This window comes from Metabacillus sp. RB-C-LZQ-3-1 (genome assembly GCF_058315175.1).
The window spans coordinates 57,672-115,342 of the sequence record NZ_JBZFLI010000008.1 but is presented as its reverse complement, the minus strand read 5'-3'; the positions used below and the strand labels follow the sequence as shown (position 1 = coordinate 115,342).

Sequence of the window (57,671 nt, the reverse complement as noted above, 5' to 3'; positions counted from 1 at the left end):
AAGGGATGGAATTTTCCGATGATCCTGGAAAATTGATGGAATGGATTCCGCTTATTATGCAAGAACGCAAAACAAATGAACCCATTGCTGCTACCAAAATTGACTCTGGAACAGATGTTAACTTTGGTGCTTTAACACGGATGTTATTTGATCACTTAGAGAGAAAACATGTTGAGACAAACTATAGACATAGTGTTCAAGATATAAAACGTACAAGTGAAGGTCTATGGGAAGTGAAAGTGCAGAATCTAGATAGCGGTGTTATTGAGCGCCATACTGCTAAATTTGTCTTTATTGGCGGCGGTGGAGGAAGCCTGCATTTACTGCAAAAATCGGGTATTCCTGAAGGTAAGCATATTGGAGGATTTCCAGTAAGCGGACTATTTATGGTGTGTAATAATCCTGATGTCGTTGCTCAGCATCATGCAAAAGTATATGGCAAAGCTAAGGTGGGAGCTCCGCCAATGTCTGTTCCACATCTTGATACACGATTCATTGACAATAAAAAGTCTTTACTTTTTGGACCATTTGCAGGATTCACACCAAAATTCCTGAAACATGGATCCATGTTTGATCTAATCACTTCTGTCAAACCGGATAACCTATTAACAATGTTGGCAGCAGGTGCGAAGAACATGTCATTAACTAAATATCTGATTCAGCAAGTAATGCTATCAAAGGAACAGCGCATGGAAGAGTTGCGTGAGTTTATTCCCAATGCAAAAAGCGAGGATTGGGATTTAGTTGTAGCAGGCCAACGTGTGCAAGTGATTAAAGATACTGAAGCTGGCGGGAAAGGAACACTTCAATTTGGTACGGAAGTTGTTAGTGCAGCGGATGGCTCAATTGCAGCCCTCCTCGGTGCATCTCCAGGTGCTTCGACTGCTGTTCACGTCATGCTTGAAGTGATATCAAAATGCTTCCCTGAATATATGAATGAGTGGGAACCAAAAATTAAAGAAATGATTCCTTCATACGGAAGGTCCCTTATGGAAAACCCGGATCTTCTGCACGAAATTCATACGTCAACAGGGCAGACGCTTGGTTTATGTGGGAAAGAACCCGTCTATAGTTAATGGATTAGACGTACAAAGATGAGATTAGTCTGCTCTTTTTTCAGGCTCGCTCAATAAGTTTCCTTTAACTAGATAAAACAAAGGATACCGTATATGTTAATTACGGTATCCTAAAGCGGGTTGTTCATTTCAAAGAGTAATGCTTAATCAGCTTTGCTAGTTGAATTAACCCTTCTTCTAGTTGCTCAAGTGATGCATAGGAATAGGAAATCCGCAGGTGCTGATCATCATGTTTATCATATACATTTCCAGGATTAATTAAAATCCCTTCTCGAAGGGCTAAATCGAATAGTTTCCGTGTGGAAACTTTCGGTTGTAATTTAAGCCAGATATAAAAACCGCCTTTTGGTATACTCCAGGTTGCGATATCTGAAAAATGCTTCTTCAAAATTTGATGGGTAAAATTTCTTCGATATCTTAATTCTATTTTTAGCTCTATTAAGAACTCCTTATAATGTCCGCTGCGAAGCCAGTTGTCTACAGCAAATTGCGATACCGAGCTTGAGCCGTAATCTGTTTGCATCTTGATATCGGATAAACGTTCAATGACAGGTTCGGGCCCTGCAATCCAGCCAATTCGTAAACCTGGACTTAATGATTTGGACATGCTTCCTATATACAGGACATTCCCTTGTGTATCATTTGCCTTTAATGGCTTTTGGGGAGATTCCTCAAGCCATAAATCACCATAAACATCATCCTCAATAATAGGAATTGCTTCCTTCTGACATACCTCCATAAGCTCCAAACGTCTTTTCTCAGACATTAATGTGCCTGTCGGGTTATGAAATGTAGGGATCGTATACAGTAAAGCTGCCTTATGTTGTCGCTTTATACGGGGAATCGAATTACATTGAATCCCTTCCTCGTCTAATGGAATCCCAAATAAATTCATTCCAGCTGATTGGAATACATGTACTGAGTTCAAGTATGAAGGGGTTTCATGTAAGATGGTAGATCCTCTATCTAATAACCCAATGGCGATTAATTGAAGGGCTTGGAGTCCTCCAGAAACGATTAAAATCGATTCTGGTGACGCTGCAATTCCTTTTTCTTTTAAATATGCACTAACACTTTTACGCAAGGATAGACTTCCTTTAGGTTCTGCGTAGCCAAGTGATAAAGGTCGAGCGTGATTGAATTGGAGAATCCCCGCCATTTTTTCGTTCGGTAACAAATCAGGTGACAGCTCACCGGTACCAAGCCTTATAAAGCCAGGCTCTGCTTCTGCCTTATTAATTTGTTGAATGATAGATTTATTAGGCTTGTGAATACCGGATTTAACATAGCTTATCCAATCTGGAGGGGGAGTTGAAGTAAGAAGGCCCCATGTATTATTGATTACCCTTGTCCCGCTTCCAACCTTGGATTCTATTAGACCATCGGCAGCTAATTCGTCTAGTGCTGTGACAATTGTGCTGCGGTTTACTTGAAAGAGCTTTGCTAAATGTCGTTGCGGAGGTAGTTTTGTACCAATTGTCCACTCACCAGTCATGATTTTGTTTTTCATATAATTAGAGATTTGCTGATGCAAGGGAATTGATAACGTTTTTTGTGGTTTCCATTTTATATCTAGCATTGGCTACTCCGTTTTTTTCTACTATTATACCAAAATGGTTGGATTGAATCCCATCCAATTGGTTGGAGACATCTTTCACATCCTTCGTTATTCTAATGGAGAACAGGAGGAATGATTGTGGAGGCATTTTTTCATGGAATGATATTGGCATTTGGACTAATCCTGCCTTTAGGAGTTCAAAATGTATTTGTATTTAATCAAGGGGCGATCCATTCTAAATGGACCCAAGCTTTACCTGCAATTATAACAGCGGGGATCTGTGATACAATTCTGATTTATTTGGCTGTTGCTGGAGTATCAATAATTGTTTTTAGCTTTGAATCATTAAGATTCTTGCTATTAATAATAGGCTTCTTTTTCTTGGCATATATGGGGTGGATGTTGTGGAGAGATCATCCTGAAGCAGGTGTTGATCAAAGGCAAGACCGTTTTTCGGCACGCCGTCAGGTGACATTCGCGGCATCTGTTTCATTATTTAACCCTCACGCTATTATGGATACGATTGGCGTTATTGGAACTAGTTCATTAGCCTATACAGGATACGAGAAATGGATATTTTGTCTAGCATGCATAGCTGTATCTTGGATTTGGTTTTTTTCTTTAGCGATCATCGGAAGGAAGATTGGTCAATTCGATCGAAGTGGGAAGTTTTTAAAAAGGATGAACCAGGTTTCCGCACTTATTGTATGGGGGATGGCTCTTTATATGGGATATCAGCTATATGAGGTGTGAATGATTGGTGAGTAAACACTCACTTTTCTTATTGACAGGACATATTGGGGGGTGTTATAAAATAAGTGAGTAATTACTCACTTATTTTGGTTATGGGAGGTTAACATGAAGGAAACTATCTCAATTCAGAAGATAAGTAAACGTTATGGAAATAAGGTTGTACTAAATGACATTGATTTAAGTATTAAAGAAGGATCCATCTATGGTTTTATTGGTCCTTCAGGTGCAGGAAAAACAACTTTAGTAAAAATGATTGTAGGGATGGATAAACCAGATCGCGGGGCCGTTCATGTTCTCAATGAGGAAGTACCTAATTTAAGGCTGCTGCAAGAAATTGGGTATATGGCTCAATCAGATGCACTCTATGCAGAATTAACAGGTAAAGAAAATCTCACATTTTTTGCTTCTCTTTATAAGTTAAAGAAAGCTGAGATAAAGGAGCGAATTGCGTACACTGCTAATTTAGTTAACCTTACAGAACATCTATCAAAAAAGGTTTTGGCATATTCAGGTGGAATGAAACGGCGATTATCTCTAGCTATCGCATTAATTCAAAATCCTCAAATTCTCATCTTAGACGAACCAACAGTAGGGATTGATCCAGAGCTGAGGTTTAGTATTTGGAAGGAGCTTATCCGATTAAAGGAGCAAGAAGGAAAAACGATTATTGTCACTACGCATGTGATGGATGAAGCTGAAAAATGTGATTACATTGCAATGGTTAGGGATGGGGCGATCATCACGAGTGGGACACCACAGGAGCTAAAAGAGCAATATAAGGCAAGCAATTTTGATGAAGTATTCTTAAGCGCAGGGAGGAAAAAATGATGAGAATACCTGCATTAGTTAGACGAATATTTCAGCAAATGCTTAGAGATAAACGAACCCTGGCGCTTTTATTCATAGCCCCTTTATTAATCTTAACTCTTATGTACTTAGTATTTAATGGAGAAAATATAGACCCGACATTAGGTGTAGAGAATGCTAGTGACCAATTAATTGAACAGTTTAAAGAGGCAAATATTTTAATAGAGGAATTCAAAGAAACTTCTAATATAGAAGAAGTAATCGCAGAACAAGATTTAGATGGGTATTTAAAGGTAGAAGATGATGAATGGAAATTGACATTGTTAAACAGTGACCCTAATTTAGCACAAGGCTTGCAAATGAAAATAAAACAGATATCGAATAAACAGTTACAATCACAATTAATCATGAAAAGTGATATGAACCTAGAGATGCCTTCAAGGGATCCGTTAGGAATTGAATATGTATATGGAGATAGCGACACAGAATTTTTTGATGTTCTTAGTCCAATTCTAATTGGCTTTTTTGTCTTCTTTTTTGTATTTTTAATCTCTGGTATCGGTTTATTAAAAGAACGAACAACAGGTACTTTAGAAAGATTAATGGCAACACCGATTAGGAGAGGGGAAATCATAACAGCTTACTTAATCGGCTTTGGAGTATTCGCTATTCTTCAAACGGTTGTGATTGTTCTTTATTCTATCAATGTATTAGACATGGTTCTTGTCGGCTCAATTTGGAATGTCATTCTGATTAATTTACTCCTTGCTTTAGTTGCTTTATCCTTAGGGATTCTTCTATCATCGTTCGCATCGTCGGAATTTCAAATGGTTCAGTTTATTCCTGTAGCCGTAATACCACAGATTTTCTTTTCAGGAATTTTACCATTGGAAGGGATGGCCAATTGGCTGCAAGCCATCGCAAAGATCATGCCATTGTATTATGCAGCAGATGCTTTGAAGGGTGTTATGTACAAAGGCTTGGGATTTGCAGATATACGTGGAGACCTCTACGCCTTAGCTGCTTTTGCCATACTCTTTATCATATTGAATTTATTTGCTCTGAAAAAGTACCGTAAGCTATAATAGTGGGTAATGAAGGGGCGTGTGGTAAGTGTCTGAAAGTAAGTTGTTGGATGCATTAATTGCTCAAGCAAAATTATCGAAGAAGCAAACGGAAAAACAACAGAAAATTGTCGAAGCAGCCATCACTATTTTTGCTGAAAAAGGTTATGCCAATACATCTACTAGTGAAATCGCCAAAGCTGCTGGGGTCGCAGAAGGAACAATTTTTAGACATTATGGAACGAAAGATAATTTATTGCTTTCTGTTATTCTTCCTTTTTTTAAAGAATCTTTTCCTTTAATGGCAGAGGAAGTGTTTAACGAAATTATGTCTTCAAATGTTCATACATTTGAGGAATTTCTTAAAGCCTTTCTAAAAAACAGAATCAATTTCTTTTTAGAAAATAAGGAGATTGCTAAGGTTGTTATAAAGGAAATTTTATATAATGAAGAACTAAAAAGTAATTTATTGCCCCTTTTATCAGAGAACTTTATTACCCGTGTTAACAAGGCTTTGGAAATATTTAAAGAACGTGGTGAATTTGCAGATATACCTACAGACCGTATTGTAAAAATGGTGTTAACATTTATTGCGGGATTTTTAGCTTCCCGATTAGTATTATTAAATGATTATTCTATTACTGATGAAGAAATTGAAGATGCTGTTCGTTTTGTAATGGATGGTATTAGAAACAAAGAACAGTAAAGTAAAACTTCTGTTAAATAGATAGAATATATAAAGAAAGCCGCCTTACACAATGATGCAAGAGCGGCTTTCACTTATATAGATTAGTTTCTGATAAGATAGTCAAACGCACCTAAAGCTGCAGTAGCTCCAGATCCCATAGAAATGATGATTTGATTATACGCACTGTCAGTACAATCACCGGCAGCGAATAAACCAGGTACAGTTGTTGCACCATGCTTATCGACAATAATTTCACCCATACCGTTACGTTCAACGATTCCTTCTAACCAGTCAGTGTTTGGAACAAGGCCGATTTGTACAAATACACCTTGTAACTCAACATGATGTTCTTCACCTGTTTCACGGTCAATATACGTAATGCCGTTAACACTGTCTGTTCCTGTAATTTCTTTTGTTTGAACATTCTTTAGAACAGTTACGTTAGGAAGGCTGTATAAGCGTTTTTGGAGGACATCGTCAGCCTTTAGTTCTGGATTGAATTCAAGAACAGTAACATGCTTTACGATGCCTGCAAGGTCAATTGCTGCTTCGATACCAGAGTTTCCTCCACCAATAACGGCCACATCTCTGCCTTCAAATAAAGGACCATCACAGTGAGGGCAGTAAGCAACACCTTTGTTTTTGAACTCTTGTTCTCCAGGAACGCCAACATTACGCCAACGAGCACCTGTAGAAACAATCACACTTTTACTTTTTAGAACAGCGCCATTTTCAAGCTCAAGTTCAAAAAGGTCTCTCTTTTCGATCCCTTTAGCACGTTGTAAATTCATGACATCAATGCCGTATTCCTTTACATGCTCCTCAAGGCTTGCGACAAGCTTTGGCCCTTCAGTGCTTTTTACACTAATGAAGTTCTCAATGCTCATAGTGTCTAGAACCTGACCGCCAAAGCGCTCAGCAACGATACCAGTACGAATCCCTTTGCGTGCTGCATAAATCGCTGCACTCGCACCAGCAGGACCTCCACCTACGACTAGAACATCGTAAGGCTCTTTGTTCTCAAACTCTGATGCATCAGGAGCAGTACCGATTTTAGCAAGAATTTCTTCAAGTGTCATACGGCCACCGCTTAAGAATTCAGCATTTAAGTACACAGCTGGTACAGACATCACGTTCTTGTTTTCTACTTCTTCTTTAAAAGCAGCCCCGTCGATCATTGTGTGTGTGATATTAGGGTTTAAAACACTCATTATATTAAGAGCTTGTACAACGTCAGGGCAGTTGTGACAGCTTAGGCTTACATATGTTTCAAAGTGATGTTCACCGCTAATGCCTTTAATTTGATCAATCACACTTTGATCAACCTTTGGTGGTCTTCCACTAACTTGTAAAAGAGCTAAGACCAATGAAGTAAATTCGTGACCTAGCGGAATTCCAGCAAAGGTAACACCAGTATCTTCGCCAACACGATTTACGCTAAAGCTTGGTGTTCTTGGTAAATCTGCTTTCTCAACTGTAATTTTCGATGACATGGAAGCTAGCTCATTTACAAGCTCCAGCATATCAGTTGAGAGTTTATCACTACCAGCACTAACCTTTAGAACAATATCGCCTTCTAATAGCTGAAGGTATTGTTCTAACTGTGCTTTAATATCTGCATCAAGTACCATTTATGATTCTCCTTACAGCTTTCCAACAAGGTCAAGGCTTGGCTTAAGTGTTTCAGCGCCTTCTTCCCATTTCGCTGGGCAAACTTCACCCGGATTGTTGCGAACATATTGAGCTGCTTTAATTTTGTTAACTAGAATGCTTGCATCACGGCCAATACCACCTGCATTGATTTCTACAGTTTGGATAACACCATCTGGATCAATGATGAAAGTTCCACGATCAGCAAGACCTTCTTCTTCGTTTAACACTTCAAAGTTACGAGAGATCACTTGAGATGGATCACCGATCATTGCATATTTGATTTTACCGATTTTTTCTGAGCTGTCGTGCCAACCTTTATGTGTGAAATGAGTATCTGTAGAAACAGAATATACTTCAACACCAAGTGCTTTTAAGTTTTCATATTCGTTTTGTAAATCTTCAAGCTCAGTTGGGCATACGAAAGTGAAATCTGCTGGATAGAAGCAGAATACGCTCCATTGACCTTTTAAATCTTCGTTTGTTACATCGATGAATTCACCATCTTTGAATGCTTTTGCTGCGAAAGGTTTTACTTCAGTACCAATTAGAGACATGTTTCATCTTCCTCCTAGAATGTGATTTGAACAATTACAGACATTATCTATAATCGTTCTAATTTTATATAAATTATCAAATAGAATTTCCTTTTAGTCAAGTGAAACGATTAGATCTTTTAAATAAAAAATAATGTAAGCCCTTTAAATATAAACTTTACTTGAAGAAAAGGGGAATAGTTAGGCAAATTTTTAATAGTTGGGTTTATAACTTTTTCATATCTAAATGAGAATATACAGTGAAATCCATGGAACTAGTAATTACACAAATTTACCGACAATAAGGGTTTTCACCATAACTAGAATTCCCGGAATTGACAATCTTAAACAAAAAGTTTTCCAGTTCCTCTTTGTGGGTATCTGAAACCTTTTTTCGACTATTCCGTAGAAAAGGTAAATAGGAAACGGAGGAATCGTAATGTTTTTAGAAATAAATGCAAAGTTAGTTGAGATAAAAGGGGAAATACGTAAAAAGCAAAAGTATGAAGCGCAATTAAAGGATTTCCACAAAGAACTAGAAATAATTCAGGAAAGACTGACTGAGCTGCAGATTCTTTATAAGTCTGAAGAAAAAGATGTGAACCAACTTAAAAAAATGAGTTTAAAAAACGTAGTCGCTCTATTATCCGGAACGAAGGATGAAAAACTGTCAAAGGAAAAGCAGGAACTCATTGCTGCCGGGCATAGACTGGAGGAAACACAAAAAACGAAATCGGAAATAGAATCAGCCATACTTGAACTAAATCATAAGCTGCATACGCTCAACAATGCTGAATCTAGGTATTACCAACTTCTTTTTGAAAAAGAGAACATGATGAAAAAAAGTCGCTCACGACATGCAGATAAAATTTTTGACTTGAGTGAGAAAGAGGGGAATCTTAAAGCATATATTCAAGAGATGGAAGAAGCAATTGTTGCTGGAGTGCGTGTCAAAAGAGACCTCTTGGAAGCTGAAAATTCACTAAAAAAAGCAAATGATTGGGGAACATTTGATATGTTCGGCGGCGGAACAATTTCCAGCTTTGTAAAGCACCGGCATATTGATGAAGCTGAAGCTCACATCCATAGAGCTCAGACAAGTATGCGCTATTTTCAAAAGGAATTATTAGATGTTCAAGAAGAAGCACATCTCGAAGTCGATATCTCAGGGATGTTAAAGTTTGCTGATTTTTTCTTGGATGGTTTCTTTGTAGATATGATGGTTCAAAGTAAGATTAGTGAATCATTAGAACAAACTAAAAATCAGTACTCAAAAGTAAGTGAAATTCTATCAAATTTAACTGATCAATTTGAGGCAAAGAAGAACGAGTTGGATCACATTAAGAAAGAAAAGCAGGAGATGATAGAGGGGGCTTGAGAAGAAGCAATCTTATCTATGGGTATGGTTGCTTCTTTTTTATTGTTTATTTGTTGGAGAAGTTTATTGGAGTGGAAGTCAAGGGGTTCAAAGTGGGAGGAAGGGTGCAAAAGGATAAGAAAAAAGCTCTTCATAAGATAATCAACGATTTCGTTTCACGTGGAACATTTTTATCTAGCACCACAAACCTTTTATAAGAAATGAAATGGTGATTTTCAATTATAATAGAATTATTAATGTTGAAGGGCAGGAAAGTTGTATGCAATTTTTAACATATGAACTTGCACAGGAAATTGTTGAACGAACGATGAAAATATTAAATCACAATATAAATGTGATGAATAATAAAGGAATAATTATAGGATCTGGAGATAAAGAGAGAATTAATCAGCTCCACGACGGTGCTCTTCTTGTTCTGAATCAGGGAGAAAGCTATGAAATTGATAAATTAGCTGCTGCAGAAATGAAAGGGACTAAACCTGGAATAAACTTGCCTATCCAATTTAATAATCAAATTGTAGGTGTAATAGGGATCACTGGAGAACCGGAGAGCATTCGTAACTATGCTCAGCTTGTAAAAATGGCAGCAGAATTAGTTTTAGAGCAGTCACTATTACTAGAACGAGTACAGTGGAAGCAGAGGCTGCAAAGTGAAATTGTCAATCGACTTATTTCTGAGAAGGACTTCAATGAGGAATGGATAAAAGAGCGTGCTCAATTTCTGGGCATAGAGGTAGATCAGTCAAGAATAGCGATCGTATTGAAACAGTCAGATGATGCAGAATTCAGTAATCAAGAATTACTTCGTGCTGTACATTATGAGCTAGAAAAGAATGATCTAATGGGTATTACATTGAATAATGAAATTGTGATTCTTAAGGCCGCAGTTACAATCCGTGAAAATAGCGAATTGTTACTTTTGGTGAAGAGGTTGGAAAAGGCATCAGGAAATAAAGCTCTTATTGGAATTGGCAGTAGAACCGAAAGGATAAAAGGATTAACATCTTCATTCCTTCAAGCGCAAAAAGCGATTTTTGTGGGAAGTAAACTTCACCCTGAAAAAAGAATCTACAATTATGAAGAGTATCAGTTGGACATCTTATTATCCAAGTTAGCACAGGATGAGCAGGACAGAGAAAGTTTCGCATTTTATTATAAGTTGCTTGAAGAAGGTAAAAAGGGAGAGCTAGTGCAAACTCTGGAGGCATATATAAAAGAAAATGGAGAGTTAAATAAAGTTTCAGAAAAATTGTTTATTCATCGAAACACCTTAAGATATCGTCTTGAAAAAATATTTGAACTAACAGGAAGGGATCCAAGGAATATAAGGGACTTAGTGGAATTATATCTTGCAAAATTAATGCACGATATTACTTAATTGTGCATTTGCACAAAGCCCGGTGAAGTTTTACCCGTCGAATTTTGTTTCCTTTCACAATGCAACGGGTATAGCAAACGCTTACAATTAACTTATAGTAAAAACAGCATTGGGGAGGAATCAGCATGGATGTTTCAGTAAGCGCTTTAGGGGCTATTAGCGCTTTAGTTATTGCGATATTTTTAATCTTAAAAAAAGTGCCACCAGCGTATGGAATGGTTGCCGGAGCCTTAATTGGGGGGCTGATTGGTGGAGTTGATATTACAAATACAGTGAACTTAATGATGGAGGGTGCAAAAGGGATTATCCCAGCCGTTTTGAGAATAATGGCTGCAGGTATCCTAGCCGGTGTTTTAATTGAATCAGGAGCGGCTTCATCTATTGCCGAAACGATCGTTAAAAAGTTTGGTGAAGCACGGGCACTGCTAGCATTATCTGTTGCTACGATGATTTTGACAGCTGTTGGAGTTTTCGTCGATGTAGCCGTTATTACTGTTGCACCAATTGCGTTAGCTATTGCTAAACGTGCACAGTTTTCGAAGACAGCTATTTTACTAGCAATGATTGGCGGAGGAAAAGCCGGGAATATCATGTCACCAAATCCAAATGCGATTGCAGCATCTGATGCATTTGGCGTACCACTTACATCTATTATGATGGCAGGGGTTATCCCAGCTATTTTTGGAATTACAGTAACGTATTTTTTAGCAAAAAAGGTAGCAAAAAAAGGTTCAGCTGTTATGAGTCAAGATGTTGAAGTCTCAGATAACACAAAAACTCCTTTATTTATCACAGCTATGATTGCGCCACTTGTCGCAATTGTTTTACTAGCGTTACGACCATTATTTGATATAAATATTGATCCAATGGTTGCACTGCCTGTGGGAGGAATTATTGGCGCGATTGCAATGCAAAAGACAAGGAAGATTAATGATTATGCCGTTTCGGGTTTAAGTAAAATGTCTGGAGTTGCGATCATGCTATTAGGTACAGGGACATTGGCCGGAATTATTGCAAACTCTGAATTGAAGGATGTCATTATCAATGGGCTAAGCTCATCAGGACTGCCAGCATATTTATTGGCACCTGTATCAGGAATTTTTATGTCAGCAGCAACAGCTTCAACTACAGCTGGTACAGCGGTTGCAAGTAGTGTTTTCAGTGGCACAATCTTAAGTTTAGGTATCTCGGCATTAGCAGGAGCTGCAATGATTCATGCAGGGGCAACAGTACTTGATCATTTACCACATGGCAGCTTCTTCCATGCAACAGCTGGAAGTGTCAATATGGAAATTAAAGAGCGTTTGAAACTAATGCCATATGAATTTTTAGTAGGTTTAACACTTGCCGTTATTTCCACTCTCGTATTTGGAGTGTTTAAACTTTTTGGCTAGATATCATTAATTTTAATAGAGAGGAGATAGAAAAATATGAAAATAGTTATTGCCCCTGATTCTTTTAAAGAAAGCTTATCTGCAATGGAGGCAGCTCTTGCAATTGAACGAGGCTTTAAAGCCGTTTTTCCAGATGCTGCTTATCATATCATGCCAATGGCTGATGGTGGTGAAGGAACTGTTCAGTCATTGGTAGATGCTACAGACGGGTCAATTGAAGAGAGGGTTGTTACAGGTCCGCTTGGAAATCCGGTTAAAGCTTTCTTCGGATTGATGGGAGATGGAAAAACAGCTGTTATCGAAATGGCTGCTGCTTCCGGCTTACATTTAGTACCAATTGAGCAAAGAAATCCATTAGTAGCAACCACAAGAGGAACAGGAGAGTTAATCTTATCTGCACTTGATTTAGGTGTAGAGCATATTATCATTGGAATTGGAGGAAGTGCCACGAACGATGGAGGAGCAGGAATGATCCAAGCGTTAGGTGGAAGATTACTAGATGAAAACGGGAATGATATTGGAGCAGGCGGTGGTGCACTATCAGATATCGTTTCACTTGATTTGACCGAGCTTGACCAAAGGTTAAAGAGAGCAAAGATTGAAGTTGCTTGTGATGTTGATAATCCATTAACAGGACCAAGGGGGGCGTCAGCTATATTTGGCCCTCAAAAAGGTGCTACGCCTGAGATGATTCAAGTGCTTGATCAGAATCTCACTCACTTTGCTGATGTTGTCGAAGCATCACTTGGAAAATCTATTCAACATATAGAGGGGGCAGGTGCGGCAGGTGGTCTTGGAGCAAGCCTTGTAGCTTTTTTAAATGCTGAGCTAAAAAGAGGTATTCAGATTGTTCTTGATGCCGTGAATTTCGACGATGCGGTTAAGGGCGCAGACCTTGTTATTACTGGCGAAGGAAGAATTGATAGTCAAACGATTTACGGTAAAACGCCAATTGGTGTCGCAAAAGCAGCGAAAAAATATAGTGTGCCTGTAATTGGAATAGCAGGTTCTTTATCTAATGATAGTGATGTAGTATATGAGCACGGAATTGACGCTCTTTTCAGCATTGTACCAGGTGTAACAACACTTCCGGATGCATTTGAACATGCTGCAGCTTACATGGAAAGGACAGCAAGAAACATTGCATCCACTATGAAACTTGTGAAATAAATGATAGGAAGAAACCCAAAGGATGATAGGATCTTTTGGGTTTTCTTATAGACTTGAATCTACTATTCATCCTGATTGACCATGGTACCAATTGAAAAAGGTGCCTGCTTCTTCTTTGGAAAGTCCATATAGCCTGCTTTCATGCAATGGTTTTGCTCGATTGAAAAAAACAAGAGTCGCAACATTAAATTTTCGTTGTAACCAGGAGTGTTCAACAGTAATTTGTTGAATTCGGTCACGATGTGTAACGAATGTTTTATTAACAATGCCACCATTTCTAATTTGGACGGTGTCCCCATGATGAATATAGCTAGTGAACCAATAATCAAGTAATCGTGATACAACAGATAGGACGAACACAACTGCAGCTGCCCATAGCCATTCCCTTTTAAAAATTAACAATCCAACCGTCGCTAGAATCGTTAAATAGTAGGGACGAATAAGCTTGAGCCATAGAACTTTCGTTGGAAATCTTTCCATATGTTCTTTGATAACATATTGAGGTAACATCGTTTGCAGGATCTGGTAAGCCTGTTGTTTTGGCATAAAAGGATATAAAGAACTTGTTTCCTGTTCTTTTTCATCTTCAAATCCTCCTGCACTAATAAGCTTTACTTCAACTAAACCAAGTAACCGCTTTAAGATGGATTGTTTAACAATAACAGCCTGAACTCGGTGTTTAAGTATTGAGTAGCTAACAAAGTTGCCGATCCCTTTTTCTATATAGATTCTATCTTTATCATCGCTAATCACAAAGTTTCCATACTTTGTAAAGGTTTTGAATAACCCAAATAGGACGGATAGAATCATAGCAAAAAATAGAAGAATAATAAGCATACCTAAATGATTGAGTAAGTAATCGATCGTGTTTTTTGCTGTATCTTCAATGTGAAAAAGCTCTGCTAAATTGAAATAAATAGCAATTAATAAAGGAAAGAATGCCAAGAAACTAAGAGATGTAAAAGAAGCCTTTATTAAGTCCTTCTTATTTGATTGAAAATGAATGGTTCTTTCGACAATTGTTTCTGAATCATTGCCTTTTCTATTTTGCGTTTGCTCTAGATGAAGGAGAATATCTTCCTTTTCCTTATCTGTTATAACTGGAAACGTAAAGGTTGCGTGATCTCCGCTCGTGCCAGTTTCAAGGGTTAAGGATGTGAGTCCGAACCAGCGATGTATAAACGTTGTATTTGACTTTTGATTATGTATATTGCTAAAAGGTACTGTTCGTTGGGATTTTACAAATACTCCTTTGCGCTCAATGATTGCATACTGAGTGACCTCGTATTGGCAGTACCTCCACTTTAAGATTGTCCCAATCAGTGCAAAACAACAAACGATAATGAATAAGTACCGACCCCATATCACCCACGTAGACGTAGAAGTAGCGTTCAAAATAAATAAAATAAGAAAGAATCCTGTTGATCCTTTTATAAAAGATAGAAGTTCAACCGCTATCATCGCGGGATGATAACGTTTAGATGGATGCTGCATGTTCTTTTACTCCTTCAATGGTCTCTTTTTCTTTTATTTTTGCAAATGTAGCAATTTGTGCCTTTAATTGCTGTGCTTCTTCAGCTGGAATTGCTGGGATAACATGATTTGAAGTTGTTGTACCAATTTCAATGTTGTATAGCTTATATTGACGCATAATTGGGCCTTGTTCTGTACGGACATATTCCACTTTTTCCATAGGTATCAATGTGTGTTGTTGAGTCCACTTTCCGTGCTTTAGCTGAATAAACTCTTGATCAATTTCATAACGCCAGGTGTGTTGTAGATAAATAGAATGGATAAAAATGGAGTAAATAGCAGATAAAATAATAAAACCACCTAAAATGTAAAGTATAGGATCAACCCATCCATACCAATCAAATGTTTTTGCGCAAAATAACAAAATTGCGATGATAATAAGTGTGATGAAATGGCCGATCGTATTAGACAGCCTCCACACCTTGACGGCATCATGAGAAATCCTTCTAGTTGGTTCGTTTATTTTTATATACATGATCTTCACCTCTAGTACATATACGAAAGATACATCATAATGGTTTCATAATATATGGAAATTTCAGTCAAATCCAAGTAGTGTAAAATTGAAAAAATCCAGATATAGAAGAACCACAGTTTTGTGATGAATATCACATTCATAATAAAATATGGATGATAAAATGAGTTCATAAATAAAATAATCCAAATGGGAAATCACTTGTGAAAGACTTCACAAGTTAATAAATAGGAGGCATACAAGATGAGTATGACACTTGGAAATAAGGTCGTTTTAGTTGGAACTGGAGCAGTTGGATCAAGTTATGCCTATGCATTAATGAATCAGGGAATTAGTGATGAGATTGTACTCGTTGATCTAAATGAAAATAAAGCAAAAGGTGATGTGATGGACTTAGATCATGGGATTGTCTATGCACCTAATGCAATGAATATTAAGTTTGGCTCTTATGAGGAATGTAAAGATGCTGCACTTGTCGTGATTTGTGCAGGTGCTGCGCAAAAGCCAGGTGAAACAAGATTAGATTTAGTAAGTAAAAATGTAAAAATTTTTGAATCAATTGTTCATCAAATTATGGCATCTGGATTTAACGGTATCTTCTTGGTTGCGACCAATCCAGTTGATATTCTTGCATATGCTACATGGAAATTTTCTGGTCTTCCGAAAGAAAGGATAATCGGCTCTGGAACTATTCTCGATTCTGCAAGATTTCGCTATATATTAGGTGAAGAATTTGATACAGCTCCAACCAGTGTACACGGATATATTATCGGAGAGCATGGAGATTCACAATTACCGGTATGGAGTTCAGCAAATATCTCTGGTACACCAATTGCTCCAAAATTAACTGAGGAAAGAAAAGAAGAAATTGCTGTTCAGGTTCGGGATGCAGCCTATAAAATCATTGAATCTAAAGGTGCAACCTACTATGGGATTGCAATGGGGCTAGCGAGAATAACGAGGGCGATATTAAGAAATGAGAATGCTGTTTTACCTGTTGGCGCTTTGCTAGAAGGAGAAAACGGCCATCGGGATGTCTTTGTTGGTATCCCATCTGTTATTAATCGAGCTGGGATTAAAAAGGTTGTTGAACTAGAATTAACAGACAATGAAAAAGAAAAGTTTGCAAACTCTGTCAAAACGCTAAAGGATATTCAAGCCCAATTTTGGGCGTAATAAAGTAAAGGCCTGTCTCTACTGAAACAGGCCTTTACTATTCATTAGGAAACTATAAAATTTTGTACTTAGTTTTAGTGTCTAGCTCCAGGTGCCATCGGCGAAACACAGGACATGCAAGTGCAGTCAATGCGACAGGACGTCGCGTTATTGGCTGCCTCGAGGTCATAAGTCAAACAGGAATTGAAGGTAAAGAACACCTTCTATTCTAAATCGTCTTATTGCTCGAGGCTGTTCAAGGCGCTTGCGCTTTTGTTCTTAATTCACTCGTTTAATTCGTCCTTCAGACTGATAGTTAAATGGTGATGGTAAAGTTTTAACGTATTCAACCGTGGCATCAAGATCAACCGGACCTACTTCCATGTCAGTAGAAAGCTTACCAATACTTGTGCTAATGTTTCCATACATATAGTTATTTACTACAACAGAGTATTCTTTCGCTGGATCAATTTTGCTTCCATCTGGTAGGAAGATATCAACGACTTTTCCAGATTTTGTTGAATCATCGTATGTGTACGTGTATGAAAAGCCTGAAATATGATAATCAAGGCCTCTTGACGTAATCTGTTCATTTAGGATAACTTCTAAATCTGCACCACTTAGGTTTACTTTATTTAGAACATTTCCAAAAGGTTGAACGGCAAATAAATCACCAAAAGTAACGTCTCCAGCTTCAAGTGGAGCACGTACTCCGCCACCATTCATTAAGGCAAAATCTGAGTCCATGGCTGCTTTCATACCATCTGCAATTAGATTACCTAAAGGAAGGTCGCTGTTTTCTTTTGTAATTGTTGGGTAGCCTTTTTCAAGAGTTGACGTTAATTCTCCAACAACTTCAGCTTTGATTGGCTCTACTTTTTCAGAGTACTTTTTCATAATTTCTGCTACTTCTTGGTCTGGAGTGTATTTGTCTTGGTAAACAGTTTTAATTTCAGCTGTCTTACTAAAAATATCACCTGTAAATGGATCAATTTCTAATTCGACATCAGAAAAAGCAGATCCATATGAGTAGGCTTGTACAATTAATTTATTGTCTACTAATCTATTAACCTTTACATGATTATGAGCTGCGAAAATCACATCAACTTCATCATTGATTTGTTCTGCAATTCTGCTTGCATCAAATGAATCTGTGTAACCGGATTGAGCAGCTGGATTATGTGCTAAAACAACAATCGCTTCTATACCTTGATCTTTCAGCTCTTTTGTATATTTGTTAATTGCTTCAGCTTCATCTGTAATATGCAGTGTTTCGTTACCTTTTCTTACAATGATAGAAGGTGTTTCTTGTGTAACAACACCAATTACACCAATTTGTTGTCCGCCAGCTTCTAATACTGTATAAGGATCAGTAATTAAATTTCCATCTCTTGTGTCATAAGCATTCGCCGCAACAAGAGGGAAATTCATTCCGTCATAGCCTGGAGTACCGTTTGGATGATCTCCGCCATTCATCATTCTGTTTAATTCATCAATACCTTCATCAAACTCATGGTTTCCTAAAGTTCCAGCATCAAATCCAATCTCTTCTAGCACTTCAACCGTTGGCTCATCTTGAAAGAGAGCTGAAATGAGGGGACTGCCGCCGATCATATCACCAGCATGAACAAGTAGTGTGTTTGGGTTTGTTGCTTCTTCTTGTTTTAATGCAGCCGCTGTGTATTCAATTTGTCCAGCTTTAGAAGTACTTACATTTGTAACAGTATCTAACTGTCCGTGTAAATCATTTAATCCTAAAAGCTGGACTTTTACCCCGCGATTAAGGTCAAAGGTAAAGGTTCCAAAACCGTTAGCATCTGTTTTTCCAGTATAAGAGAATGGGCTTCCTTCTGTGATATACTGCTCTGCCTTTGGAGAGGTTTTGAATGTAACGTTCACATCACCTGAAATTGGGGCAATAGACCAGTTATTATCAGCAGTTGGTGTCACTTCTTTTATTTCGGAAATATAGTCCATTAGAATTTGACGATTCTCATCAGCTGAATCAACAACTAATTCACTACCTTTTAGGCCTGGGAAGTTTCCGCCTCCACCAGCACGATAGTTATTCGTTACAACAACAAATTCTTGCTCTGGATCGATTGGTTCACCGTTATATTCTAAGTTCACAACACGACTAGAATCAGGGTTAATAAGTGTTCCATTTTTATCATAGCGAGCAGGTTTTGTTACATCAATTTGGTATTCAACACCATCAATTACATCAAAGTTATAAACTGGGAATGATGGATCTAATAACTCCTGTTCAGTAGTTTTATTAGGATCAATTGTATTAAATTTACCTGCTGACATTTCAATCCACTCTTTTACAACAGAGCCTTTTACTTTTACTGCTTTTAAAGTATTGTCGTAAAGGTACAGGTCACCGGCGCTGCGGATCGTTAAATCACCTTTCTTTATTTCAGTATACTCTTCCACACCGTTTCGCCCTGCTTTAAAAGGTGCTCCAACTGATAAGACTGGAAGGTCCTTTAGTTCTGGTTTGTTTAATTCAATATAATTTTCTACGTACCATTTTTGGGCATTCGTTACAACTTGGATAGATGGGTCATCTTGAACTAACGCAAAGTAGCTATAAATATCATCTGTCGTTGTTCCAATAGGTGTATTTACATACTCTACTGTTTTTTCATGTACATCCTTTACCGCATTTACGATGTCCTGATCGGCTTCAACCTTTTCGGCTGACCTTGTAAAAGAATTAGAACTGGCAACGTCCCATTTTCCTTTTACTTTTTGAAGAGTAAGGTCGATAATTCCAAGAGAACCACCGCCATATCCTGCTTGAACAGCTGCAACCCCATTAATTGTTCCCTTATCATTATCAACTCCTGGCAGAGGTTGTCCATTAGCATCCTTGAAAAGTGCGTCTAAACTAGCAGCATCCTTAGCTGGGAATGTTTTGTGAGTGTGAGAAAAAGTAATCGCATCAATACCAGGCACTTTACTTAAAGCATATACAGTATCCTCAGTATTGTCCTCATTACTGCTGAAGCCTGAGTGAGCTAATGCAATAATAATATCTGCCCCTTCCTCTTGCATTTGAGGAACATATTTTTCAGCACTTTCAACAATATTTTTCGTGATTACCTTACCATCTAAATTTGCTTTATCCCATTCGTTAATTTGTGGTGGAACAAAACCGATATAACCGATTTTCATGACATTTGTTTTTCCAGATGCATCTGTCACTTTTTTGTTTACGATCTTATATGGGGTATATTTATTTACATCATTTGTAGGATCGTCATCATGATCATCTACATATACGTTTGCGTTTATAACTGGAAAGCTTGCATCATCATAGACTTCATCTAAATAGTCTAATCCATAGTTAAACTCATGATTTCCGAGTGTTGCCATGTCATAGTCCATAATGTTCATTGCTTCGATGGCTGGATGTATCTCCCCATCTTCAAGCGGGTCAATCTTTGCTTTGTAGGTACCTAATGGAGTTCCTTGAATGAGATCACCATTATCTACTAATACAGAGTTCTCTACTTCTGATCGAGCTTGCTGCACTAGGGTAGCTGTTTTTGCTAATCCGACTTTAGGGGCTTGATCATTCTTGTAATAATCAAAGCTTAGGAGATTAGTATGAATGTCTGTTGTTTCCATAATTCGGAGTTCAACTTGTGATTGAACCTTTGAGGTAGTTGGCTTTGCTGCATGAACAGCATTCGCCGCAAAAGGTGCTGATAACAGGCTAATTGCAAGTGTACTAGACAAAATTTTCAGACTGTTTCGTTTGCTTTGCAATTTCATTCGATCCATCCATCCTTTAGTTTTTTATGAGATTCGAAGTCTCCATTTTTAAATATAGCAGAATTATTTTTAAATAGAGTAGGTTACTAGAATAATGAATAAATTAGCCTACTTATCTTTTTTTAGATTAGTCAAAAAATTAGTTATTTTAGCTTATGTAAAATATACCCATAGGAGTTATATCATGATTGGAGTGAAAGTTATTTTGTTTTCATAGGTAAAAAAGCCAGTAAACAAACCATTTGTCTACTGGCTCTCTTTATACAATTAGAAAGCATAAAATGAATGGAGGATAGTATAAGAAAAACCAAGGCTATCAGCATTAGCTCCCTGCGACAAGCCTTAGTTTTTCTAATGATTTATCCACTTCTTAACGGGCAGTAAGCCCCAAGCCTTGAGCCTCTGAGTTTACAAAGAGAGTAGGTAGGGGATGAAGGAAACTCCCGCTGACGGAAGTTTCACTTTATCACTTTCCAATTATGGTTGACTTCAGCTTTTACGGTACCGTATTTGGTAAAGTAATTAGCTAGTATTTCTGTCATATCAAGTTGTATTTCTTTGATTACTTTTTTCCCTTTAAACATGTGATAGTTACCTCCACCTGTAGCACGATAGTTGTTCATTACCACGTGATAGGATTGGTCCATATGTAATGGTGAATCATCCTTCATGAGCCTGACAACCCTGCTGCCGATTGGTTTTGATACATCAATTGTATAGGAAATGCCCTCCCACATGTCATAATTATAGTGCTGAGGCTTTGGTTCTATAAATTGCGGATTAACATCAATTTGCCCATGATCATTTACTATAAAGTAGGTAGCTGTTTTCTCTAAGGCTTCTTTGATATCCTGGCCAGATAGTTCAATGACCGTTAATGTGTTGGGGTAAATATAATTTGAAACAATTTCCCTCATGGTGACAGTTGATGAAAATCCCAGTGCTTGATTATGAAATAAAGCTGTATTGGAAATGTCCACATTTGCGATGTCCATTTGAACACGGTTGACAAATTCAATAAAGGGATGCTCTTGCACGCGTACTTGAAAAGGATCTTGTATCAGCATATCCCCCTGAATTTGCCCAATGGATTGGTCTAGCCAATACTGAGTTGCCTCTTCAAAAGGTTTGTTCATTTGCATGACTTGATCATCAGGTTCATAGGATTCGATCGAAATAAGTGAAGGCCTTTTAGATAAGCATGTCCATCCATCATTTGATGTAAAAGTATATTGTAAATCAACACGGCCTATAAATTTCCCGTTACTGCCAGGTTGAATAATTGTGACACCATTTACCTGATCAGATATGAGACGGTGTTGGTGACCGGTTAGTAAAATATCGATTCCTTCAATTTCCATACAAATTTGATATGCCTGATTCTCCCCGGTTAAGGCTTCGGTTGGTTTTCCTGTTTCTATATCTTTCTCAAATCCTCCGTGGTATGACACGATGAAAAGATCAGGGCTCTCGTGTTCTTTAATATAAGAAATCCATTTTCTTGCACTCTCGATACTTTCTTCAAATTCCAAGCCTTTGATATGCTCGGGTTTCTCCCAATTTGGAATATAGTGTGTGGTTAGTCCTAAGATGGCAACTTTGAAACCATGATTCAGTGTTTTTATATGATAAGGTGTTCCGAAATAAGGTTCTTTCGTTTCTGTGTGAAGGATATTCGCAGAAAGAAACGGAAAATTCGCTTCTGATACCGCTCTTTTTAAAATAGGTAGTCCATAGTTAAATTCGTGGTTACCAATTATAGCGGCATCATAGTTTAGCATATTGAATGTTTGAATCATTGGATTAGGAAGATGCTGCATTTGACGTACATAATGATAGGTTAACGGAGTTCCTTGAATGCAGTCTCCATTATCGATAAGAATTGTATTTTCTTCGTTTTCTTGAATTTGTTTTATATATGTTGCAATTTTGGCTAGACCAGAAGGTTCATATTCATTTGTGCCATATGAAATAGGGAAGATGTGACCATGCAAGTCACTCGTTTCTAAAATTGTCATAGATATGGTTTTTTGCTCTTCCATGAAATTTCCCCCTTGTAAGTAGTAAGGCGTAAAAAAGCTGACTTAATAGGGATACTATACCATTAAGTCAGCAAATGCTAATGGTTTTGTAAGAAAGTAAAAAATAAGAGCTCCTGAAATGTAGAAGAACCTTTCACAATTATCGATGAAATTTTCTGCTGTTAGACATGTTTAGAGTAAATTTACGCCAGTATGAGCAAAAAGAACAAATGTTTACATTTAATTAACGTTCAGTTAATAAATTTTCGATAAAGTTAGTTTGTATGCTTTCTAAAAATGTCTAAAGGAGGAGAATCATGAAGCAAGCGATCTTAAAAAAGCTGTTTTCAATGGCTCTTATTATTTCAATTATTATTCCATCACTATTAACTAGCTTTGCTCCACTTGCAAATGCAGCAAGTAGTGTATTGTCGGTTAGTGATGCCCTGGCAGAGCCGCATGGAACGGTCGTAACGATGGAGGGATATATTGTTTCAGGTTTTAATGGACAATATGCGGTTAAAGTAGCTGATCGTCTAGATGATTCAAATGGGATTATTGTGAAGTTAGAAACGGATCAACGTGCTGAATTTAGTCCGGTTAATAATCCTGATGCACTTAACAAGAAGATTACTGTAACAGGTGAAAGAGATGTCTATTCTGGAATGGAATCAATCGAATATGTAAGTTCTATAGCATTCTCTGAGCCAACTACAGGTGACGATGGTGCAAAACCGCAGCCTGAGTCCGGAACAATAGCTGAGGCTCGTTCAAAGGTTGGGCAAACTGTTACTGTAGAAGGAATTGTAACAGCTGATAATGCAGCAATCGGCGGTGGAAGATTATCTACATACATTCAAGATGAAACAGCAGGTATTAATGTCTTTGCTTTTGATGGATCAAGTTTTCCAGAACTAAAAGAAGGACAGTTAGTAAAAATTACAGGTGAAATTGAAGTATATCGAGGTCTTACTGAAATCGTACCAACAGCTGAAGGAATTGAAATTGTTACTGAAGGAAATGAACTGCCTAATCCAAAGCAAACTAGTTTAGCAGATTTAAATAATACTGATAAAGCTGAGGCTTTAGAAGGACAGCTAGTACAACTAGAAGGTTATGTCCAAAGCGTTCCAAGCAGCCCTGCTGGCGGCGGTTTTAATGTTAGTATCATTGATCAAGAGTTTAATAGTACAACATTACGTGTTATGGAAAATACAAATGCAATTAGTGCTATAGAAGAAGGAAAATGGTATAGCTTTACAGCAATTGCTAGTCAATATGATTCCTATCAATTGATACCGCGTAAAGCATCAGATATTGCCCAGTTAGCAGAACAACCAGAGGCACCGACATCAGCTGGTGAATATACATCAACTGTTGCAAGTGTTGTGGATGGTGATACGATCCATTTATCAACACCAGTACTTGGTACAACAAAAGTTCGTTATGTCAATATTGATACACCTGAGACATATCATGCCGTAAACAATGCAGAGGACGAAAGTCAAAAATACCATGGTGAACAAGCAAAGCAATACTTAAGTGAGCTTTTACAACCAGGTGATGAAGTGATTGTAAAAGTAGGGGAAGAAGCGACAGATGACTATGGGCGCCTGTTAGCGCAAATTATTCATAAAGAGTCAGGTGTGAATACAAATTTAAAAATGGTTGAAGAGGGCTATGCTTCTACTTATTTTATTTGGCCTGTTGGTGACCTGGTTGAATATGAACAATACCAAGCAGCTGTGAAAGATGCCATCCAACAAGAAAAAGGAATTTGGAATCCGGAAAATCCGCTTGCTGAGCTTCCTTTTGAATTTCGCGCAAGAGAACAAGGTAAAGGATTATTGCGATATGTTGGAAACTATGAAACCAAAACCTATGTATCACCAGAAAACTTTAACGAAGTCCCAGTTGAAGCTCGTATTTTCTTTAGCAGTGCTGAAGAAGCTGAACAAAACGGATATAGCTCTGTAGAAAATCCATCTGATCATTTATTACTGCAATTGTTAAGTATGAATGATTTGCATGGGAAAATCGACCAAACATATGAGTTGAATGAAGGTACATTAGGCCGTATGGATTATGTGTCAGCGTATTTAAAAGAACGTGAACAAGAAAATCCTAATACCCTCATGGTTCACGCAGGTGACATTATTGGAGGAAGTTCACCAGTTTCAGCATTATTCCAAGATGAACCAACTGTTGAAATTATGGAAGCTATCGGCTTTGATGTTGGAGTTGTTGGAAACCATGAGTTTGATGAAGGTATTACAGAGTTAAAGCGCGTCTTAGACGGGGGAGATCATCCTAATGGCACAGAGAACTATGATGGCCAAAACTTTCCGCTTTTATGTGCAAACTGTGAATATAAAGATACGGGTGAGCCTGTACTAGATTCCTATTTTATTAAGGAAGTAGAAGGAGTAAAGGTCGGATTTGTTGGAGCTATCACACCAACAACAGCAGGAAAGGTTATTCCTGAAGGGATTGAAAATATCCGTTTCACAGATTACACTGCTGGTGTCAATAAAGCAGTAGCTGAGTTGAAAGAACAAGGCGTTAAATCAATCGTTGTGTTAGGTCACCTAACAGCAACACAAAATGGTGATTCTATTACTGGTGAAGCAGCAACTCTAGCAAATGGTGTTGATGATGAGGTTGATATTATCCTAGCGGGAGATAATCACCAAATTGTGAATGGCTATGTTGATGAAAAACTGATTGTTCAAGCATGGGAGTATGGAAAGGCTTTTGCGGATATTGATGTAGAAATCGACCGTACGACAGGAGATATTGTAAAAGAAACAGCTGAGGTTGTTTATGTTGATCAAAACAAAATTGATCCAGACCCAGTTGTCGCAGAGATTCTAGCAAAGTATGAAAATAAAGTAGCAGATCTCTTAAATGAAGTTGTTGGAGAGGCAGCTGTAGAAATGAAGGGTGGCTATGCAACCTTTGGCACAATTGGAGATAATGCGCTTGGTAATTTAATTGCAGATGGGATGCTTTATGCAATGGATTCAGACTTTGCCTTAATGAATGGCGGCGGAATTCGTGATTCTTTAAACCAAGGTCCGATTACCTGGAACGAATTATTTAACATTCAGCCATTCGGAAATACGTTAGTAAAGGTTGAGGTAACTGGTGCTGAGCTTAAGGATATCTTGAATACCCAATTCAGCTCATATGGTCCTGATGTGAGTGTTGGTGGATTCAAGTATACTTGGAATCGATCTTTAGGTGATTTTGGACAAGTAGTCGATCTATTTCATTTAGACGGTACGAAAATTGATCCAAATGAAACATTCACTGTAACAGTAAACAACTATATGTACCCTCATAGCAGTGATAAATATCGTTTATTTGAATTAGGGGAAAACCCGGTTCAAGGCCCAGAAGACTTACAAGCTACAATTGATTTTATTAGAAGCTTTGACGGACCTATTTCCTATGAAGCGGAAGGTCGGATTAGTGAGGTAACAGGAAGTAATAATCCAGACGAAGGATCCGATCCGGATGAAGGCACTGATCCAAATGACAATAACAATTCCGAAAAAGCAGCGAAAAAAGGCAACACATATACAATTTCAGATGATGTACTAAAAGAGGTTGAAGCTGGCGGAACACTTATTGTAGAGGTTACAGAAAAAGGTGCTGTAAAAATAGAGTTAACCGAAGATCAAGTGAAAATGATGAAACAAAGCAACATTGAATTAAAGATAACAAAAGATGACGTTGAACTTGTCATTCCATCAGTAAATTTACCGGATAATCAAAAGGTTAGAATCCTGGTTAAACCTTTGAAGCAGAAGGGGAAATCGGGGTATACGATTTTATAAGATTAGCTGATGAATAGCTTATAAAGAATAAGGTGTTTAAAAAACATAATAGATAGAAATAGGTTTGAAGATAATAAGAAAGGGAACTGTCCTTAATGGTTTTATAAACCAGGCAGGAAGTTTCCTTTTTATTATTCATTAAGGTCTTTTCAAAAGATTGTTGTCTTTTAATAAGTTCATTGAACTAAAACTGATTAAGTTGATTGGTAAGGATATGCTAGAGTTCTGTGGGAGAAGTGGAGTAGCAGGTGCAGGGCATCAGCTTCTTTTTTATGCTTGCATCAATGGCCTAATAGAAATATGTAATGATAGGCTTAGCGAAACCGGTTTACAAAAATATCTGACTTTTATGAATAAAATGATTGATTTATCAAAAACCGCGTTATATAATAACCGTTGAAAACGGTTTCCATAAAAAAAGAAACCCTTTGTTGGAAACCGGTTTCTAAAAGAATTAAATTATTTATAAAAACAAAGATATAGGGGGAAAGAAAATGAAAAACAAGAAAAAATGGTTAGCTGCAGGATTATCTTTAGTTCTAGCATTTTCATTGGCTGCTTGCGGCGGTGGCGATAAAAATGATTCTACTTCAGGCGGTAATGAAAAAGTAGAATTGAATTTCTGGGCTTTTGGAGCAACAGGCTATGAAGATTTAGTTAAAGAATATGAAGAGCAAAATCCGAACGTAACAATTAAGTTTAAGTCTTCTGAAACTGCTGAACACCACGATGCATTATTTACAGCTTTATCTGCTGGTAGCGGTGCTCCTGACATTGCCATGCTAGAGGTGGATCAGCTTGACCGTTTTAAAGCAGCGCAAGATCGCTTCAATAATTTATACGACCTTGGTGCAAAAGATGTACAAGATCAATACCTTGAATGGAAGTGGAATGCTGGTGAAAACACAGAAGGTGATTTCTTAATCGGTCTTCCAACTGATATTGGTCCTAAAGCATTATATTATCGTACCGATGTTTTTGAAGAAGCTGGTTTACCAACTGAACCTGCAGAAGTTGAAAAATTAATTTCTTCTCCAGAAGCTTTTAAAGAAGCTGGTTTACAAGTAAAGGAAAAAACGGGCAAACCTTTTGTTGATAGTATGGAAATGGCTTACAGAGCACTTTTAGATCCTTCAGTTGAAACTTATTTAAATCCTGATGGAGAGCTAATTATGGATCAAGAAGGAAGCGCTGTAAAAGAGGCCTTTGATTATGCAGTTGAGTTAAATGAAGCTGGAATCGTTGGTAAGTTTACAATGTGGACACCAGAATGGGCAAGTGCAATAAATACAGGGGACTTTGCTGCTGAATTAGGTGCAGGATGGTTGAAAGGATATATCGAGGGTAATGCTCCTGAAGCAGAAGGGAAATTTAAGGTTGCAACATTACCAACTGAATTTGCAGCAAACTGGGGCGGATCATATATTTCAATTCCAAGTGAGACTGAGCATGCCCAAGAAGCTTATGATTTCGTTGAATGGTTAGTATCACCTGAAAATCAATTAAAATCATTCCAAACACACGGTTTATTTCCATCAGCACCATCTGTATATGAAATGGAAGAATTCACTGCAAATGCAGATGCATTCTTTGGTGGTCAAGTAACAGCTGAGGTGTTTGCTCAAGCAGCTCAGGATATTGAAGGGGCAGTATATAAAGGTGAAAAATATTTCCCAATTCACCAACGTGTGCTTGATGCATTACACAATGTTCAAGATGGCGGAGATCCAGGAAAAGAATGGGCAGCTGCTGTAAAAGATGCAAAAGATCTAATAAATCGCTAAATTAACTATAAAAACTAGGATGACTAGAACAGGGACCATACCAATCATCGTTTGGATGGCGGGACAGGTCCCTTTTATTCATCTTTTTTTACAAGGAAACGGGGAGTGAAAATGACATCTGTAACTGAGAATACTCTCAAAAAGAAAAGAAATTTATCTGAAGAAAAGAAAGACATGATTTCAGGTTATTTATATATAGCCCCTTTCTTTATCATCTTTGCTGTCATTGGTCTATATCCTGCATTATTTAGTATTTATTTAGCTTTCCAAAAATGGAATGGATTAGGTGAAATGGAGTTTGTAGGTTTACGGAATTTCACCGTCGTTTTACAAGATCCATTATTCTGGAAATCCTTATATAATACGATCGTAATCGGACTAATGGGTACAGCGCCGCAGTTAATCGTAGGAATCATTCTAGCGTTCTTATTGAACTTAACGTTTCTCCGCTTTAAAAATTTCTTTCGAGTAACGATTTTCATGCCATATATTACATCGATGGTTGCAGTAGCACTTATTTTTAGTGTGTTATTCAGTAATCATGAATCTTCTCTAGCCAATTATGTATTAGGTTTATTTGGAGTTGATCCTGTAAACTGGGCTACATCTGAATGGGGCACGAAGATTGCAATCTCGATCATGGTATTCTGGAGATGGGTTGGATATAATACCATCATTTATCTAGCGGGGCTTCAAAGTATTTCAAATGATTTATATGAAGCTGCAACAATAGATGGAGCTAATAAGTTTCAACAGCTTCTATATATTACGATGCCTATGTTAAAACCGTTTATCATTTTAACCGTGTTCTTCTCAACTGTCGGGGCATTACAGCTTTTTGCGGAACCAACGGTTTTCTTAGGAACTTCGGCTTTTACTAGAGATGAGGCTATGACGGTTGTTATGTACTTATACCGTGATGCATTTAGATTACAATCATTTGGAACTGCATCTGCAACAGCTGTTATCCTATTAATTATAATAATAGTATTTTCTGCCATTAACACACTGCTAACATCCGGATTTGGTAGAAAGAAAGGAGCTAACTGATGAGTAAAGTTGCTGGAACAAAAAAGTTTTCATTAGGCAGAATTTTAATCTATACGTTTCTATCAATTACATCGTTGCTCTCTTTATTCCCATTTTACTGGATGTTTGTAATGGCTACGCGTCCAAGTGCTGCTTATAACTCAATTCCTCCAACAATTACACCAGGAAATATGTTGGTTGAAAATTTTCAAAAAGTACTTGGCCAAATTGATTTTTTTAAAGCAATGGTAAATACGATTATTCTGTGTACATCTGTTACACTGATTGTGTTAATCATTAGTTCTTTAGCAGGGTTTGCATTTGCTAAATTTAAATTTCCTGGAAAAAATGTATTTTTTATAGCAATTTTATTAACGATGGTGATACCGCCGCAATTAGGATTGATTCCACAATTCTATTTAATTTCTAAGGCTGGTTTATTAGATACACTTCAAGGTGTAGGAATCCTATTCCTTTTGAACCCTTTAGGTATTTTCTTAATGAGACAATATGTAAATGGATCTGTTCCAGATGAACTTATAGAAGCTGCCAAGCTTGATGGCTGTTCAAACTTTAGGATTTATCGAAGTATTGTATTACCAATTATCTTACCTGCTTTTGCAACATTAGGAATCATCGTTTTTACAGCAGTGTGGGGTGAATTCTTGTGGCAGTTTACAATTTTGAGAGACCCTGAAATGTATACCATTCAAGTTGCGCTTGCAACATTAAGTAATACATTTAAGGTAGACTTTGGGATGATTTTATCAGGAGTATTTTGGGCAACAGTACCTTTATTAATAATCTTTTTATTCTTTAATAGATTATTTATATCTAGTATCACTGATGGTGCAGTTAAATAGGGGAAATAATAATGATCCTACTAATCCTGACAGCTTAGATGAAATTGAATTATGCCTAAAATAATAGTAATCTTACATTAATTAGAAAATCCATTATAAAGGCGAAGGACAATAGAGGGACTGCTATGAATTTAACCATAAAAGATATTGCAAAAATGGCAGGAGTTTCTCCTGGAACCGTATCTAAAATTATAAACAATTATGGTGGGATTAGTGAGAAAACAAAGAAAAAGGTATTAGATGTTATTAAAGAAACCGGTTATCAACCAACTTTTTCAGCGAAATCTCTTGCTACTAAAAAGTCAAATCTAATTGGATTGATTTATGCTGGAAAAATAAATGTTGATTTTACTCATCCATATTTTAATGAGGTTGTAACCTCTTTCAAGAAGACAATAGGGGTACTTGGTTACGATATTATCATGTTTTCAAACGAGCAATTTTATAAAGACAATGGCAGTTATTTAGCTAGGTGTAGACATTTTCATGTAGATGGCTGTGTGGTAATTGCTGGTGAGGAAATTGAGGATGCTATTTATGAACTAGTGAGAGAGGGAATTCCTTGTATGGGGATTGACTTGGAATTAAGTGGACCAAAGGCAAGCTTTGTGATGAGTGATAATATTAATCTTTCAAGAAAAGTCATTCAACATTTTTATTTACATGGTATACGCGATATTGGCTTTATTGGGGGAAAAGTAGACTCAGTTATAACAATAGCCCGTGAAAAGGGCTTTAGAGAGACTATGAGCCAACTAGGTCTTGAGATTAACCTTAACTGGATTCAATATGGAAACTACCACGAGGAGAGTGGGTATCATGCCATGAAAAGAATCCTAGAGTCAAACTCATATCCTCGTGCAATATTTGCAGCCTCAGATATGATGGCATTTGGTGCAATTGAAGCAATTAAGGAAAAAGGCTTAAATGTACCAAATGATATATCTGTTATTGGTTGTGACGATATTGATGCGTGTCGTCATAGCAGCCCGAAATTATCAACAGTCAAACAGGATAAAGATCGCTTAGGGAAATTAGCTGCCAATATGTTAAATGATTTAATAAATGGAAAATCTCAATTGAAGCCTATTTTTATAGATTCTGAGCTGGTTATTAGAGAATCGTAAGGCATTAGTAAGAGAGATAAATTCGGAGGTAAAGAATGGCAATTATAGAATTTTCTAAAGAAATGCGTTGGGGAGCAGCTACGGCTGCCTATCAAATCGAAGGTGCAGCAGATATGGATGGAAGAGGCCCTTCAATTTGGGATACTTTCTCTAAAACTCCCGGGAAAGTATTAAATGGAGATAACGGTGATGTAGCTTGTGATAGCTACCATCGCTATGAGGAAGATATTCAATTAATGAAAGAACTTGGCATTGACATCTATCGCTTTTCTGTTTCCTGGCCGCGTATTTTCCCTAGTGGAACTGGTGAGGTAAATGAAAAGGGACTTCAATACTATCATGATTTTGTCGATGCACTAGTAGAGAATGGGATTGAACCAATGTGCACATTATATCATTGGGATCTTCCACAAGCCCTTCAAGACAAAGGCGGCTGGGATAATCGTGAAACAATCGATGCTTTTGCAGACTATGCAGAATTTATGTTTAAAGAATTTAACGGTAAAATAAAAAAGTGGATTACAATTAATGAACCATGGTGTGTTTCCTTCTTATCTAACTATATTGGTTTACATGCACCAGGATTTACAAGTCTTCAACTTGCGGCAAATGTAGCACACCACTTACTATTAGCACATGGTGAGGCTGTATTAAGATTTAGAAATTCCAGCTTTGAGGGTGAAATTGGTTATGCTCCTAACACTGAGTGGAACGAGCCTTTTAGTAATAAGCAAGAAGATATTGATGCATGTCGCAGGGCAACAGGATGGTTTGTTGAATGGTTCTTTGACCCGGTATTCAAGGGTAGTTACCCAAAGTTTATGGTGGATTGGTTTGAACAGAAGGGTGTTACCGTACCAATACTAGACGGTGACATGGATATTATCAATCAACCAATTGATTTTGTAGGAATTAACTACTATACAGGCAGTGTTGCTAGATACAAGGAAAATCATGATCTTCTTGATGTGGAAAAGGTTGATATAGGCTATGAGAAGACTGACTTTGACTGGAATATCTATCCTGAAGGATTTTATAAAGTTCTAACAAAAATAAAAGATCAATACGGTGACGTTCCGATTTACATTACGGAAAATGGTGCTTGCTATAACGACGGTGTTGAAAATGGCCGAGTAAAGGATCAAAGGCGTATTGATTACTTAAAGCAACACTTAACATCTCTAAAGCGTGCTATTGATAATGGTGTAAATATTAAAGGTTATCTAACATGGTCTTTACTTGATAATTTTGAGTGGGCAGAAGGCTATGATAAGCGTTTTGGAATTATACATGTTGACTTTAACACGTTAAAAAGAACAAAGAAGGATAGCTATTATTGGTATAAACAAACGATCAGTAATGGTTGGTTCGATATGGTACATAAGTAAGTTATAAGATAAGCTCTTCCCTTTCCGGAAACCGATTTCCTTAGAATGGTACTTATAGGTGGATTAGTTTAGTTCGTAGCTGTATTAACCTTTTTCTATTATAGAAAAGCTGGTATAGAGTAATAGGAACTAATACAACAATAAACAAAGCAAAGAGTAGAGGTTTAATGTCTCTACTCTTTTATCTATCTTTTATTCATCATACGGGTCAATCGTCTGTATCGTACCATCCTCATTATAATGAAGTTCTGTATATTTTACACTGCGTTTATGGTTCACTCCATCTGATAAAGAGCAATCATGATAGAACAAATACCACTTATCCTCGAACTGAACGATTGAATGATGGGTTGTCCAACCAATGACAGGAGTGAGGATTTTCCCTTTATAGACAAATGGCCCCTGTGGATTTTTACTCATGGCGTACACAATATAATGAGTCGTTCCTGTAGAGTAGGAAAGATAGTAATAGCCATTATATTTATGGACCCATGCCCCTTCAAAAAATCTTCTATCTTCATCACCTGCAAGAATAGGATTTCCATTTTCATCAACGATTGAGATTTCTTGCGGTTTTCCTTTGAATGAAAGCATATCATCTGATAACTCAGCTACAATTGGACCTAGTGCAGGCTGGTCTGCAGCAGGTTCTTTTCCGTTTGGATCAAATGTACCTGTTTGCCACTTTTCTAGCTGGCCTCCCCAAAGACCGCCAAAATAAACATAGGCTTTATCATTGTCATCTACTAAAACAGCAGGATCAATACTAAAGCTGCCAGGTATGTAGTTTTCTTGAGGTGTAAATGGACCTGCAGGATTAGAGCTTGTTGCTACACCGATCCTAAAGATGTCATCATGATCTCGTGCCGGAAAAAATAAATAATAGGTGTTGTTTTTATAAGCTGCATCAGGTGCCCAAAGCTGTTTTTTTGCCCATGGAATATCTCTTAGGTGAAGAACCTCACCATGATCGATACATGGAGAATCGAAATTTTCCATCGAAAGAACATGATAATCCTCCATAGCATATTGGTCCCCGTTGTCATTGGAGGGTCCATCATGGTCAAGGTCATGGGATGGATAAATATAAAGCTTCCCCTCAAATACATGTGCAGACGGATCTGCTGTGAAAATATGTTCTACAATTGGTTTATTAGGCTTTGTTTTTGTTCCCATTTGATCATTACCCCTTATTCAGAAAAATTAGTAAGCGCTTAAATTCTATTATACCAGTGTCTTTACAGCAGGTTTAGAGATAAAACTATTATTTTATTAATTTTTTCATAAAAAAAGGGGACAGTGTGTAGACAATGTAAAATTGCTAGCCCTTCAGACTGATTGCTAACGCTTGCCTTTCGAGGCACGAAGCCTTGTGAGGAGCGGAGTTACCAGAGTCGGTAATGAGTACCGCAGCAAGGTGAGTAACGAAGAAAGCGAGCGTTTGTCAATAGTCTGAGGGGACAGTGTCCCCTGAATCCATCATAAAGCTTCCTTAATCACCTTTTTATCGTATGTGATAGATAGAATAGCAAAGATTGAATATAATGCTGTGTAAAGACCCATAACAATTAACATTGGTGTCCAAACCTCTGTTCCGAATAAGAACCAGCCAGATTGAACAGCAAAGTAGCTGTGCAAAAGTCCAATTGATAGCGGAATACCGAAATTATAGATTTGCTTCACCTGAATTCCCTTAAGTAAATCTGTTTGAGTAAAGCCAAGCTTTCTTAAGATTGTATAATTCGGTTTTTCTTCTTCGCTTTCGTCCATTTGTTTGAAGTAAAGGATACATCCAGATGTAATGAGGAAGGTTAGGCCTAAGAAACCGACAATGAACATGACAAGGCCCATTGAATTTTTCTGACTGTTGCCCATTACAAGCTGGGAATCATGGAATGGACTCTCATGGAACCCTAATTCTTTGAAAAGGTCATTTGCCTCTTGAATATCCTCTTCATTTGTTAAACTAATACCAATATATAAGCTTGACTCTTTCTGAATGTCTTGAACAAGGTCCTTTTCCAGACGTTGAAACGTAGACTGATCAACTATGGCAATCGGTATTCCGCCGCTTGTGAAGTATCCAGAAATAGGATAGTGCTTCTCTAAGCCTAAGTATTGTTGTGCAATCGTCTCTTTGTTTCCAATAAATTCCACTTCGCCCAAGTCTTTAAACCCCATAAATTTTTGAAGGAGATCATTATAGCCCGTAAAAATCGTTTCATCAGATGATACATCAATGCCATCAATATTTTCATCACTAACAACAGGTACTTGCATTGAGCTCGGGTCTGTATTTACTCCTTCCAGTCTAGTAGTCATGACTTTTTCAACATTAACATTCGCCTGAAGAACGGGAATGGTTATTTCTTCATAAGCCATATCCTTAGCTGTTAATTTTTGTTTAAACAGCTCTGCGTCTTCTGCAATTGTAAAGGAAAAATCATCAGGAACATGATTACTAGCTAGCTTCTCTGCTGAATAATACGAGATATAACTTAACGACAACAGTCCAATCGCAAGGGCTGAAACGGTCGTAATAATTGTTAATAATAATGCATTTGATTTCATGCGAAACATGATAGAGGAGAGAGATAATACCTCATGAATATTAAGGTAGCCCCCCTTGTTCTTTCGTATCATATTGGCAATAAAACGAACAGAGCCTTTGTAAAATAAATACGTTCCTAAAATAACGGAACCAAGGATAAACACCATAGCTAAAAATAATGCATTCATCGTTGTAAAATCCCCGCCAAATAACTTCGAGGAAACGTAATAGCCTGTAATAATGAGTGCTAATCCAAGAATACCAATAAGGACCTCTAAAATTGAGATCTTCTTCACTTTCGCTTCCGATGATGAGGTCACTTTAAATAAAGATAAGATGCTTTGTTTCTTGATAAATAGGAAGTTCATTCCCATTATGAAGAGGTAAATGACCGTAAAAACAATCACTGTTTGAATAAAGGCCTTTGTTGAAAAGTGAAGGCTAGCGACAGCTTCTACTGCAGTGATTTTAAATAATATCATTGTAATCAATTTGGAAAAAGAAAACCCAACAAAAATGCCAACGACTAATGAGCTAAAATACAAAATAATATTTTCGATACTTAAAATTCGAAAAATCTCTTGCTTTGTCATCCCAATTAACTGAAATAAGCCAATTTCTTTGCTGCGCCTTTTAATAAAGATGGTATTGGCATAAAACAGAAAAACACCCACAATCGCAACAAGTAAAATAGAAGCTGTTCTAATGGCTGCAGCACCTTTAATAGATCCTTTTGCTTCATCCATGGCTGGATCATACTGTAACGTAACAAAAGCAAAATAAAGAGCAACCGTAAAGATCAACGCAAAGGCATAAAGATAATAGTTTTTTACGTTTTTCCTTAAGTTCCGTACAATCAGCTGATTAGTGTTCATAGTGCACACCACCTAGAACACCCTGGGTTTTAATAATGTCTTTAAAAAACTCTTGTCTTTCCTGGGCTCCTTTATGCAATTGTGTGTAAATTTGGCCGTCTTTTATAAAAATGACTCGACTGCAAAAGCTTGCCGCGGTAGGATCATGTGTAACCATAATGATCGTTGCTTTAAGCTTATGATTTAATTCACTAAGCTTTTGTAATAGATCTGAGGCTGACTTAGAATCTAGTGCACCTGTAGGCTCGTCAGCAAAAATAATACTAGGCTGGTGAATAAATGCCCGTGCAGCAGAGGTCCTTTGTTTTTGCCCGCCGGAAATTTCATTTGGATACTTGTTTTGCAGCTCATAAATTCCCAGTTGTGTAGCTAAAGCTTCAAATTTTTCATCCGCCTCTTTTTTAGGTGTTTTCGTAATGGATAGAGGTAATAGAATGTTTTCCTTAACAGTTAAAGTATCTAATAAATTATATTCCTGAAAAATAAACCCAAGGTGGTGCTTTCGAAATTGCGCTAATTGCTTCTCCTTCATCTTTGTCATTTCTTTCCCTTGTATTAAGATATTGCCGTCGCTAACACGATCAATAGAGGAAAGAACGTTAAGTAAGGTTGTTTTTCCAGAGCCTGAAGCTCCCATAATGCTAACAAACTCTCCTTCTTCGATACTGATATCGATCCCCTTTAATACTTCTTGCTTATTAAATTTATTGCCAAAGCTTTTATGAATTTTTGTGGCTTCTAATACTTTCATTGTGAAAACTCCTTATCTGAAATTTGATAGTTTCATTATAAAAAAGGGAGAGTGATCTTTTCCTTCGATTAAGGTAACAAAATAAAAAAGCATGTGACAATGTTGTCACATGCCCATAACATTTACAAACTCATTCCTTTTTGAAAAGGTCAGTGTAAAGGTTGTCCCAACATGTAATGTCGATTCTGCCTCTATTTGGATTTGTAACGGTTGAGCCACCTTTTTAGCCAAGTATAAGCCCATGCCTGTGGAGGATTGATCCGAATGATTGGTTGTGGAAGTAAACCCTTTATCAAAAATTCGGGGAAGATCTTTTGGATCAATCCCTCGTCCAGCATCCGTTATTTGTAAAATGGCTTGATCGTTTACAAGGAAGCTTTTCACAATAATATCAGAAGCTTCGCTATACTTTACGGCATTTGTTAAAAGCTGTCTTAGTATAAAGGCGAGCCACTTTGGATCTGTTAACACTTCCGTTATGCGTAATTGCAGATCAAAACCTATCCCTTTTTGTATACACCATGATTGTAAAGTTTTGATTTCGTCAAACAGCAACTGTTCTATATCTGTTTTTTCAATATGTAAATCATTTTCAATAAAACTTATTCTTTTTTGATGAAGCATTTGATCTAGAAGTAGATGAATTCGCAACCATTCATAAGTTAAGTCCGACTTCAGTGTTTGATCCTCAATTCGTTCAAGCATTAGGTGCATAGCTGTTAAAGGAGTTTTTACTTCATGAATCCATGAGAGGAGCTCATCCTTTTCCTGCTCAAGAATGGTTTTGTTTTGGGAGGCTAATTGCTTTAACATTTCTGTTTGTTCTGTACTGCTTGTAGCTATAATCTCCTCAAATGGACTTTCTGGATGGCTTAAATCAGTTGAATCAAAGTTATTGTCTCGTTCTTTTAGCATTTTATAAAATTTCGTTTCCTTGTTGTATCGAAAAATAAGGAAGATCATAAAAAGCAACATGAATATAAAAACGATATAAAGGATTGGTTTAAGAGCTAGTAACGGATCCAGGTAGGCAACAAAAACGATGAGAAACTGCATACTCAATATGAACAAGATCCAGCTAAGCCTTTCTAATAAAAACTCTTTAATCATACACGGCCTCTTCAATTGCACGATATCCTTGTCCGACTTTTGTTTCGATATACTTACCTAATCCGATCTCATCAAGCCTTTTTCTAAGCCGATTCACATTAACAGTTAGCGTGTTATCACTTACAAAACGTTTATCATCCCATAAACTGTTAATGATGTGTTCGCGACTGACAATATTGTTTTTGTGCTGAATAAGGAGCTTTAAAATAAACATTTCATTTTTGGTCAATTCAATCGTTCCTGCATCATTAAATACCGTGTTTTTCTCAAAATCAACGGTTGCATCACACCACGTCTTTACGTTTGGTTGCTCTGTATTGTAGTCATACACACGACGTAAAATTGCCTGGATTTTGGCGATTAGGACATCAAAGTGAAAAGGTTTTTGAACAAAATCATCTGCACCTAACTGCATTGACATCACCATATCAGTTGGATGATCTCGTGATGATAAAAAGATAATAGGAACCTTTGAAACATTTCGAATCAATCGACACCAATGAAATCCATCGAACTTAGGCAACTGAATATCAATAATGACAAGATCAGGCTTTTTCTCGGTGAATTCCTGCATGACTTTATTAAAATCACTGATACCTTCCACATCATATGACCACCCAGCCAGACGCTCTTTGACCTCATTAAATAATGATCGATCATCCTCAATCAACAATAGTTTAAACAATGATTTCACCACACTTACCTAAATTTATCCCACTCTTAACGGGCAGTAAGACCCTCGCCTCAAGCTTCTGAGTTTACAAAGATGGTAGTTGGGGGATAACGCCCGTAATGGTCCGATTGGTTCAACTAACCATCAGTGGGGATGGAGAAAACCCTCACTGATGGAAGTTTCACTTTATCTATTAGTTAAAGTTTATAGCAAAAAATTCCTTTTTTCTATCATATTATATTACGTAGTGGTTTTACTATATTCTCATTTTGGAGATGGGTAATGGTGAGATAAGAGCATACAGGTTGGGAAGATGTGAAGAAGCAGTCTGTTTTATTAGTGAAAGGTCTTCATAAGAGTTGATGAAGGCCAAACCGGTCAACAATCGGGAGAGAAAAGGTGTTCATAAAGGTGATGAAGACCAAACCGTCAGCCAATCCAAAATAAAAAGTCCTTCATAATGATGAAGGACAAAATCCACGAGAAAGGTACGTAATGTCACTTCCTCAAACAAGATTAAATCTCAATATCTACCCCAATACTATCAAGTCTACCAGATTCACGAATAAACGCGGCAACTGCTTGATGGTCTTCGTTAGCTGTATAGGCATCTAGTGCAGCCTGATCCTCGAAACGAACCATTAAAATGACTTGATATTCCTTACTTTTCTCAGCTAAATTTAGTCCTGCTTGGATCTCAACAATCCCAGTTAATACGTTTTCTAATGCTTTAAAGCGTTTGATAACTTCCTGAAGCTGTTCTTGAGTTGTTGTTTCACTAAATTTTAATAGAACCGTACGTTGAATCATGTTTTTCTCTCCATTCTATTGAGCTTGTCCTTATTCATTTTACAGACTAATAAGTGGTATAGCAATGATACAAAACCTAGTATATGTTGATCATTTTATAGTAATCTAGGTATTCTACCGTTGCTATTAACACCTTCTTTCATATATTGACATTAAAATATATGGAGGTGAATGAGATGTTTGGTTATTCGATGGTTCAAATGGTTCGAACACATGCTAATAAGATGGACCGTCCGCTAAGGGAGAAGATCCTAAACCTTTACCAGCCATTTAAATATACACCTTGTGTTTTTCACAATGCCATAGAAAAAAGGATTAAAAAGACGAAGAAAGTACCGGTTATTATTGAATTTGAACGGGGTTTTTATGATAAGGGCTGTGAGGAAATGGAAGGAACTATTCAAAAATGCCCTAAAAGTAAAGTTAGACAATATTTCCCTAGGGTATCTTGCAGTAGTGTCGATCTTACTCCTAATACGTTAGAGGAATTACTCACAACTTGTCATTGTATTAAAAGAGTCCACTTTAATAGTGAAGTTCACGCTCTATTAGATGTGGCAGTAGAATCGGCAAATGCAAATAATGTTGTGAGAAATAATACTATATTAACAGGTCAAGGTACCAAAATTGCCATTATTGACACAGGAATCTATCCACATCAGGATCTTGAAGGAAGAATTACCGACTTTGTCGATTTTATTAATGGTCGAACAGATCCGTATGATGACAATGGTCATGGGACGCATTGTGCAGGTGCTGCAGCAGGAAATGGAGCTGCTTCATCGCAAAGATATAAGGGGTCAGCTCCTGAAGCTAATATCGTTGGTGTGAAAGTGTTAAATAACATGGGGGCAGGCTCTCTCGAATCGATTATGCAAGGGGTTGAATGGTGTATTCGCTACAATGAAGAAAACCCTTCGGACAAAATCGATATCATTAGTATGTCTTTAGGTGCCACACCTCAGCCTTATGATCATGAAAATAGAGACCCAATGGTTCAAATGGTTGAAGCAGCATGGGAAGCTGGTATTGTTGTTTGTGCGGCAGCCGGCAATGAAGGTCCAGAAAGCCGTACGATTGCTAGTCCTGGAATAAGTGATCTAATTATCACAGTTGGCGCCTTAGATGATCGAAACACACCAGAAACAAAAACTGATGATGTGATTGCTAGTTTTTCAAGTAGAGGCCCAACTATTTATGGGGTAATAAAGCCAGATATTGTGGCTCCAGGTGTGAATATAGTGTCCTTACGATCACCGAATTCCTATTTGGATAAATATCAAAAGTCAAATCGAGTAGGAAATGCTTATTTTTCAATGTCTGGAACATCAATGGCTACACCTATTTGTGCAGGGGTAGTTGCCTTAATGCTCCAGCACAATCCAAACTTACAGCCATCAGAAATTAAACAATTATTAAAAGACGGAGCAGATGTTTGGAAAGGAAGAGATCCAAATATATATGGAGCAGGGTATATTAATGCAGAAAGGTCTATTCCTACAACATAAAGATATTTCCTAAGAAATGAAAAGGGCAGTCCACCGTATTAGAAGGGGACTGCTTTGCTATTTTTGAAGAAATTATAAATTGCATTAATTGCAATTGCGGCTAGCGCTTCGACATCCAGCTCCAGCGTTTAGCCCCTCGAGGTCATAAGTCGTAAATGAATTGAACACAAAGAATGTCTTCTATTCATTTGCGACTTATTTGCCCTGGGCTGTTCAAGGCGCTTGCGCTTTGGATATTCTATTTTTTCAGTAATAAATAAACAAAATAGGGAGCGCCAATCAAGGCTACCATAATCCCTGCTGGCAACCCGTCCGGTTCAATTAAATTACGGCCAATGGTATCGGCAAGCAATAATAGAAATCCGCCAACCAGGATTGCAATAGGGATAAATAATTGATTTCGTGGTCCAACTAAGGCTCTGGCGATATGAGGAGCCATCAAGCCAATAAAGGAAATACCGCCTGTTACAGATACAGCAGAAGCCGCTAGTGCAACAGCAGTTAATAATAAAACAATCCGTTCTTTTTCAATAGATAGACCAACGCCGATCGACACTGGTTCACTTAGACCAAGAATATTTAAACGATTTGCTTTGTAAAGTGTAAATGGTATCAGGATTAATAGCCAAGGAAGAAGGGCGAAAATAAATGGCCAATCAGTTCCCCATATATTTCCTGCCAGCCATTTAGCAATAAAATCAACCTTTACTCGGTCAGCAGATGAGATGAGAACAATCATAAGTCCTGATAGAGCAAGGGAAAACCCTACCCCGATTAAAACTAATCTAATCGGTTGTAAACCTACTTTTCGATCATAAGAAAACACATAGATTAAGACGGCTGTAATTAGTGCCCCTAGAAACGCAACGATAGGTAGCACATAGATAAATGAGCCTGAATCAATTGGAAAAAACAAATAAAATAGCGCAATAGCTGCCCCTGCACCAGAGTTTATCCCGATAATGCCAGGTTCAGCTAATTCATTCCTCGTAATGCCTTGAAGGATTGCCCCAGATAAAGCAAGCGCCATCCCAGCTAATAACGTAATAATAATGCGCGGCAAACGAATAGAAAATAGGATAAATTCGTCCTTAAATGTTCCTTGGCCAAGCAGTGTAGGAATAATTCGGTCATATGAGACTGAAGAAGAGCCAAGCCCTAATCCAATCACAATCGTTAGTAAAATAAGTCCAATAAACATGATGATAAACATGCGTTGCTTTTTGACTAATGCTGATTGAATCATGAGAATGCTCTGCCTCCTTTCTTGACAATCATTAAGAAGAAGGGAATACCCATAACAGCTACAATTGCTACAACAGGTGTTTCAAATGGAGCGTTGATCGTTCGACCAAGGGTATCGGCAAGAAGCATAAAGGCTGCACCAACGATTGCTGACATTGGAATAATAAAACGATAATCAGTACCTACAATTGCCCTTGCTATGTGCGGAATCATGAGACCGATAAAGGCCATATTTCCAACAAGTGCTACTGAAGCACCAGCAAGCAGGATGATCATAATAAAAAGAATCACTTTAATTTGCAGTGTTTTTTGACCAAGTCCAACGGCAACTTCTTCACTTAAACTAAGAATCGTTAATTGCTTTGAGAAAAATAAAGTAATCAAGATCCCTATGATAATGACAGGAACGATTATTTGCAACTGGCTCCATGATGTACCAACTAATCCTCCAGATGTCCACATAGAAACATCTTTAGAAACTTTAGAATAAAGGCCAACTCCTTCGGCGATTGCATAAAGAAAGGCTGAGATAGCAGAACCAGCTAATACGATACGAATAGGGGAGAATCCGCCTTTTTTCATTGCTCCTATTCCAAATACTAATAAAGCCCCAACTGCAGCACCAATAAAACAGGAAATCATAACCCAAAAATAGTTAGCTGATGGTAGAAAAGCAATCACGATTGCAAGTGCAGCATTAGCGCCCGCGGTCAATCCAAGTAACCCCGGGTCTGCAAGTGGATTCCTTGTCATCCCTTGCATTATTGCGCCAGAAGTGGCGAGGGCTGCACCAACGACTATAGCAGCGACCTCACGAGGTAATCGAATCTCTCTAATAATTGTAATTTCATCATTCGTTACGTTTGACATAAGAGACAGCCATACATCTTTAATTGAAATATCAGCAGCTCCAAAAATCATAGAAACGATAAACATACAAATAAACACAAGGATCGCTGCAAAAAATTTAAATAAAAATGGAACGAATAGTTGAGTATCTTTTTTCATTTCTCTCATCTTTTCTTTGAAAATTTTAAAAGGAGGGTAACGTTTACATAACGAGATAGAATCCTATAAAATACTTTATCAAAAAATAGAGAGGAATTCTTTTAAAGAATTCCTCTTGACCCGGACAACAGCTTCGAAGTACAGGACGTGCAAGTGCAGTCGTTGCAACATGATGTTGCGATTTTAGACTGTCAGCGCCTGCGCTGTTGGTGTTATTACTCACCTAAAAATGATTCTTTAAAGAAGGCTAATTGCTTTTCTAGTGTAATTGGATCACTGAAAGATGCTCCGTTTCCTTCCATTTCAAATACACGGTTGTTTTTAACAGCCGGAATGTTTTTATAGGTGTCTGTTTCTTGGAAAGAGGTGTCTGCATCTGAGTATTTACTTAGAACGATGTAATCACCTGCGTATTCCGGTAGAACTTCAGCTGAGAGTGTATAGTAGCCTGATTCTAATGCAACTTCTTTTACTTTTTCAGGCATTTTTAAGCCCATTCCTTGATAAAGGATTTCTGTTCCTCTTGCCCAGTTATCACCGAATACATATAAATCTTTTCCATAGCTTTCGATAACAGATACTGTTGCGTCTTCACCGATTTTTGCTTTAATTTCTTCACCAGTTGCTTCAACACGAGCTTTGAAATCTTCTACCCATGCTCTAGCTTCTTCTTCTTTGTTTAGAAGCTTACCAATTTCAATATGCTGTGTTAGGTAATCTACTTTACCCCATGTAAAAGTTACAGTCGGAGCAATTTCATTTAATTTATCGACGTTTTTAATAGTTGAAAGTCCAATAATTAAATCTGGCTCTAATTCAATAATTTTTTCTAAGTTTTCATCTGTTACTTCTTCGGCATCTTTTAATTCTTCTTTGAGAGCCGGGCTATTTAATGACCATGATTCAGCACCAACTACATTTACACCTAAATCAAGAACATTACCAGCAAAACCGGAAAGTAGAACAACACGTTGTGGATCTGCAGGGACTTCAACAGGTCCATTTTCAGACTCGTAAGTAATTGTTTCAGGTTGTTTATCTTCAGGAGGAGTACTTCCGCTTCCTTCATTTTCTGATGTAGAATCATTATTACCGCAAGCACTAATAACTAGCAACAGCAGCAGTGTGAATGGAATTAATAGTTTCTTCATTGTCTTCTTCTCCCTTGAGTAAATTATATGTGATGCACATCGGCTTGTTTGTACGGGGATCCGTTCCAATTTCAGCGTCGATATGAAAAACTTTCTTTAATACTTCGTGTGTGATAACTTCTTCACAATCTCCAGCTTTTATAACCTCACCATCTTTTAAAGCGATGATATAGTCAGCAAAGCGAGCAGCTTGATTTAAATCATGCAATACCATGACGATGGTGCGCTCTTGTTCTTTGTTAAGCTTTTGAAGAAGTTCTAGTACTTCAAGCTGATGGGCCATATCTAAATAGGTTGTTGGCTCATCCAAAAAGATGATATCTGTTTCCTGGGCTAGGGCCATCGCGATCCAAACCCTTTGACGTTGACCTCCTGATAAAGCATCAACCGGACGGAATTTAAAGTCCTTTGTACCCGTTACTTCAAGTGCCCAATCAATCACTTCATAGTCTTTTTTCGTTAGACGTCCAAAGCCTTTTTGATAAGGGAAGCGTCCATAAGAAACTAATTCGCCTACGGTTAACCCACTTGCACTTTCAGGTGTTTGGGGAAGGATTGCCATTTTCTTAGCGAGGATTTTCGTGTTTTCCTTGGAAATATCTCCACCATCTAAAATGACATTTCCTGATTGATGTGGAATGATCCGGGTAATGGCTTTTAATAATGTAGATTTCCCACACCCGTTAGATCCAATAATCGTTGTGATTTTCTTGTCTGGAATCTCAACACTAAGATCTTTTACAATCAACCGTTCACCATATCCGATTTTTAAATTGTTAGTATATAGGCGAACCATCTATGTAACCTCCATTTATTGATAATATTTTAATTTCTTACCCCAGTATATACGGAAGAAAAAGCGGGCTTTCTTAATGAAAATGATTATCATTACCGAATAATTAAATTCTATAATTCCATTTTACCATTGTCAATACATATTTTATGTATTGTAAAAGTTGGGAAAGCGTTGTATAGTAAATGAGAATGATAATCAATTGGATTCAAGCTAAGGAGTGAAAGGAATGGACTCACAAGAAATATATGATGTAACAATCATTGGGGGAGGACCAGCAGGACTTTACTCAGCTTTTTATAGTGGACTTAGAGAAATGAAAACGAAGTTAATCGAATATCAACCACACCTAGGTGGCAAGATTCATGTATATCCTGAAAAAATGATATGGGATGTTGGGGGACAAACACCAATTCTCGGAGAAAAATTAATTGATCAATTAGTTCAGCAAGCATTAACTTTTGATCCTACTGTTGTATTAGGTGAGAAAATTGAATCGATTTCGCGTGATGAGAATGGAATGTTCACCTTGTTAGCCGCTTCTGGACGCAAGCATTTTTCAAAAACAGTCATTATTGCGGTTGGCGGAGGAATATTAAATCCTCAAAAGCTTGAAATTGAAGGAGCAGAGAGGTTTGAGGTGTCTAATCTTCATTATACGGTAAAATCTCTAAAACGATTTAAAGGTCGTACAGTTATGATCTCAGGCGGTGGCAATTCAGCTATTGATTGGGCAAATGAATTGGAGCCAATTGCGAAGAAGGTGTACCTTGTACATAGAAAACCCAACTTAACCGGTCACGAAGCACAAATTACACAGTTAATGACAAGCTCAGCAACGTGTTTATTCCAAACATCGATTACAAAGCTAATCGCCAGTGAAAATCACGAAAACATTGAAAAGGTAGAATTAACGAATCTTGAAACAGGAGACGTTTCCTATTTATCAGTAGATGATGTCATTATTAATCATGGATTTGAACGTGATGCGTCACTGCTTAAAAATAGTCAGTTGGATGTTTCCCTGATTGATCAATATTTTGTTGAGGGCACTTCCTGTAGCGAATCTTCTATTAAAGGAATGTATGCAGCAGGTGATATCTTGAAGCATGAAGGAAAACTTAATTTGATAGCTGGAGCATTTCAAGATGCTGCAAATGCTGTAAACAAAGCAAAGCAATATATTCAACCAGATGCTAGTAAAGTTGGTATGGTTTCCTCACATAATGAGTTATTTAAAAAGCGAAATAGAGAGCTTGTGAAGCAGATGATGAAATAAGTCCCGTTGTATGGGGGCTTTTTTTATTGTTAGTGTGTAAGATTAATGTAGCAGACCATAGTGGATATAGATGTAGGGGGGTATATATGGAAAAACAACTTGCTGTTGTAACTGGTGCATCTAGCGGATTTGGATTATTAATATCTTTAGAATTAGCGAAAAAAGGTTTTTACGTTGTTGCAACAATGAGAGATCTAAAGAAGCGAATGTATCTTATAAATGAGGCTGATCGATATGGAGTGAAAGAGTACATAGAAGTATATCCATTAGATGTAACATCGAGGGAATCTATTAATCAATGGAGAGGTTTTATAGAAGGAAAAGGTCGAATAGATATCCTCGTTAACAATGCAGGCTTTGCCGGAGCAGGATTTGCTGAGGAGGTTTCAGTTGAGGAGTATCGGCAACAGTTTGAGACGAATTTTTTTGGTGTCATTGGAGTTACCCAGGCAATTTTGCCGCTAATGAGACAGCAGGGGAGGGGGAAGATCATAAATATGAGCAGTATTAGTGGTCGAGTTGGGTTTCCGGGATTATCACCATATGTGTCTTCTAAATATGCCTTGGAAGGATGGAGTGAGTCGTTAAGATTAGAGCTCAAGCCTTTTGGGGTAGATGTGATCTTAATTGAACCGGGCTCCTATCAAACAAATATTTGGAGCAGTGGAAAGCAAGTGACAGAAAAATCCTTAAAGAGAGAGTCACCATACTATGAAGTAATGGCAAAGATAGAGCGATATATAGAAAAAGGAGCAGATTCTTTTGGTGATCCTGCAGATGTAGCCAAACTTACTGCGTCAATTGCAACGAAAGAGGGAGCTTCATTGCGATACCCGATAGGGAAGGGAGTAAAATCTTCCATTCTATTAAAAACCATTTTACCGTGGTCGTTTTTGGAGAAATATCTTTTGAAAAAGTTAATGAAATAGGGGACTGCTCCTGAGCAAGTCCCTATTAATTAGAAACATTTTCACTCATATCTATTGTTTTTTTTTTCTATAAAAAATAGGTAGTAGGGAAATGAACGAAGTTAAAAGAAGGTTTTTTTTAGGTTGAATAGCAACGAATTTTCAATGTATACAAAGATGTTTGCGTGTATACAAAATGTATTCTTGGTGTATACAATTACGTGTACATGTATACAAACATGAATACATGACGGGTTGATAGGATGTGTACAAATCTGTTGCAAATGTATACAATTTTGAACGCTTGTATTCATATTGAACACAATGAAGGTGTGATTGACTCTATTTCTCCCTCCCCTTCCCTTAGAAGTAATAGAATTAAGTTCATTTTGAGAAGGGCAATAACGGTTCTATAATAAATGTTGGATTTTATCGCAATTGAAGAAAAAGAGCACGATATCATCCATTCTTTTATACTTGAGTTGCCGAGAAACAAGTAGTACTTTCCCTCTTTTGAATCTTCCTTAGTACTCATCGAGCGCGATAGTCTTTGGTAAATATTTCAATTCCTTTTTTGGTGGTACTTTCAGTTAACTCATCAAAACGACGTACAACCGTAGAAGCAGAGGTTCTATAAATCGCAGCTGTTTCTCTACATGTTTTCCCCTTAATACTACAAATCTTGATTGCTTGATGATATTCAATAGATAAACGTTGATAAAGCAATGATAGAGTTATTTTCTGCAACCCCCCTTTTCCAAAAACAGAAGCGTTACAGAGTGTATCTCCAGTTTATGATTGCAGATGCGATTACAAGAAAACCTATTGACATATTATCAAATCGATATAAAAAGACGATTAAGCACTAATGAAACAAATATGGTGCCATTGTAGCATTTGTAGTAATGGATATGAGTTCATCCTTTAAGGCTGCTGTTTAACAAGCGTTAGGAAAACCTGCAATTATCACAGGTCGATTTCATTTGGTTCGATATATTTAGTTGGTGCTAGATAGTGTTAAACAAAGAATACAATCTTTGCTGGCATGATTAAAATTGTAAAAAGTATAAGAAAATGAGTTATGTATTCTATATACGCTCGGAAAAATTATCAGAAAATCAGTGGTAGTTAATATGATAGCTTTACAGAGGAATCAAAGTTAGCTTATGAACCTAAAGAAGCTTTTTCTTTCTGCTAAGGAATTTGTGAAATTCCTTGTACTGGGGATAAGCTCGTGACATCCAGCCCCAACTCCTGCTCTCAGGTCACGCAGGACATCGCGTTGGTAACTGACTCTAGGGTCTAGCCACAAATGAATTGAAGGCATATTTGCTGTGACTGATCAAGGTGCTTGCACTTTTGTACCTGGTTTATTTAAGCAAAAGGAAATGGGTAGTGAATATCCTCAAGCAAAAGAATTATTATATGATTTTTACTGTAAGAGTAGCATATTCCAGAGTTTAAAAAACAACCCTCCAAATTGGCAAATAGAAATAGTTTTTACCTATAACTTTTTAACAGTTTAAGAGGGGAATTAATAACTTAACGAAGGTAATAAATAGAAACACCTTTGGCTACAAAACTTCAAGCGTTTTAGAGCAAAGATATGATTAACACATAGGTCAGAAAAGTGGATGTTTTTCTTGGATAAGAGCGAAGGGAGATTTGCTTCACCAAATATTTGACGTTGAACGATTTTTTCAGAAATTTTTTTCACCAAAATCTATCATTTTCTTCTATGAAAAGACAACTAGCAGGGGAAAGAACTAAGTCAAAAGAAGGGGTTTTTTAGGTCGAATAGTAACGAATTTTGTAAGTAAACAAGGTTGTTTGCATGTGTACAAAATGTATTCGCTATGTATACAATGATGTGTGCTTGTAAACAAACTTGATTGCATAGCGGTTTGATAGGATGTGTACAAGTTTGTTGCAAATGTAGACAAATTCGTGTGCTTGTATTCACATTGAACACAACGAAAGTATGATTGACGCTATTTCTCCCTCCCCTTACCCTAGAAGTAATAGAATTAAATTCATTTTGGAGAGGGATGGTTTTATGAGTAAAACGAGAATAACAGCAGTTGATGTTGGTAATGATTGTGTGAAGGCTCTTTTTGGAAAAGGAGATTTTAATTTATATATTCCTAATGTTATTGCGAGAGACACAGAAGATCGCCCTGTTATAGGTATAGAAGAGTTAAATAATAAAAATCCATTAGATGGAATTCATGTAAGAGTACACTCCCCTGCTCTTAAAGAAAACAATGTCATTTATCGTGTAGGAAACTTAGCAACAAAAAGTGATAATCCAAGTGAGTTAGATCCAGGTAGCAGTAAATCTGAGGAAGACCAAACTCTTGTTATGCTTTTTACTTCATTAGCATTGGATGCTGTGCGTGAGGAAAACGCTAATCTTTTCAAAAAGACTAATAATGTCATTGATGCAAATTATACCCTTGGGACAGGCTTGCCACTTCGCGAAGTCAAGGAAGGAAAAGATGTAGGCTACCGTTCACAATTATTAGGATCTGTTCATCAGGTTGAGTTCCTAGTGACTCCTAAATATCAGGGCTTGAAGGTTAACATCAAGTTTGATGAAGTAAAGGTATATCCTGAAGGTTTTGCTGCTTATATTAATCTAGTAATGGACAAGGATTTAAAAATCATCAATCGTGATTTAATCGATAAACAGATTTTGATTCAAGATATTGGCGGCTTATCAACAGATATCGCTGTAATTAAGAACCGAAATGTTGATGATGATAAGGCACAGGGCTTTAATTTAGGTGTTTCTGAATCATTAGAAGCAATAAGAGAAGAGATTCGAACAAAACATGGAGTAGAGCTTGATAGCCGCCGGGATGTTGTTGACATTATTACAAGAAAAAATGATCGTCACCATATTATGGTAAAAGGAAGCCGGACAAACGTCCACGACATCACTGATCGTATTCTTCTTGAACTAGCAAAGAAACAATATCGTCATCTCCGCAATGTTTGGCAAAAAAATTCTCAGACTGAGATCTGCTATTTTGTTGGTGGAGGAGCTATCGTTCTAAAAGAGTATATTAAGATGTTAAATAATAGCTTAGATGGCTATAATATCGAGTTCTTTGAGGATGAAAAAGAAAGCATTTGGATGATGGCGAACGCTTACTATAAATTAATCTCTGATTTTGCTAGAAAAAATAGTGAGCCTCAGCCTCAAAAGAAGAATGAAAAGCAAACAGTCTAAAACAAAATAAGGTGGTTACATGACTAAAAAGGGTGCACCAACTATAAAAAGGGGACAAGCTATTACATTCCGCCTTCCATCTGATACACCTGATCATCTTATCAAACAGTTGGAAAAGCTTAAGCAAACTGAAAAACGGAACTTTTCAAGTAAAATCGCTGAATTTGTTTTAGAAGGTGTAGGGAGCTCATTAGCAAAGGATAGAGAAATGGTAAGTCTTCCAATGCCCAAGCACTTATCGAAAGATCAGCGCAATTGGCTGAAACACTCACACTCAGAAGCTTTATTGGGAAGTATCGTCTATCAGCTATTATCAGACCCTGTTAGAGCAACTTCGATTTTAGCATCGTTAACAAGTAATGCGTTAGATATTGATGAGGCATTGTATTTACAGGAAATGAATTTAGATGGAAAAGAAGAACTTGAGCATATAGAAACAGTCGATACCACAACAGATGAAGGTGATTGGATTCCTGATCATGATGAGGATGAAGATATACTGGATTTTGAATTTGACAGAACAGAGAAAGAACTGGCGTCTGCTAAAGAGGAAGTCCATGAGGAAGCGGAAGACATGGAGGATCTGTTGGGCGACTTCTTAGCGAAAATGAATAAATAAATCCTAACTGAAAATAATTTTTGGAAAATCCATTGACAGAGGGATTGGGAAAATAATACAATAAATCAGAATCAAACTTAAAGTGAATTGGAGGGTTACAAAATGAAAAATGTAATGTTTAATAACCATTTAAAAATTTCATATGATAAAGTGACCCGCCAAAATCAATCTTAAATTCTTTTAATTTTTTATCTATTACAGCATATCTCAAGCGCAGGTCACGACTATTGTGATGTGCGCTTTTTTATGCTATCTGTTTAGGCATTATGCACGTTCGCATAATGCCTTTTTGTCTTGAAGAAAATTGTAAATTCGTAAGAACTGCGGGTAAGCGCACGACATCCAGCTCCAGCACCTAGCCCCTCTAGGGTCTAGCCACAAATGAATTGAAGACAAAGAACGTCTTCTATTCATTTGCGTCTTATTTGCCCAAGGCAGCTCAAGGCGCCTACGCTTTTGTTTTCAAATTCCGAGCATGTTTAGCTCGTTTATATAGATTCATCTTATATTAAGAAGGGAGTTTTACCGATGGTGAAGCATTTGATTGTTCGTATTGATTTAGATTGGATGAAAGGTGGCTAATTTGGTTTGATATTTATTCATAACAAAGGGGAGGGACACGAATGTTTTCAGTACTTGGAAAATTAAGTTGGTTCTTTAAACAGCATTGGAAGCGGTATACGGTTGCCGTTACATTGTTAATTATCGTTAGTATCCTAGATGTTATTCCGCCAAAAATTATTGGGGTTGCAATCGATGATATCCAGTTCGGACAAATGACAGGGGAGCGACTGCGGGAGCTGTTATTTTTCTTCATTGCTCTTATTGTTGTCAGTTACGGTATTACCTATATTTGGATGTACCAATTATTTGGTGGAGCCCATTTAATCGAACGTATCCTAAGATATCGATTTATGAGGCATTTGCTAACAATGACACCGAGTTTTTATGAGAAAAACCGGACAGGAGATTTAATGGCCAGAGCGACAAATGATTTAAAGGCCATTTCGCTAACAGCCGGGTTTGGTATTCTTACTTTAGTTGATTCAACGATTTTTATGATCATTATCATTTTTGTCATGGGATTCACTATTAGCTGGCAGCTCACATTGGCGGCGCTGATTCCGTTACCCCTCATGGCAGTAGCGATTAATTATTTTGGTAAGCTTATTCATAAACGTTTTACCGTTGCACAAAATGCCTTTGGTGATTTGAATGACAATGTGCTTGAATCTATAGCAGGGGTTCGGGTAATCAGGGCATATGTTCAGGAAAAGGCAGATGAACAACGGTTTCAGGATATGACAGAGGATGTTTATGAGAAAAATATTGCTGTTGCAAAAGTTGATGCTCTTTTTGAACCAACGATTAAGATATTAGTAGGGTTAAGTTATGTTATTGGTTTAGGGTATGGCGCCTATCTTGTTTTTCACCAAATTATTACGTTAGGTGAGCTTGTAAGCTTCAATATTTACCTGGGAATGCTCATATGGCCAATGTTCGCGGTTGGAGAGCTGATTAACATCCTCCAGCGTGGAAACGCTTCATTAGACCGTGTCAATGATATCCTTGCTTATGAAGAGGATGTGAAGGATGTAAAAGAGCCTGTTCAATTGGATATTCCCGAGGAAATTGTGTTTTCAAATGTGACATTTCGATATCCAACGTCAACCATTGATAATCTTCAAAACATAAATTTGAAGGTGAAAAGAGGGCAAACAATCGGTATTGTTGGAAAAACTGGCTCGGGGAAAACAACATTGCTCAAGCAGCTTTTACGAGAATATCCAGTAGGTACTGGTGGCATTCTCATTTCAGGACAGCCGATTGAATCAATTTTGATTGATACATTGCATTCCTGGATGGGGTATGTTCCACAAGAACAAATCTTATTTTCCAGAACAATTCGTGAAAATTTACAGTTTGGAAAAGACCAGGTGACAGAGGAAGAGATTGAGGAAGCACTAAGATTAGCGGCTTTTGAAAATGATCTTTCTGTTCTTCCTAAAGGGTTAGAAACATTAGTTGGTGAAAAGGGAGTTGCTCTTTCAGGCGGGCAAAAGCAAAGGATTTCAATTGCCCGCGCTCTTATAAAGGATCCTGAAATTCTCTTGCTAGATGATGCCATGTCAGCGGTTGATGGAAAAACAGAAGCCAAAATTATCGAAAATATCCGCAAGGAGCGCACAGGCAAAACAACGTTTATTTCTGCCCATCGTTTATCGGCTGTTCAGCATGCAGATTGGATTATTGTGATGGATGACGGAAAGATCGTTGAAGAAGGGACACATGAAGAGCTTATCAAGTTAGGGAAATGGTATAAAACACAATATGATCGTCAACAGGCTGATTCGTATGGAGAGGTGAGTTAAATGGAGAAACGCTCAACAGGAAAACGACTCTTTCACTATGCACTTCTCTATAAGCGTACGATTTTGATTGCTTTAGCTATGTTAACCTTTGCTGTCGGTGCAGAGCTAACAGGACCGTTTATCGCAAAGAGAGTGATTGATCATCATATGATGGGGATTGAAAAACCTTGGGTAGAAGTGCAGGAAAAAGATGATCAAACCGTTGTTTATCATGATCGGCTTTTCAAAAAGAATGTCAATGTCACAGAAGTTGATTCTGTAGGAAATAATGAACTTCAAATTGTGCAGGTTGGCCGTTCATTTTATGCAGTTGATGAGCATCTGCCGTTTGATGGAGAACGTTCGATAACGGATAATACATTAGTCATTCATAATGGATCACAGGAAGCGAGTTATGAAGTAGAGAAGCTAACGAATCAAGAGCTATTAACCTTTTATCAGCCAGAGATTAGACCGATTGTTATTCTCCTTAGCTTTTATGTAGGGTTGTTGTTCATTGCAGCTATTTTTCAGTATGGGAAATCACTATTGCTGCAAAAAGCGGCAAATCGCATTATACAAAAAATGAGGACGGACGTCTTTGAGCATATTCAGAGAGTGCCGATTCAATATTTTGATAATCGTCCAGCAGGTAAGATTGTATCACGTGTAACGAACGATACAGAGGCGATCCGGGAGCTATATGTAAAAGTACTCGCTAGCTTCTTTACAAGTGGAATTTATATGACAGGCATCTTTGTAGCCTTGTTTTTCTTAGATGTAAGGCTTGCACTCATTACCTTGCTGTTAGTACCAGTCCTTTTTATTTGGACGGTTCTTTATCGAAAAATTGCTTCCAAATATAATCATTTAATCCGGACTAGAGTCAGTGATATTAATGGGATGGTAAATGAATCCATTCAAGGAATGACGATCATTCGAGCATTCCGTAGAAAAAAACAAACGATCAAGGAGTTTGAAGTATTAAATAAAGAGCATTTTACCTATCAAAATAAACTTCTCAGTCTAAATGCGATGACTTCACATAACCTTGTCAATGTTCTACGAAACGTTGCCTTTGTTGTACTGATTTGGTATTTTGGGGGGCAATCACTCACAGCAGCTGGTATGATCTCAATCGGTGTTCTCTATGCCTTTGTTGACTATTTAAACCGATTGTTCCAGCCGGTAACAGATATCGTCAATCAGCTTGCACAACTAGAACAGGCGCGAGTTGCTTCTGAGCGGGTATTTGAATTATTAGATGAAAAAGGGGAAGAGGTCAACGAAGAGCAACTTCCTCGATTTGAAGGAAATGTAGAGTTTAAAGATGTTTCGTTTTCTTACGATGGAGAAAATGATGTGTTAAAAAATATCTCCTTTACTGCGAAAAAAGGCGAAACAGTGGCATTGGTCGGGCATACAGGTTCAGGAAAGAGCTCCATTATCAATCTTCTATTTCGGTACTATGATATTAATAGAGGGATGATCACGATTGACGGCATGGATACAAGTCAAATTCCTCGTCAGCAGCTCCGAAAACATATGGGGATTGTTTTACAGGATCCGTTTCTTTTTACCGGTACCATTGAAACGAATGTTAGCTTGGACAATAGTGATATTTCCAAGGAAACGATTAGAAAAGCATTGAGAAATGTAGGGGCGGAAAGGTTTATTAAGCAGCTTCCTAAGCAATTTGAAGAACCTGTGCTTGAGAAGGGAAGCACTTTATCAGCAGGTGAAAGACAACTAATATCATTCGCGCGAGCACTCGCCTATGACCCGGCGATTTTGATTTTAGATGAGGCAACCGCGAATATTGATACAGAAACAGAAGCAATTATTCAGCAAGCATTAAATGTTGTGAAAGAAGGGAGAACAACATTTGTCATTGCCCACCGGCTTTCTACGATTCGAAATGCAGATCAAATTCTCGTATTAGACCACGGAGAAATCGTTGAAAGAGGAAACCATGAAGATTTGCTTGAAAAAAAAGGGAAATATTATAAAATGCATCAATTGCAACTAGGAAAAGAAATGGTTAATGCAGGATAATAGCCCGTTAAAAGTGGAATAAAAAAGATAGGTTTCATTTATCTCATACAAGGGAAGGGTACTAGTAGTAGGAGGTAATTGTTCATGAAAATGGTAAAAAAACTACTAAAATGGGCGCCAATTATCTACCCAATCGTTAAGAAAATCCTTCACAAACGCAAGACAAATCATATGAAATCGAGAATATAAGAAAAGAGAGGGCTGACTAAAATAATGGTCAGCCCTTCTATATGGCAACTTATTATGCTTTAGGTTCAGGAACCTTCATAAGAATGATAAAACCAATAATAAAGAGAATAACCAGGCTGAAAACACCGCTGCTAGAGTTACCAGTTAGCTGTGCGGTCATGCCTACAAGTAAAGGACCCATAATGGACGCGAATTTCCCGAAGATATTATAAAAGCCGAAAAACTCATTTGCTTTTTCTTTTGGAATAAGCTTGGCGTAATATGATCTGCTAAGGGCTTGAATGCCTCCTTGTGATGTCGCAACAAGCATGGCCAATATCCAAAAATCCAGGGTGGTTTTAAGGAAATATGCGTAAATACATACAATCATATAGATGATAATGCCAACATATAGCATCCTTTTACCTGTAAATTTTTCTGAGAGTTTTCCGTAAAGAATGGAAAAAGGAGCTGCTACTACCTGTGTGACAAATAGAACAATGAGAAGGCTAGTTGAGCTAATTCCTAAATCCGTTCCATATGCAGTGGACATGGTGATAATGGTCCCGACTCCATCAATATAGAAAAAATAAGCTAAAAGAAATAAAAACAAGGCACGATGCTTTCGAATTTCAGTTAAGGTATGCCAAAGTCTTTTGAAGCTATTCATGACAGGATTTGGCTCACGTTGAATAAAATAACGTTGTTGAACATGTTTAAACAATGGAATCGTAAAGATCCCCCACCACACAGCTGTGATGATAAAGGCAATTTTACTTGCTGCAACAGTTGAAATAGGCAGAATTCCATTTTGCGATAAAACGATAATCATAATGCTTATGATAAAAGGAATTGTACTTCCAATATATCCTAAGCCATACCCGCGGGTAGACACGCGATTCATTCTGCTTTCAGATGTAACATCCACTAAAAATGCATCATAAAAAATATTGGCTCCAGAAAATCCGATGGTTGCAAGAGTATAGCAAACTAGTAAAAGTACCCATTGCTCTGCCGGAATAAATGCAAGAAGCCCGGTAAACCCAATTCCTAATACGAAAAAAAAGGAAAAGAAACGTTTTTTGTACCCTTGATAATCAGCAATTGTACCTAAAATGGGACCTAACATAGCCAAAATAAAGGTTGCGATCGCAATAGTGTATCCTAAATACGCTGTCGAATCAGCTGAGCTTACCCCCGCATTTGTTGCTGCGCTTTTATAAAAAATGGGAAACACAGCAGTTGAAATGATAATGGAATAGGCCGAGCTGCCCCAATCATAGAAAATCCAACTATTTTCTTCCTTTGAAAAACGCCTCATAAGCATGGCCTCCCTAGTAGATGTACATTCATATTTTACAAGATTTTCAAGGCGGAAATAGGAAATTACCAAAATTTAATATTGAGTTAATAAAGGATTAACACTTTACTGGTAAACGCTTACAAATATGTATATTCCAAAGCAGAACAAAATAATCCAACCCTATAAGAGTTAGATTTTGAGCTCCATTACGGAAGAAATATCAGTAAACCCTAGTTTCTCATATAACCGCTTTGCTGGATTACCAGAATAAACATTGAGCTGAACCTTTTGAAATCCTTCATTTCTTAATTGTTGAATAGCGGTTTTCATTAGCTGTTCTCCAAGTCCAGTCTTTCTGTATATAGGGAAGACATAGAGCGAGGTAATTGTCCCTGTTTTTTGTACATTAATAGGATTATAATCAGGGCCAATTAAGATCCACCCTGCGATTTGGTTTTGCTGGTCTACAGCTATAAGATAATAGGATCCGCTATTCAATAATGGAACAAACATATTCATTCCAACTTGAATATCATTATGAACCAGGCCCATGGTGCTTTCAGACATCGCATTGATCGTCATATAGAGGAGAGTGTTTGTTTCACTTTGATTTGCTTTCCTAATAATCATCAGAAGTACCTCACAAGAATTTTTAATAATTTAGTATATGAAAAGAAACCGCTTTAGGTACCTTAAGAATGACATAGTCTTTTTGAGGTGCTAAAAAATTTTAAGAGTTTTTATTTTGTTAACATATTAAGGTTATCGATTATTTTATAAACTTAGTTTATAAAGTTATAGGCTGCTAAAGGGAAATTATAGC

The 57,671-nt window shown here is 37.4% G+C and carries 45 protein-coding genes (1 of these 45 only partly in view); 25 read left to right on the top strand and 20 right to left on the bottom strand.

Translation table 11 applies throughout. From position 1 onward, the window contains the following. A protein-coding gene (locus AC4GZ8_RS14505) for a malate:quinone oxidoreductase (RefSeq protein ID WP_491082610.1) crosses the window boundary here: on the top strand, positions 1-1,076 show its 3' portion. The gene continues 427 nt to the left of window position 1, outside the view; 1,076 of the gene's 1,503 nt are visible here — the last part of the coding sequence; its start codon lies off the left edge, out of view; it ends in the stop codon at positions 1,074-1,076. Between the two features lie 124 nt (positions 1,077-1,200). On the opposite strand, the gene AC4GZ8_RS14500 is transcribed toward AC4GZ8_RS14505, so the two are convergent. Further along, the gene (locus tag AC4GZ8_RS14500) at positions 1,201-2,655 is read right to left on the bottom strand and encodes an aminotransferase-like domain-containing protein (protein WP_491082609.1); all 1,455 of its coding nucleotides are present in this window, start codon (positions 2,653-2,655) and stop codon (positions 1,201-1,203) included. A gap of 117 nt (positions 2,656-2,772) precedes the next feature. On the opposite strand from AC4GZ8_RS14500, the gene AC4GZ8_RS14495 reads away from it, so the two are divergent. The 4 genes from AC4GZ8_RS14495 (at position 2,773) to AC4GZ8_RS14480 (ending at position 5,964) form a co-directional block, all read left to right on the top strand. Then, a complete protein-coding gene (locus AC4GZ8_RS14495; protein WP_491082607.1) occupies positions 2,773-3,387 on the top strand; it encodes a LysE/ArgO family amino acid transporter in 615 nt (204 codons plus the stop codon). A 105-nt stretch (positions 3,388-3,492) separates the two neighbouring features. Continuing rightward, on the top strand, positions 3,493-4,215 hold the full coding sequence (locus AC4GZ8_RS14490; RefSeq protein ID WP_491082606.1) for an ABC transporter ATP-binding protein: 723 nt from the start codon (positions 3,493-3,495) through the stop codon (positions 4,213-4,215). Next, positions 4,215-5,279, top strand: coding sequence for an ABC transporter permease (locus AC4GZ8_RS14485; protein ID WP_491082605.1), 1,065 nt, complete (start codon positions 4,215-4,217; stop codon positions 5,277-5,279). Before AC4GZ8_RS14490 ends, AC4GZ8_RS14485 begins: the two co-directional genes overlap by 1 nt. Positions 5,280-5,325: 46 nt before the next feature. Continuing rightward, positions 5,326-5,964, top strand: a complete 639-nt coding sequence (locus tag AC4GZ8_RS14480) for a TetR/AcrR family transcriptional regulator (RefSeq protein WP_491082604.1) — start codon at positions 5,326-5,328, stop codon at positions 5,962-5,964. 83 nt (positions 5,965-6,047) lie between these two features. Here AC4GZ8_RS14480 and ahpF read toward each other — a convergent pair whose 3' ends face one another. Both ahpF and ahpC read right to left on the bottom strand, forming a co-directional pair. Further along, positions 6,048-7,577, bottom strand: coding sequence for an alkyl hydroperoxide reductase subunit F (gene ahpF / locus AC4GZ8_RS14475; RefSeq protein ID WP_491082603.1), 1,530 nt, complete (start codon positions 7,575-7,577; stop codon positions 6,048-6,050). Between the two features lie 12 nt (positions 7,578-7,589). Further along, the gene (ahpC, locus tag AC4GZ8_RS14470) at positions 7,590-8,153 is read right to left on the bottom strand and encodes an alkyl hydroperoxide reductase subunit C (RefSeq protein ID WP_491082602.1); all 564 of its coding nucleotides are present in this window, start codon (positions 8,151-8,153) and stop codon (positions 7,590-7,592) included. Positions 8,154-8,571: 418 nt separating this feature from the next. Between ahpC and AC4GZ8_RS14465 the strand changes: the two genes are divergently transcribed. The 4 genes from AC4GZ8_RS14465 to AC4GZ8_RS14450 all read left to right on the top strand — a co-directional run bounded on the left by AC4GZ8_RS14465 (position 8,572) and on the right by AC4GZ8_RS14450 (position 13,452). Next, the gene (locus tag AC4GZ8_RS14465; protein ID WP_491082601.1) at positions 8,572-9,510 is read left to right on the top strand and encodes a hypothetical protein; all 939 of its coding nucleotides are present in this window, start codon (positions 8,572-8,574) and stop codon (positions 9,508-9,510) included. Positions 9,511-9,769: 259 nt separating this feature from the next. Beyond that, entirely contained in the window at positions 9,770-10,888 is a 1,119-nt protein-coding gene (locus tag AC4GZ8_RS14460) for a sugar diacid recognition domain-containing protein (protein ID WP_491082600.1), read from the top strand. Positions 10,889-11,013: 125 nt separating this feature from the next. Then, entirely contained in the window at positions 11,014-12,282 is a 1,269-nt protein-coding gene (locus tag AC4GZ8_RS14455) for a GntP family permease (RefSeq protein WP_491082598.1), read from the top strand. Positions 12,283-12,318: 36 nt separating this feature from the next. Next, positions 12,319-13,452: a glycerate kinase gene (locus AC4GZ8_RS14450; protein ID WP_491082597.1), complete on the top strand. Its 1,134-nt coding sequence runs from the start codon at positions 12,319-12,321 to the stop codon at positions 13,450-13,452. A gap of 66 nt (positions 13,453-13,518) precedes the next feature. On the opposite strand, the gene AC4GZ8_RS14445 is transcribed toward AC4GZ8_RS14450, so the two are convergent. Then, positions 13,519-14,946, bottom strand: a complete 1,428-nt coding sequence (locus tag AC4GZ8_RS14445; protein WP_491082596.1) for a PH domain-containing protein — start codon at positions 14,944-14,946, stop codon at positions 13,519-13,521. Continuing rightward, positions 14,930-15,460, bottom strand: a complete 531-nt coding sequence (locus AC4GZ8_RS14440) for a PH domain-containing protein (RefSeq protein ID WP_491082595.1) — start codon at positions 15,458-15,460, stop codon at positions 14,930-14,932. The genes AC4GZ8_RS14445 and AC4GZ8_RS14440 overlap by 17 nt, the downstream gene beginning before the upstream one ends. 243 nt (positions 15,461-15,703) lie before the next feature. On the opposite strand from AC4GZ8_RS14440, the gene AC4GZ8_RS14435 reads away from it, so the two are divergent. Continuing rightward, positions 15,704-16,636 (top strand): L-lactate dehydrogenase, encoded by a 933-nt coding sequence (locus AC4GZ8_RS14435; protein WP_491082594.1) that lies wholly within the window; start codon positions 15,704-15,706, stop codon positions 16,634-16,636. A gap of 258 nt (positions 16,637-16,894) precedes the next feature. Here the strand turns inward: AC4GZ8_RS14435 and AC4GZ8_RS14430 are convergent, their stop codons facing one another. Then, positions 16,895-20,401, bottom strand: coding sequence for a bifunctional 2',3'-cyclic-nucleotide 2'-phosphodiesterase/3'-nucleotidase (locus tag AC4GZ8_RS14430; protein WP_491082592.1), 3,507 nt, complete (start codon positions 20,399-20,401; stop codon positions 16,895-16,897). A gap of 458 nt (positions 20,402-20,859) precedes the next feature. Continuing rightward, the gene (locus tag AC4GZ8_RS14425; RefSeq protein WP_491082591.1) at positions 20,860-22,443 is read right to left on the bottom strand and encodes a bifunctional metallophosphatase/5'-nucleotidase; all 1,584 of its coding nucleotides are present in this window, start codon (positions 22,441-22,443) and stop codon (positions 20,860-20,862) included. Positions 22,444-22,739: 296 nt separating this feature from the next. Between AC4GZ8_RS14425 and AC4GZ8_RS14420 the strand changes: the two genes are divergently transcribed. From AC4GZ8_RS14420 to AC4GZ8_RS14395, 6 genes are all read left to right on the top strand, one after another. Beyond that, on the top strand, positions 22,740-26,264 hold the full coding sequence (locus AC4GZ8_RS14420) for a 5'-nucleotidase C-terminal domain-containing protein (protein WP_491082590.1): 3,525 nt from the start codon (positions 22,740-22,742) through the stop codon (positions 26,262-26,264). A gap of 494 nt (positions 26,265-26,758) precedes the next feature. Beyond that, on the top strand, positions 26,759-28,048 hold the full coding sequence (locus AC4GZ8_RS14415) for an ABC transporter substrate-binding protein (protein ID WP_491082589.1): 1,290 nt from the start codon (positions 26,759-26,761) through the stop codon (positions 28,046-28,048). 111 nt (positions 28,049-28,159) lie between these two features. Continuing rightward, a complete protein-coding gene (locus tag AC4GZ8_RS14410) occupies positions 28,160-29,098 on the top strand; it encodes a carbohydrate ABC transporter permease (protein ID WP_491082588.1) in 939 nt (312 codons plus the stop codon). Beyond that, positions 29,098-29,940: a carbohydrate ABC transporter permease gene (locus tag AC4GZ8_RS14405; protein ID WP_491082587.1), complete on the top strand. Its 843-nt coding sequence runs from the start codon at positions 29,098-29,100 to the stop codon at positions 29,938-29,940. Before AC4GZ8_RS14410 ends, AC4GZ8_RS14405 begins: the two co-directional genes overlap by 1 nt. Positions 29,941-30,065: 125 nt before the next feature. Beyond that, positions 30,066-31,067: a LacI family DNA-binding transcriptional regulator gene (locus tag AC4GZ8_RS14400; RefSeq protein ID WP_491082586.1), complete on the top strand. Its 1,002-nt coding sequence runs from the start codon at positions 30,066-30,068 to the stop codon at positions 31,065-31,067. A gap of 35 nt (positions 31,068-31,102) precedes the next feature. After that, positions 31,103-32,455 (top strand): GH1 family beta-glucosidase, encoded by a 1,353-nt coding sequence (locus AC4GZ8_RS14395; protein WP_491082585.1) that lies wholly within the window; start codon positions 31,103-31,105, stop codon positions 32,453-32,455. A gap of 192 nt (positions 32,456-32,647) precedes the next feature. Here AC4GZ8_RS14395 and AC4GZ8_RS14390 read toward each other — a convergent pair whose 3' ends face one another. The 6 genes from AC4GZ8_RS14390 to AC4GZ8_RS14365 all read right to left on the bottom strand — a co-directional run bounded on the left by AC4GZ8_RS14390 (position 32,648) and on the right by AC4GZ8_RS14365 (position 39,225). After that, the gene (locus tag AC4GZ8_RS14390) at positions 32,648-33,631 is read right to left on the bottom strand and encodes a glycoside hydrolase family 43 protein (protein ID WP_491082584.1); all 984 of its coding nucleotides are present in this window, start codon (positions 33,629-33,631) and stop codon (positions 32,648-32,650) included. Positions 33,632-33,934: 303 nt separating this feature from the next. Then, the gene (locus AC4GZ8_RS14385; RefSeq protein WP_491082583.1) at positions 33,935-35,881 is read right to left on the bottom strand and encodes an ABC transporter permease; all 1,947 of its coding nucleotides are present in this window, start codon (positions 35,879-35,881) and stop codon (positions 33,935-33,937) included. After that, complete coding sequence (locus AC4GZ8_RS14380) at positions 35,871-36,632, bottom strand: ABC transporter ATP-binding protein (RefSeq protein ID WP_491082582.1); 762 nt, start codon at positions 36,630-36,632, stop codon at positions 35,871-35,873. The genes AC4GZ8_RS14385 and AC4GZ8_RS14380 overlap by 11 nt, the downstream gene beginning before the upstream one ends. A gap of 105 nt (positions 36,633-36,737) precedes the next feature. After that, entirely contained in the window at positions 36,738-37,742 is a 1,005-nt protein-coding gene (locus tag AC4GZ8_RS14375; RefSeq protein ID WP_491082581.1) for a sensor histidine kinase, read from the bottom strand. Then, a complete protein-coding gene (locus tag AC4GZ8_RS14370; RefSeq protein ID WP_491082580.1) occupies positions 37,735-38,427 on the bottom strand; it encodes a response regulator transcription factor in 693 nt (230 codons plus the stop codon). Before AC4GZ8_RS14370 ends, AC4GZ8_RS14375 begins: the two co-directional genes overlap by 8 nt. A 504-nt stretch (positions 38,428-38,931) precedes the next feature. After that, positions 38,932-39,225, bottom strand: a complete 294-nt coding sequence (locus AC4GZ8_RS14365; protein WP_491082579.1) for a Dabb family protein — start codon at positions 39,223-39,225, stop codon at positions 38,932-38,934. A 176-nt stretch (positions 39,226-39,401) separates the two neighbouring features. Between AC4GZ8_RS14365 and AC4GZ8_RS14360 the strand changes: the two genes are divergently transcribed. Then, positions 39,402-40,733, top strand: coding sequence for a S8 family peptidase (locus tag AC4GZ8_RS14360; RefSeq protein ID WP_491082578.1), 1,332 nt, complete (start codon positions 39,402-39,404; stop codon positions 40,731-40,733). A 238-nt stretch (positions 40,734-40,971) separates the two neighbouring features. Here AC4GZ8_RS14360 and AC4GZ8_RS14355 read toward each other — a convergent pair whose 3' ends face one another. The 4 genes from AC4GZ8_RS14355 to AC4GZ8_RS14340 all read right to left on the bottom strand — a co-directional run bounded on the left by AC4GZ8_RS14355 (position 40,972) and on the right by AC4GZ8_RS14340 (position 44,933). Continuing rightward, positions 40,972-41,979, bottom strand: coding sequence for a FecCD family ABC transporter permease (locus AC4GZ8_RS14355; protein ID WP_491082577.1), 1,008 nt, complete (start codon positions 41,977-41,979; stop codon positions 40,972-40,974). Beyond that, positions 41,976-42,986, bottom strand: a complete 1,011-nt coding sequence (locus AC4GZ8_RS14350; RefSeq protein ID WP_491082576.1) for a FecCD family ABC transporter permease — start codon at positions 42,984-42,986, stop codon at positions 41,976-41,978. The genes AC4GZ8_RS14355 and AC4GZ8_RS14350 overlap by 4 nt, the downstream gene beginning before the upstream one ends. A 215-nt stretch (positions 42,987-43,201) precedes the next feature. Further along, positions 43,202-44,137: an iron-hydroxamate ABC transporter substrate-binding protein gene (locus AC4GZ8_RS14345; RefSeq protein ID WP_491082575.1), complete on the bottom strand. Its 936-nt coding sequence runs from the start codon at positions 44,135-44,137 to the stop codon at positions 43,202-43,204. Continuing rightward, the gene (locus AC4GZ8_RS14340) at positions 44,088-44,933 is read right to left on the bottom strand and encodes an ABC transporter ATP-binding protein (protein WP_491082574.1); all 846 of its coding nucleotides are present in this window, start codon (positions 44,931-44,933) and stop codon (positions 44,088-44,090) included. The genes AC4GZ8_RS14345 and AC4GZ8_RS14340 overlap by 50 nt, the downstream gene beginning before the upstream one ends. A 226-nt stretch (positions 44,934-45,159) precedes the next feature. Between AC4GZ8_RS14340 and AC4GZ8_RS14335 the strand changes: the two genes are divergently transcribed. Continuing rightward, entirely contained in the window at positions 45,160-46,209 is a 1,050-nt protein-coding gene (locus AC4GZ8_RS14335) for an NAD(P)/FAD-dependent oxidoreductase (RefSeq protein WP_491082573.1), read from the top strand. An 86-nt stretch (positions 46,210-46,295) separates the two neighbouring features. Next, entirely contained in the window at positions 46,296-47,138 is an 843-nt protein-coding gene (locus AC4GZ8_RS14330; RefSeq protein ID WP_491082572.1) for an oxidoreductase, read from the top strand. A gap of 510 nt (positions 47,139-47,648) precedes the next feature. Here the strand turns inward: AC4GZ8_RS14330 and AC4GZ8_RS14325 are convergent. Beyond that, the gene (locus tag AC4GZ8_RS14325; protein WP_491082571.1) at positions 47,649-47,864 is read right to left on the bottom strand and encodes a hypothetical protein; all 216 of its coding nucleotides are present in this window, start codon (positions 47,862-47,864) and stop codon (positions 47,649-47,651) included. 587 nt (positions 47,865-48,451) lie between these two features. On the opposite strand from AC4GZ8_RS14325, the gene AC4GZ8_RS14320 reads away from it, so the two are divergent. The 6 genes from AC4GZ8_RS14320 to AC4GZ8_RS14295 all read left to right on the top strand — a co-directional run bounded on the left by AC4GZ8_RS14320 (position 48,452) and on the right by AC4GZ8_RS14295 (position 55,566). Further along, entirely contained in the window at positions 48,452-48,643 is a 192-nt protein-coding gene (locus AC4GZ8_RS14320; protein ID WP_491082570.1) for a hypothetical protein, read from the top strand. A 530-nt stretch (positions 48,644-49,173) separates the two neighbouring features. After that, a complete protein-coding gene (locus AC4GZ8_RS14315) occupies positions 49,174-50,352 on the top strand; it encodes an Alp7A family actin-like protein (RefSeq protein ID WP_491082569.1) in 1,179 nt (392 codons plus the stop codon). 19 nt (positions 50,353-50,371) lie between these two features. Beyond that, positions 50,372-50,971: a hypothetical protein gene (locus AC4GZ8_RS14310; protein WP_491082568.1), complete on the top strand. Its 600-nt coding sequence runs from the start codon at positions 50,372-50,374 to the stop codon at positions 50,969-50,971. A gap of 623 nt (positions 50,972-51,594) precedes the next feature. Continuing rightward, a complete protein-coding gene (locus AC4GZ8_RS14305; RefSeq protein ID WP_491082567.1) occupies positions 51,595-53,343 on the top strand; it encodes an ABC transporter ATP-binding protein in 1,749 nt (582 codons plus the stop codon). Next, a complete protein-coding gene (locus AC4GZ8_RS14300; RefSeq protein ID WP_491082566.1) occupies positions 53,344-55,377 on the top strand; it encodes an ABC transporter ATP-binding protein in 2,034 nt (677 codons plus the stop codon). Between the two features lie 84 nt (positions 55,378-55,461). Continuing rightward, positions 55,462-55,566, top strand: coding sequence for a hypothetical protein (locus AC4GZ8_RS14295; protein ID WP_491082565.1), 105 nt, complete (start codon positions 55,462-55,464; stop codon positions 55,564-55,566). Positions 55,567-55,618: 52 nt separating this feature from the next. Here AC4GZ8_RS14295 and AC4GZ8_RS14290 read toward each other — a convergent pair whose 3' ends face one another. Both AC4GZ8_RS14290 and AC4GZ8_RS14285 read right to left on the bottom strand, forming a co-directional pair. After that, positions 55,619-56,866: an MFS transporter gene (locus tag AC4GZ8_RS14290; RefSeq protein ID WP_491082564.1), complete on the bottom strand. Its 1,248-nt coding sequence runs from the start codon at positions 56,864-56,866 to the stop codon at positions 55,619-55,621. Positions 56,867-57,037: 171 nt separating this feature from the next. Next, positions 57,038-57,478: a GNAT family N-acetyltransferase gene (locus tag AC4GZ8_RS14285; protein ID WP_491082563.1), complete on the bottom strand. Its 441-nt coding sequence runs from the start codon at positions 57,476-57,478 to the stop codon at positions 57,038-57,040. Between the last annotated feature and the right edge of the window lie 193 nt (positions 57,479-57,671).

Bases quoted from the DNA above. Each gene is read 5' to 3' on its own strand.
- AC4GZ8_RS14500 (WP_491082609.1), bottom strand. From the start codon at position 2,655: ATGCTAGATATAAAATGGAAACCACAAAAAACGTTATCAATTCCCTTG.
- AC4GZ8_RS14490 (WP_491082606.1), top strand. From the start codon at position 3,493: ATGAAGGAAACTATCTCAATTCAGAAGATAAGTAAACGTTATGGAAAT.
- AC4GZ8_RS14485 (WP_491082605.1), top strand. From the start codon at position 4,215: ATGAGAATACCTGCATTAGTTAGACGAATATTTCAGCAAATGCTTAGA.
- ahpF (WP_491082603.1), bottom strand. From the start codon at position 7,577: ATGGTACTTGATGCAGATATTAAAGCACAGTTAGAACAATACCTTCAG.
- ahpC (WP_491082602.1), bottom strand. From the start codon at position 8,153: ATGTCTCTAATTGGTACTGAAGTAAAACCTTTCGCAGCAAAAGCATTC.
- AC4GZ8_RS14465 (WP_491082601.1), top strand. From the start codon at position 8,572: ATGTTTTTAGAAATAAATGCAAAGTTAGTTGAGATAAAAGGGGAAATA.
- AC4GZ8_RS14460 (WP_491082600.1), top strand. From the start codon at position 9,770: ATGCAATTTTTAACATATGAACTTGCACAGGAAATTGTTGAACGAACG.
- AC4GZ8_RS14455 (WP_491082598.1), top strand. From the start codon at position 11,014: ATGGATGTTTCAGTAAGCGCTTTAGGGGCTATTAGCGCTTTAGTTATT.
- AC4GZ8_RS14450 (WP_491082597.1), top strand. From the start codon at position 12,319: ATGAAAATAGTTATTGCCCCTGATTCTTTTAAAGAAAGCTTATCTGCA.
- AC4GZ8_RS14445 (WP_491082596.1), bottom strand. From the start codon at position 14,946: ATGCAGCATCCATCTAAACGTTATCATCCCGCGATGATAGCGGTTGAA.
- AC4GZ8_RS14440 (WP_491082595.1), bottom strand. From the start codon at position 15,460: ATGTATATAAAAATAAACGAACCAACTAGAAGGATTTCTCATGATGCC.
- AC4GZ8_RS14435 (WP_491082594.1), top strand. From the start codon at position 15,704: ATGAGTATGACACTTGGAAATAAGGTCGTTTTAGTTGGAACTGGAGCA.
- AC4GZ8_RS14430 (WP_491082592.1), bottom strand. From the start codon at position 20,401: ATGAAATTGCAAAGCAAACGAAACAGTCTGAAAATTTTGTCTAGTACA.
- AC4GZ8_RS14425 (WP_491082591.1), bottom strand. From the start codon at position 22,443: ATGGAAGAGCAAAAAACCATATCTATGACAATTTTAGAAACGAGTGAC.
- AC4GZ8_RS14420 (WP_491082590.1), top strand. From the start codon at position 22,740: ATGAAGCAAGCGATCTTAAAAAAGCTGTTTTCAATGGCTCTTATTATT.
- AC4GZ8_RS14415 (WP_491082589.1), top strand. From the start codon at position 26,759: ATGAAAAACAAGAAAAAATGGTTAGCTGCAGGATTATCTTTAGTTCTA.
- AC4GZ8_RS14410 (WP_491082588.1), top strand. From the start codon at position 28,160: ATGACATCTGTAACTGAGAATACTCTCAAAAAGAAAAGAAATTTATCT.
- AC4GZ8_RS14405 (WP_491082587.1), top strand. From the start codon at position 29,098: ATGAGTAAAGTTGCTGGAACAAAAAAGTTTTCATTAGGCAGAATTTTA.
- AC4GZ8_RS14400 (WP_491082586.1), top strand. From the start codon at position 30,066: ATGAATTTAACCATAAAAGATATTGCAAAAATGGCAGGAGTTTCTCCT.
- AC4GZ8_RS14395 (WP_491082585.1), top strand. From the start codon at position 31,103: ATGGCAATTATAGAATTTTCTAAAGAAATGCGTTGGGGAGCAGCTACG.
- AC4GZ8_RS14390 (WP_491082584.1), bottom strand. From the start codon at position 33,631: ATGGGAACAAAAACAAAGCCTAATAAACCAATTGTAGAACATATTTTC.
- AC4GZ8_RS14385 (WP_491082583.1), bottom strand. From the start codon at position 35,881: ATGAACACTAATCAGCTGATTGTACGGAACTTAAGGAAAAACGTAAAA.
- AC4GZ8_RS14380 (WP_491082582.1), bottom strand. From the start codon at position 36,632: ATGAAAGTATTAGAAGCCACAAAAATTCATAAAAGCTTTGGCAATAAA.
- AC4GZ8_RS14375 (WP_491082581.1), bottom strand. From the start codon at position 37,742: ATGATTAAAGAGTTTTTATTAGAAAGGCTTAGCTGGATCTTGTTCATA.
- AC4GZ8_RS14365 (WP_491082579.1), bottom strand. From the start codon at position 39,225: ATGATTCAACGTACGGTTCTATTAAAATTTAGTGAAACAACAACTCAA.
- AC4GZ8_RS14360 (WP_491082578.1), top strand. From the start codon at position 39,402: ATGTTTGGTTATTCGATGGTTCAAATGGTTCGAACACATGCTAATAAG.
- AC4GZ8_RS14355 (WP_491082577.1), bottom strand. From the start codon at position 41,979: ATGATTCAATCAGCATTAGTCAAAAAGCAACGCATGTTTATCATCATG.
- AC4GZ8_RS14350 (WP_491082576.1), bottom strand. From the start codon at position 42,986: ATGAAAAAAGATACTCAACTATTCGTTCCATTTTTATTTAAATTTTTT.
- AC4GZ8_RS14345 (WP_491082575.1), bottom strand. From the start codon at position 44,137: ATGAAGAAACTATTAATTCCATTCACACTGCTGCTGTTGCTAGTTATT.
- AC4GZ8_RS14340 (WP_491082574.1), bottom strand. From the start codon at position 44,933: ATGGTTCGCCTATATACTAACAATTTAAAAATCGGATATGGTGAACGG.
- AC4GZ8_RS14335 (WP_491082573.1), top strand. From the start codon at position 45,160: ATGGACTCACAAGAAATATATGATGTAACAATCATTGGGGGAGGACCA.
- AC4GZ8_RS14330 (WP_491082572.1), top strand. From the start codon at position 46,296: ATGGAAAAACAACTTGCTGTTGTAACTGGTGCATCTAGCGGATTTGGA.
- AC4GZ8_RS14315 (WP_491082569.1), top strand. From the start codon at position 49,174: ATGAGTAAAACGAGAATAACAGCAGTTGATGTTGGTAATGATTGTGTG.
- AC4GZ8_RS14310 (WP_491082568.1), top strand. From the start codon at position 50,372: ATGACTAAAAAGGGTGCACCAACTATAAAAAGGGGACAAGCTATTACA.
- AC4GZ8_RS14305 (WP_491082567.1), top strand. From the start codon at position 51,595: ATGTTTTCAGTACTTGGAAAATTAAGTTGGTTCTTTAAACAGCATTGG.
- AC4GZ8_RS14300 (WP_491082566.1), top strand. From the start codon at position 53,344: ATGGAGAAACGCTCAACAGGAAAACGACTCTTTCACTATGCACTTCTC.
- AC4GZ8_RS14295 (WP_491082565.1), top strand. From the start codon at position 55,462: ATGAAAATGGTAAAAAAACTACTAAAATGGGCGCCAATTATCTACCCA.
- AC4GZ8_RS14290 (WP_491082564.1), bottom strand. From the start codon at position 56,866: ATGAGGCGTTTTTCAAAGGAAGAAAATAGTTGGATTTTCTATGATTGG.
- AC4GZ8_RS14285 (WP_491082563.1), bottom strand. From the start codon at position 57,478: ATGATTATTAGGAAAGCAAATCAAAGTGAAACAAACACTCTCCTCTAT.